Origin of the sequence: Anaerococcus sp. Marseille-P9784, assembly GCF_902500265.1 — a bacterium.
Lineage (GTDB): Bacteria > Bacillota > Clostridia > Tissierellales > Peptoniphilaceae > Anaerococcus.
Window position 1 is genome coordinate 173,015 of record NZ_CABVOZ010000002.1, and the last position, 57,671, is coordinate 230,685.

Genomic DNA, 57,671 nt, shown 5'->3' on the forward strand with positions numbered 1-57,671 from the left:
TGTTTCTTTAAATTCTTTTGTCTTTGTTGGTTTTCTAGTAGGATTTTTATTTCTTCATCTGTTAGTTCTTCTGCATTTTCTATAAGGCTTTCTAAGATTGCTCCTCTTGTTATGAGCTTATGAGTTCTTTCTTTTCTTCTTTTTACTATGTCTTGTTTTAATATCTTCTTTTCTTGATTTTTTAGTTGCCTTAATCTTTCTTATGTATCATCAATTTTGTCTTTTATTTCTTTTGACTCTTGTCTTATTTGTTCTAATTTTTTCATATAAAACTCCTTTCTTGTATTAAAAAAGAGATAACATTTCTGCTATCCCTTTCAAAGTGTCACAATTAAAATTTTAAGTCTTTTGAAATATCTTCTATATTTCTATAATGATTTTCTATTTCTTCTTGCTTCTTTCTTTTTAATTGTTCTTCTCTTCTTCTATATTGTTTTTCTTCTTCATTTGTTTTTTCTACACACAAGATTAAGGTATCTCTATGATATTGTTTTACCTCTTCGATTGTTGTTCCATCTAAAATGATTTTATCAGATTCAACTCTAGCTATTCCAGGTCTATGCATTGATGTAAAACTTGGTGGGTAATTCCAATTTCTTAAAAACAATTCAGACCATGTGCTAGTTGGTTTGCTAGATAATCTAAAATGGATTCTATACAAAGCAGAACCTCTTGTTCCATCATTTTTTGGCAAGGTAACTTCATTTGTTATAATGTCCACTATTTTTATATCCTCTCCCTCAATTGTTATTGGTTCATATTCATCAACATAATATGGTCTTATACCTACTTTAGGTTTCTTTTTAACTTTAAATATTGATGCAATAAGATCCTTATATGAATCTTCATTAAATGGATTACCTCTTAAATCTATTGCAAGTTTTCCATCTAGGTAAGTAGGCAAAGCTGAATTAAAATCTCCTTGTCTAATGACTGGAATAAACTTCCTATCATTGTGATTATTGTAGAGTTCCGCAGATATTATATGACTTTCATAACCTACACCTTTTTCTCTATTATTAGCTTTCCTTTTATACTCTTCAGTGCAAATTATAATTACATAATCACTATCTCTTATCGAGCTTTCCATAAATTTTGGAAGTCTATCCCCTGGACTTACATCATAACTATCTATTATGGCTTCAATACCATCTACTAACAATTTATCTGCTAGAGATTTAACCCAATCAGAGTGTTCTTTGCTTTCCCACGAATATGATATAAATACTTTTGGAATATTGTTTTCTATCATTTAACACCTCATTAAAATAAATCTTCTAGCCTTTTCCAGTTTTCATTATTCATTTCTTTTGTGTAGTTTGTATTGTTAATATAAAGTCTTGTATCTTTATCTCTAACAAACCCCCAATTTATTTTACGCCTATATGCGTAATCCTTAAAAGCATAGAATTTATTTTCGATTTGCTCATCAATATTTTCCAGCTGACCTTTCTTTACCATATCCTTAAGTTTCCTTGAATTAGTTTTTCTTTATTCAGTAATATAATCTGCTAGTTGTTGGCTTTTTTCATCGGCATCTTCTATAATCTTTTTCATGGCTTTTAAAATAGCCTTTGCTGAATACTGAGCCACTTTTATCTCAATATTTATAGCCTTATTATTAACTTCATCATTTACCATAAAGGTGACCTCCTTTCCGGGGAAAATAAAAAAGCGGCCCAGACTTTTACATCTGAACCGTTAAAATTTTAATTCTATAGTTTTTTATTATTTTTAATTTTATTACTGTTGTGACGTACTTTATAAATTATGTTTCGCAAACTATTGTTTGCTTTTTAATGCCTTATTGATGGTTTCTTGAATAAAAGGACTACAGCATTTTCCCAAAGGATTGTTAATTTCGCACTTTCCATTTTTCATTGCCCCTGTAAGTCTAATAATATCTTTAATATTCTTTGCACCATCATCTAAAACAGCGTTTATAATTTGTTGCTCTGTAACTTGGTTGCAATAGCATATATATTTGGGATTTGCATCCTTTTTAAACCATATAGGAACTTTTACATCTTCCTTATAAAAAACTCTTTCATTGTTTAAGTTATAATACACGACATCACAATCTTCATTCATACATAAATAGTAAGTTTCTTCATCTACAACCTTTCCCATAAGGTTTTCTGATACCATATGCTTTACAGTTATATTCTTAACCTTTTCTCCTATTTTGTGACATTTGGGGCAATTCGCTTTTTCTTCCACTGTACCAGTGGTTTTTTGTATTGAACCTCAGCAAGATTGATTTATCTTATTTTCTTGACTCACTTTATTTCCTCCTGTCTAAATAAATATTATTTCTATAGTTAATCAGGATATCTAATACCTCTTTCAATGGATCTACAGGTTGCAGCTCTTTTTTAGTCTTCTTTGTTCATTTTTCTTTCTACCAATAAGTGCCATAATGGATATAAGAAATTACTATATTATTACCCCTTATCCGTTTTATTGTTAAGATATATTATATCATAAATAGGTTTATAAGTCACTTTAGCCTATTTTATACTTGTGCTTTCGTTAGTATTTATTGAGATAGTCCTGGTTTTTTATTTGTCCCACTTGGAACTGCTCCAAATCGCAAGACAAATATTCATTTACTAGTTTTACTTTAAATTCTTTTGTGTATTTTGGCATACAAAAACCCCTCCATCCGTATTCTGGATTTTGGGGTTCAGGTTATTTCATAATTAGCGTATTCTTTAATATAATTTTGATCCTGCTGGAATATTATCATCCAACATTATTAAGTTAAGTTTTTCCTCTCCGTCGTACTCACAAATTGCAGATATAATCATACCTTCTGAGTCGATTCCCATCATCTTACGTGGAGGAAGATTACAAATCGCAAGTAGTGTCTTTCCAATTAAGCTCTCTGCACTGTAATATTCCTTAATACCAGATAAAATAACTCTTTCTTTTTCAGAACCATCATCTAATGTAAATTTCAATAGTTTTTTTGACTTTGGAACTTCTTCGCAATTTTTAACTTTTATAACTCTAAAATCAGATTTTGAGAATGTATCAAAATCAACCATATCTTCAAATAATGGTTCAACTTTGATTTTTGAAAGATCTAGATTTATTGATTTCCCACTTTCTTGATTTGTATTTTCATTAGAATCTTGACCAGAATTTTCAGTTTTTTCTTTGCCAACTGGCTTCATTGTTGGGAAAATCCCCTCTACCTTAGATAATTGTCTAAATCTCTATAAAAGTCTATTTTTTGGTACTTCTACATTTACGACAATTTGCTAACTCTCTATAAGTGCCCATAGATTTCTAGCAAATTGTCGTAAATTTGTCGTAAGCTGTCGTAAATTCTAAAATATAAATTTCATTGCTTTTTCAAATTCCCCCATCTGTTCTATCTTAAAATCTTCTGTTGCATCTACATATATATCCATTGTTGTACTAATATCAGAATGACCTAGAATAGACTGCATTGCTTTTGTATTTATATTTTGTTCATTAAGCCTTGTAGCAAAGGTGTGTCTAAAAATGTGATTGCTTAAATGTGGAACTAATAGAATATCATTAGAGTTCGATTTATTTTATCCATTATACTTAAATTGCAATCTCTAACAATTCTTCTTGAAGCTTTATTAAGTGTTCCATTATTGTGAACCTTTCCGAATCTATTTAAAAATACAAAGTCTTTAAATCCATCGATTGAATCACAACATTCGATTCCAAAAGTCTTTTGTAACTCTCTTTCCATAAGAAAAGCATCTTTTACTTTTTGAACCATAGGAATACTTCGCTTACCTGATGCTGTCTTCGGTGTATTAATAGCATATCTATTGTTTAATCCTTTACCTTTACTATAATATACCAAAGTCCTATTTACATTTATAAGACCATTATCAAAATCTAGATCGTCCCATTGCAATCCTGTAACTTCTCCAACTCTCATACCTGTCCAAAGCATAACAATGAATATTGGATACCATTTTTTATATTCATCACTATTAGATAAATATTCTTCAAATAGCATCTGTTCTTCTATTGTCATGGCTTTTTTCTTCGGAGATTCATTTCGATAAGCTACTTTCAGTTCCTTTAAAGCATTATCAGACGGATTAAACCTTATATATTCGTCATCCACTGCTAATTCTAAAACCTTATGTAAGACAGTATGAACACAATCTATGGTAGAAACCATCAATCCTTGATCTTCCTTTAATCTGTTATAAAAACTTCTAACATCAGATCTTTTAATATCAGATAGTTTAATGCAACCAAAAGTCGGTTCGACAAATTGTTGATACATATAGATGTAATTTTTAAAGGTATTATCTTGTAAACCTCTTTTTACCTTTGTCCATAGCTTAAAAGTATCATTTACAGATAAGCTACTTCCTTCATTGTTGATTCCATCTATAGTATTGCGTAAAATATCTAATTCCTTTTCTCTTAATTCTTTTAGAGTTTTCGCATAGATAGATTTTCTACGACCTATTTTGTCTTGCCACTTAAATTCATAAGTGCCATTTGACCTTTGATATTCACCGTCTTTTAAAACACCCTCTTTACTATCTTTGCATCTTCTTACCATAAAAATTCACCTTTTTTGATAAAAGAACACGCTATAATTATTATGCCACATTATGCGTGCTCTTTATTCAATTTCATCTCTAAATAGAAAATTGTCTATTTAAATACTCTTCCATTAACTTTTTCTTAATAAGACGTTTACTTCCATTAAATAATACAGATTTGCAATCATCTTCATCAGTTAATTGTCTAACTTTATCTTGACCAATATTGAAATATTCAGATGCTTCTTTTAATGTTAGAAATGCTTTTTCACAAATACGAACTCCTTTTATATTTTCATTAATCATAAATCCTCCAAATAGTATTTTAAAAATATTAATTTTAAAGTTTTTTGACATTGACAAGTGCCTTGGATTAGCAACATAGGAATCTCACCTCCGCCTCTATTCCGGATGAGCCGGCTTCAACCTTAGAAGTATCATTATCCTCATTTTCTTCATAGCGGATAGGGTATCCCTCCCTATATTCAAACTCTTACTTATCGCTCCATTTCTTCTTCCCTTTTTTTGCTTAGCAGTACTTATTTTGCCGAATTATTCAGCAGAAAGATCTTGGCGGCTAGGTTATTACGCTCCAAAAATGATTAATGTCTTGTCTTGGTCTATTTAATTGTTATGGTTCAAATATTGTTTTGTTTTAAAAATAGAAAGAGGACAAAACTCCCCTCACTTTATAAAGGAAAATTTGCCCTCTTTGGTAACCAGAAACTATCTTTCTTCTTTAAATTTCTTTAGTTTTTCTAAAATCTTATCTCGCCTTTTTATTAAAGCAGGATGTGATATATTTTGAGTCTTTGCTACTGCACGAAGTGTCTCATCTTTGAAATATAATCTTTCAATGATTTCCCGTTCATCCTTATTTAACTTTGACATAGCATTTCTTAGTGCTTCAATCATCATTTGTGTAGCTACAACTTTTTCTACATCAATATTTTTATCTTCTAAATTATCTTCAAAATTCCCATCATGATTTAGGGACGAAAAAAGAGCAAGTGGTTTTTTTGTCCACCTGCTCTAAATATTTTTCATGTTCTCTTTCTTGCCAGTAGACTTTGTATATCTGCTCGCTTACTTTGATTTTTTGCCCACCGACATAAAGGTAATATTCTTTTTCCATTTATGATTCCTCCATTCTTTTTTTGTCTTTTTTTAGACAAAAAAAGGAGGACTCCTGCACTCGGGCATATTTAGTCCTCGGAAATGAAAGAAACTCATTCTAGTGTTAATAATATTTAATTTTTCATCAGAATTATATTGATGATAACCATAGTAAATTATAGAAAAAGGAATATTTACTTAGATCCATTATTGTTATTTTCATAAGTAAGTCCTTCCTTTTTTTCTGAATTGATAAAGATCTTATTCTCACTAGATAATTTTCACATAGTGATAATAAATCCGAAACTAAGTTTTTATCTTTTAAAGTATAGTATAGCTTAAATAAATTTTTAAATCTGCTAACTTTTGTGCATATTTTTATAAACGATTACTGTTTTGCATCATTTGTAAATGTGATGGGTATAGTTATAAAAATATTTATAATAAAGAAATAAAATATACCGAGCTTTGCAAAAAGTATCAAAAATTATAAACTACGATTTTAATTATTTTTTAGAATAAAGAAATAATTTTCAAAATCGTATTTATAAAAGAATAGAAAAAGAAAAAGTAGAGTTAATAGTATTAACAGGAAAGTCTAAGTATTTATCTTTAAATGAAAAGAGAGACTCGAGTTAACAAGTCTCCCCAAAATTTGACAAAGAGCCTATTTTAATCATTATCTCTTTGCATCAATAATAATTCTACTTTATTTATTTTATTAATAGCAATAATTGAAGATATTGGTCCTAACAAGGTTCCCAAAATTATTACTATTATTAACATTAAAATCATAAGGAATATATTCGGTCTTAAAAAAGGCATATTCAAAAGTGATGAAAATACATTATTGAAAGTTATACTTAAAACAAAGGAAAGCACAGAACCTATGACTGCACCTGTACCATTAATTAGCATAGATTCAATAAGAACTACTTCACTGAGTTTTTTCTTTGTTGCTCCTAATATCCTTATGGTTGCAAATTCTCTTTTCCTTTCCTTAACTGATAAGGTATTTACAAGACTTAAAATAAAGAAGGCTAGTATCCAAATCAAAGCTATCAATATATACACATATACAAGCATGTTTTTTGCTGAATCTGAAACTTGTGTCATTATTTTTCTTGGCAATAAAGGATACACTTTTTCTTTTTTAAATTCTTCTTTAATAAGTTTTTGAATCGTTTTTGGATCTTTGTTTTTTTCAACTTTTACTAAAATAGAAGATATATCATCTTTTTTTGCCACCGGATGATTAATTATCTTTTCATATTCCTTGGCTAATCTATGAGTTTCTTCTATTGTCATAAAAACTGAATTATCAAAACCCATGCCAGTTTTTGCAAGCCTACCTCTTATATCAAATTCTTGATTAAAAAATTTAACCTTATGATTAATATCCCCCACAATGTTAGCACCTACAACAACTTGCCCAGCTTTAATTGGAGTTTTAATCTGTTTTTCAAGCCAAGGTTTAACGCTAAAGTCATCAGAAAAGTCAATTCCTATAACTTGAATGGGAAAAGAACAGCATCCAGCAGAAAGTGTAGATAGATAAACTTGGCCACAAGCTTTTTCTATGCCCGGTATTTTTTTTACTCTACTTAATATGTCCTTGTCAAAAAAAAATGTATTAGGTTCTCCCCTTAATATTGCACCTGTAATTTTGGAATCATAACCTTCTGGAACTACTATAATGTCTGCTCCCATCCTATCTGATAAAGATTTCATGCCATTTTTAAGAGAAAAAATTATAAATGATGACATGAATAAAATAAAAGTTAAAATTCCTACAAGAAAAATCAAGGTAATTGATCTTGTCTTCTTATTTTCTATATTTTTTTTTGCTAAATTAATTGTGTATAAATCTTTCATTATTTTGCACTATCAAGAGCATTATTGCAAGCTTCTATAAATTGCTTGTAGGTTTCTGTTGCCCCCGTAATAACATCCACTCCCTCAGGATTTCCTTTTTCCACTAATCTATCTGGGTATGACTTTGCAAGATTTATAGCTTGTTGGGCTATCTTATATAGTCCTTCATTTTGGCTTTGACCGTAAGATTCATCCTTTTCTTTTCCATCTCCATCAATGTTTTGCATTGTGCAAGATTCAATCTTATTGTCTTTAACACTTATATCCACCTTTACAAGTCCGCCTCTTTCATCTTTGGCAGATTCTCCATGATATGTTCCGTCCTTATAGCTTACACTTGGAGCTTCTTCTTTTTTATCTCCTCCACAAGCAACTAGGACAAGCCCCAAAGAAAAAATTATTAATACATTTAAAATTTTTCTCATATAAACTCCTTAAGTTTATCATCTTTTTTTACAGAATCAATAACTGGTCTTTTTCTTTTCATTTTCTCTTCTTTTGAAATTTTACCATGTTCAAGAGTTATCATTCTTTCAGATTCTTCACCGACTTCAGGGTCGTGAGTTACAACAATAATTGTTGATCCTGCATTATGAAGTTTTTCAAATATGTCAAGAACTATATATTCATTCTTTTCATCCAAATTTCCTGTGGGTTCATCGGCTAAAAGTATTGTAGGATGATTAATAAGAGCTCTAGCAATACACACTCTTTGTTGTTCCCCACCTGATAATTGGTTGGGTAAGTGCTTGGCTCTATCAGCAAGACCTACTGCAGCCAAAGCTTCCATTGCTTCTTGTGCATCTGGCATAGAATGATAATATTGTGACATCATTACATTTTCCAAAGCACTTAAATAATTAACTAAATGAAATTGTTGGAAAATAAGTCCTATCTTATCCCTTCTAATAACTGTTAGTTCCTTAGGTGATTTTTTTGCTATATCTTCACCATCCAAAATAACTTCGCCAAGTGAAGGTTTATCCATGGCACCAATAATATTCATCATTGTTGTTTTACCAGAACCTGATGGACCCATTATAGAAATCCATTCGCCCTTTTCTACAGTTAAATTGATTTTGTCAAGGGCTTTAAGTTCACCATAAATTTTTGAAACGTCTACGAGTTTTAATATATCCATAAAATTCCTTTCTATTCTCCACGAAGCACTAAAGCTGGATCAATATCAACAGTTTTAGATACTGGTATTAAAGATGCAACTATAGTTATTACTATACAGACAATAATTGTAATAGGTACTAAAAGAGGCAAGAAACTTACCTTTCTAGCAAATACCGAAATACTTACTCTATTGGCAAATACATATCCTAATGCAACACCTAAAAGTCCACCAAAAACCCCCAAAAATACTCCTTCACCTAAAAAGTCAACGATTACTGACGAATTTGTTGCGCCCAAAGCTTTCTTAAGACCTATTTCTTTACGCCTTTCAGTTACAACTGCCATCATTGTTGTGGATACACATATCATCATTATGAATAATACTATTATCGTTACAATGAAGACAAGAGCTTGTAATTTATTCAAAACTATATCTTGTGAGGCGGTAACTCTTTTTACCATTTGTGGAGTTAGAGATCCATCCTTTTGTGAAATATTTGATACTATTTTTGAAAGTTCATTTTGTTCAGCTTCTACTGAATATTCTACGACATCAAAATTTTTGTCTTTAACAAGCTGTGAAATATCATCAATACCCATAAAAATAAGTTCTTCTTCTTTACCACCTGTTGTTACAACTCCTGAAACAACAAAATTAGTATCTATAGAACCTTCTCCATTAACTTTGGGAGTATTTATAATAATTTTATCTCCCTCTTTTAATTCCAAAGCCTTTGAAACTTCATTACCTATTAAAACTTCTCTAGGTTTTTCAGGCCATGAACCATCAATAAGCCAGTATGGAGAATTTTCTTTCGCTCCCTTTAAATCTGTACCTGCAAGCATATAAGGTTGTTCATTAATTTTTGCATTTGTATAAATATAGGGTGCCTGACCGACAAGCTTTCCTGATGGAATTAACGATTTAATTTCATCTAACTGTTCATTGGTAATTTTTTTATCAGGGTTAGTGGGAATTACCAACATATTTGCACCATAAGACCTAAACTCCTTACCCATTTGTCTAGGAATATCATAGTAAATAGTAACAAGTCCTGAAATAATTATTGCTCCCATAGCTATAGCAAGTAGTGCTGATAACATTCTTGCACGTCTCCTTGCCAAGGAAGTCATTATCATTTTTAAGTAAAATTTATTTTTACTTTGTTTATCTGCCATGTAGTACCTCCGTTGGATTTAAATTCAAAAGGTATCTTATAGCTGGTATTGAACCCAATATTGTAACAAGAATAATAAGTATTGCTACAATAGGAACTACCATAGCTGTTGGAGCTATTGCTGAACCAAAAACTGTTAGACCAATAATCTGAGTAAGTAGCAGACCAACACCGTAACCTATAACTGTTCCAAATATCGCTGTCAAAATTATTTCCACAAGAATTGTGCAAATTATCCTTCCATTTGACGCCCCTATAGCTTTTTGAAGTCCAATTTCATTAGATCTTTCCATTACAGATGCTGTAATAAGATTAGAAATGCCAAAGCCTGAACCAATCAAAGTTAATACTGTAATTAAAACCATAAGAAGAGTAGTCTTATTTAAAATATCTCCTTCACTTTCTGCAACTTGGCGAATTGGCTTAGCTACAGAATCAGTCATTACTTCTGTTATTTGATAACAAATAGCAGAAACATAAGCTGTACAATACCATACTTCCCATTCCTTAATAGTTAAAGATAGTGGGTTTTTGGCAGCCTTTCTTGCTAAGTCATTGTCTGGTGTAGTAAGAGCTGATACTTCAACTTTATTTACAACTCCAGTAACTCCAGCAAATTCTTGTGCTGTTTTTAAAGTAGAATATATAAATGCATCTTCATCAGAACCTGATGAGAAAATACCCTTAACTTTTAATTTTTTGTCTAAATTATTGCTTTTTAGTTGGATTTCATCACCAACTTTAAATCCATTTCTGTCTGCAAAAATCTTTCCAAGCATAACTGAATCGCTATCATTTTCTGATAACCACTCGCCTTGAACTTCCCACCAGTTTTTAAGTCTAATCATACCAGTATCAACTGATTCTCCAGTAGGCAAATCCATATGATTATTAAACCATGTTCCTACCATCTTAGTATGTTTAGAATCATTATTACAAGAAACCCAAGTGTTAAGATATGGCGTATAGTCTACAATATTGTAAGCCCAAAAAATAGTTTTAATGTTAGGAAGTTCTGATTCCTTTAAATATTTTTGAACCTGCCCCTCTTTTTCTTGCATGCCATACAAATCATCAAGAAGGGAAGCTTCCTTTGGCAATACATTAATATTTGCTCCATAGGTCTTTAATTCTTGATTAACTTTATCTCCAACACCGAGCATGGTATTTAACATTGAAGTGGCAAGAGAAGCTCCAAGGGCAACTGTAAATGCAATAAGAGCCATCTTTCCCTTTTGTCTAAAAAGCGCTCCTTTAACTATTCTCCAAAACATAAGCCCTCCTACTTGAATACATAAGACAATGCGTCAAGATCTTTTGGCGCAATCTTTATCTTTTTATCATGGACAATGTATGGGAAAGGTATCGGGTTACATCCACCCTTAAAGCCTATTGTACCCCTATTCATTACAACGTCGCACAACTTACAAATAACATCATCGCCTCTTTCAAAATATCCAGATGGACCACATATCTCGCAGGCATCAAGTACAACTCCATAGGAACCTTCTGATTTTTTAATGCAGAAAAATCTCAATTCTACACCATCCTTTGCCTTATACAAATATCTGTGCAAATGCATATCCTCTAAGCTACTTAAAGGAATAACAATCATTCCATTTTCAGTTTGATAATCTTCAGGTGGTGAAAGGGCCTGTTCCTTATTAGCATATGCCTTTCCAACAGTTAATGAAAAAGTATTAATAAATAGAACGACAAGGAAAAAAATTGCCCAATGTCTGTTATTCTTCATTCTATACTTTATTTTTCTTAACTGAGCCCTGTTGCTATAATCTTCATTAACTTTAATATTTTGCTTATATAACATTACCGGAATAACCATCATAATTAACATTGTTGCAAATAAAAACATATTTTCGTGATTAGCTATAAATGCAATAACTCTAAAAAAGTTAACATTTCTAGGAATAATCCCTTTAGAATAAAACCTTTGAATTATGATATTAAATTGGCTGATACCCGAGCATATCAAGCTAAAAAAAACTACAATCTTTAAGTTTTTACCTTCAAGTTTAACTGAGGACTTGTATACGGCAAGTCCTGATAAAATCATCATTATTATTCCAAAAACAAATCCTAAAATCCTAAAAAGTACAATTGTTGAAACTGCGCTTTCGCCATAATATACAAATTTGTTTGATTGGTTAAATACATATGGTAAATAATAAAAACAAATTCCTACAAGATAAACAACAACCGATGCTGAAATGAAATTATCATAAATTTTAGCATTTATCTTATCTTCAAATACCATAAAAATTAATATTAAAAATACCGAGATAACTATGGGTACCATAGACAAGAAATTCAATTCTGTCCTATTAATAAAATTAGGTATATTTCTTATAATTATTGAAACAATTGCTGCAATTATCCCTAAAACTAAAGAAATTATAATAACATACTTTTTATATTTACTTTCTTTAGTTGTATAATAGGCAAGCATTAAAGAGATCATTAGAGAAAAGGCTATTCCCGCCTCCATAACTTTAATAAAAATTTTTAAAATAATTTCACCCCCAATAAATGTATATAAGGGGAACATGAATTCCCCTTATAAATATTATAAATTTTTAAAACTTTACCATTGTGGTCCGTTCCATTCGAAGTCAGTCCATTCTGCAACAAGTGGTTCTGTCCAGAATCTACCTGTTACACCAGTTTCTTTATCTACGTGTAGTAAGTAGTCATTACCTGGTGCAGTAACTTCAAATTTTACATCATAAACGCCAACACCTTCGTCAAATTTAACATTTGCACCATAGTGTGGACCATCAGATGCGTTCATTGGCATGAAAGCTACTTCTTGAACATGGTCTGAACCTTTCTTTTGTAAATAAGCTTTTACTTGTAACCATGGAACGAAATCACCAACACCATAACCTAATGTCGCACCTTCTTGTGATGCTGTAATGTCAGCTTCAATATGGCAATCAGCTTCTTCTTTAGGAATTGAGTTTCCTGCCGGTTCCATATCTACTGGTTGGAAATATACACCTGAGATTACTAGAGGTCCTTCAGTATGGTCATCGCCAATTGGGAATTCTTCGAATCCTGCATCTTCTCCTGGAGCTGCAGCTTTTGCATCTTCTGCTTCTTTCTTGTCTTCTTCAGCTTTTGCATCTCCTGCTTCTTCCTTGTTTCCTTCAGCTGGTGTTTTTTCTTCTGTAGAAGTTTTAGCTGTATCATTAGCTTTTGTATCTTCTTTTTTACCACAAGCTGTAAACATTATTACACATACAAGTGTCATAACAACAAGAGATAAATTTTTCTTTTTTAACATAATATCCTCCTATTTTTTTGCTTGGCTGGCTTCAAGCTCAGCTCTAATTTTTTTGTTTCTATTATTTTGATAGATAACAGAAACAATGGTTACTACTAATAGAATAATTTGTGGAATAAGATTTTCATACCTATCGTATATACCTATAACTTCAGCAGACCATCCATTCATCCAAGGAACTATAGTTCTGCCAATTACATCTGCTTCTTGTAATTCTCCTATGCCCTTTCCTAAGAAAGACAAGCAAAGTATAAACATTAGCCAAGAAGTAAATGTAAAGAATGGTTTTAATGGTAGCCTTACAGAAACTTTACCATTGTGGTCCGTTCCATTCGAAGTCAGTCCATTCTGCAACAAGTGGTTCTGTCCAGAATCTACCTGTTACACCAGTTTCTTTATCTACGTGTAGTAAGTAGTCATTACCTGGTGCAGTAACTTCAAATTTTACATCATAAACGCCAACACCTTCGTCAAATTTAACATTTGCACCATAGTGTGGACCATCAGATGCGTTCATTGGCATGAAAGCTACTTCTTGAACATGGTCTGAACCTTTCTTTTGTAAATAAGCTTTTACTTGTAACCATGGAACGAAATCACCAACACCATAACCTAATGTCGCACCTTCTTGTGATGCTGTAATGTCAGCTTCAATATGGCAATCAGCTTCTTCTTTAGGAATTGAGTTTCCTGCCGGTTCCATATCTACTGGTTGGAAATATACACCTGAGATTACTAGAGGTCCTTCAGTATGGTCATCGCCAATTGGGAATTCTTCGAATCCTGCATCTTCTCCTGGAGCTGCAGCTTTTGCATCTTCTGCTTCTTTCTTGTCTTCTTCAGCTTTTGCATCTCCTGCTTCTTCCTTGTTTCCTTCAGCTGGTGTTTTTTCTTCTGTAGAAGTTTTAGCTGTATCATTAGCTTTTGTATCTTCTTTTTTACCACAAGCTGTAAACATTATTACACATACAAGTGTCATAACAACAAGAGATAAATTTTTCTTTTTTAACATAATATCCTCCTATTTTTTTTCTTGGCTGGCTTCAAGCTCAGCTCTAATTTTTTTGTTTCTATTATTTTGATAGATAACAGAAACAATGGTTACTACTAATAGAATAATTTGTGGAATAAGATTTTCATACCTATCGTATATACCTATAGCTTCAGCAGACCATCCATTCATCCAAGGAACTATAGTTCTGCCAATTACATCTGCTTCTTGTAATTCTCCTATGCCCTTTCCTAAGAAAGACAAGCAAAGTATAAACATTAGCCAAGAAGTAAATGTAAAGAATGGTTTTAATGGTAGCCTTACAGAAACTTTAGCAATTAAATAATATACAATTGCAAGTATTATGGCGGCAACTAAAAGTCCAATCCACATTTGCATTGGATTATCAGAAATGCCTGTTCTCATACCTTGGAAAAACAAAATAAGTTCTGCACCCTCTCTTGCTACTGCTAAGAATGAAGTGAAAGCTAAGGCAAAATAATTACCCTTGGAAACAGATTGTTCAACTTTGTTTTTAATGTATCTATTCCAAACTTCAACTTCAGATTTAGAAAGCATCCAATTGGATACATAAAATAGTACGATAACGGCAAGAAACATCGCAATTCCTTCGAATATTTCTTGTCCCATTCCAGACTCAACTTCTCCCACTGTATTGGCGATGATATTAAATACTCCAGCTAGGACTACTGAAAAAACAATGCCTAGCAAGGCTCCAATATATACACCTTTTAAATAAATTCTATTATTAGTCTTTGATAAATATGCAGCAATGGCAGCTACAACTAAAATGGCTTCAAGTCCTTCACGAAGTGTAAGTCCAAGAACCGCAAAAAATGTACCAAATCTTTTTAGCAGCTCTTCCAACAATTGACCTGTTGAAAGGCTGTTTGCATCTTCTTGACTTTGACCACTGGACTTAGAATCTCCAGAGGTTCCATCAAGAGTATGGGCATCTTCATGAAGATAAGTTATAAGTGCATCAATTTCATCTTTAACTTCTTTTGGGTCTGCATCTTCTTTGATAGAATTTTTTGCTCTGTAAAATTGATGTTCAACCATTGAACCCCTTTGGCCTGAAATTGCAGACATAGTTGTTTTTTCAAATCCGATTTTCTCATAGAATTTAAAGTAAGCAACATTAATTGCATCTGTGGCTGCTTTTTTAGCATCCTTATCTCCAGGCTTGTAAACTTCCACGGCCTTTTGTAAATGTTCTGACATAGCATCAGCGACTTCAACCCAGTTACCATACTTTGTATCTGCCGCAAAAGCAGACGTGAAAGTGAGGGTAATCATGATTACTATCATTGCGAAAATGCTAGCCCTTTTCTTTAATAAATTCATCTCTATCCCCCTTTTTTATTAAACTTCCATCTTCCATTTGGCAAAGTGTATTGCCATATTTTAAAATATCAAGCTCATGAGTAACTATAATAAGTGCAGTACCTTTAGAATTTATTTTTTTTAATAAATCCATTATCTCCATAGTAGTGTTTTTATCCAAATCACTTGTAGGCTCATCTAAAATCAAAAGTTCCGGCGAATTAATCATAGATCTGGCTATCAGCACTCTTTTTAGCTCTCCTCCAGATAAATTTTTAGGAAAATCATCTTTCAAATGCAAAATTCCCATCTCATCAAGAAGCATAGCTGCTTTTTCATAAGCAGAGTCATCTCTTTTAAATAGATAATAAGGAAGAGACACATTCTCTAAAACATTTAAATTTGGAAGTGTTCCTAGACTTTGTGGCACAAAACCTATGATTTCATTCCTATATTTGCTAATTTCTCTATCAGAAAAATCACTCATATCTTTGCCCTTAGCAAAAATTTTACCTTCAGTCGGTTTTAATAAACCAGACAAAAGATTTAAAAAAGTTGACTTCCCTGAACCACTTCTGCCAATTATATTGACAAAATCTCCCTCCTTCAAGGTAAAGTTTACATTTTTAACTGCAAAAAGTGTATTAGAACCTCTCTTAAAACTCTTGCTTAAATTTTCAGTTTTAATTATTGATTCCATTATGAATGTCTTTCTTTCATAAAATAATAAATATTAACTAAAACCAATATGCCTGACAACAATGTGCAAAATGGAATGGTTTTTGCTCTGCAAGCCATATCGGCTTTCATACATCCACCAATAAGCACATGAGCGTTTAGTATCTCTAAAATACCAATTGCTATATTTGAAATAGATAATCCTAAAGATATTTTTGAATCTTTAACTACAATAATAATAATTGCTAATACTAAAATGACTGCGCCAATACCTATGGTCATATTTCCCATCCAATGGCATTTCATGAACATCCCATTTTCCATAGGAGGACAAACGGGTGTTATAAATTTTGGTGCAAGCACTAATAAAAAACCTATAATAGCAGAAATATATCCTAAAATCTTCTTTCTACTCATTTTAATCATCCTTTCTACTTATCTTTATTAATAACATTGTAATATAAAAACGTGTTTATTTTTTTTATACTTACCAGTCTTTTTTTCAACAGTTACCCCTGGCCAGTTGCCACATATTGGTTGGAACCAGTGAGGCCGTTAAAAAGTGTTGACTTACCACTATTGGGGTTGCCGGCAAGTGCAATAGTAATAGCCATCTTAGTCCTCCTTCTTTTCTATTTCTTCAATTGCAATTAATTCAGCATCTGCTTTTCTATTGCTAAGTTCATAATGTCTAATATTAATTTGCACAGGGTCGCCAAGTGGCGCCATCTTCCTTATGTAAATTTCTGATTTTTTTGTAATTCCCATGTCCATTATCCTTCTTTTCAAAGGACCAGAACCATTGATTTTTTTAACGATGTAGTATTTTCCTACAACTGCATCTCTTAAAGATTGCAAGTCTTACATCTCCTCTACTAATATTTTTTTCGCTATATCTTTTCCGATTGCAACTCTGGAATCTTTAACATATACAATTAAATTACCGTCGTTCTCATTAACAACTTTTATAACTGCATCTTTGACAAAACCAAGATTCGCCAGGTGGGACTCAGTTACATTACTATCTCTTAAAGACTTAATCCTTAAAATCTTATAATTAACATTTAAGGGTGCCATTACTAAGCTAAGCATCTAACCACCCGTTTCTAGTTTTAATTTTATTAAAATAAATTAATATTTGAATCTGATTATCATTCTCATGATTATTATAACATAGGAAATTTAAAATTTAAAGCAATTTTTCCGTTTTTTTTTTTTTAAGAGCATATTTTTAAGATTGAGAATATTTTTAATTTATCTTTCTTATGTTGCCTTGTATATTATAATTTTCTTTTTTTATTGGCCTATATAATAGAAGAACTTTAATAAAAAAGGCTCGTTTATTTTTTGCCCCCATGTTCCATCTTCATTTATTGGTCTTACTATGGTCATTATATGAGCATGAATGTTTTGATTTCCCTCTCTACTTTCATCATGAATTGCTAGGTCTACTATCATTCCCTCTTTTACAAAGTTGGTTTGTATATATTCTTCTATCATCTTTTTATTTTCTTCTATGCTTAACTCTTTTGGAAAAGATATGATAAAGTTTCTTGCAAGTTGGGCATTAGAATTTTTCTCAAATAGTTCTACCGAGTTCCACAAGGTTTTTCGGTCTTTATATTCTTCTGGTGCGTGATCTGGTAAATATATTTCTTTGCTAATTACTCCTTGCTTTTTGGTGTAGTCATGGGTTACTCCGTCCCATTCATTTTTTATTTTTTCTCCACTTATATATGCTGCACTTGCTACTGCACTTTTGCCTTTTCCTCTTGATATTATGTTTACTGAAAAATGAAAACTGTCTGCCATTTTTATCACTTCCTTTCTTTTTTGTTGTTTTAGGTGGAGGCTTAGAAGATTTTTAATCCACTTTGTGAATGAGCGTTTTGAAATACCCTCGCCTAATTATCTCTACAACTCAAATAAATTTTCGTTGGAGATAATTGGCTGGGGCAGACCCAAAGCGAATGGTTGTTGCTCCCTGCAAGAGTTTGGCTCCGCATGACGCAAGCACCCTTTAGGGTGTATAATTGCTCCCTTAGAAAATCTAAGGGAGATTTGGTTATTTTATTTTTCTAATTTTCTCTTATTACTCTAATGTTTCTTTAAATTCTTTTGTCTTTGTTGCTTCTTCTAGTAGAATTTTTATTTCTTCATCTGTTAGTTCTTCTGCATTTTCTATAAGGCTTTCTATGATTGCTCCTCTTGTTATTAGCCTATGTGTTCTTTCTTTTCTTCTTTTTACTATGTCTTGTTTTAATATCTTTTTTTCTTGATTTTTTAGTTGCCTTAATCTTTCTTCTGTATTGTCTATTTTATCTTTTATTTCTTTTGACTCTTGTCTTATTTGTTCTAATTTTTTCATATAAAACTCCTTTCTTTAAAATAAAAAAGAGATAACATTTTTGCTATCCTTTTCAAAGTTTCATTATTAAAATTTATAAAATACTCTTTTCGATGATATCTAATATTTCCTTTTGTATAGATTCTATCTTTCTATCTATTCCTTTTTGTTGCATGATGTGATTTTGTATCTCTGAAATAATTTTCTTCTGTTCATATTTACGATATTAGGATGAAATAATGAATATTTGCTAGTAAATTTTACACAATATTACAGACTTGACTTGTTTTTTATTATTGTATATAATGATAATGATAATCAAAATTATTTGAAAGTGAGGAATAAAATGACAAAATTAAACACATATCTTGCAAATCTTGCAGTAATAAACATTAAAATCCATAATCTACATTGGAATATCGTAGGATCCCAATTTGTAGCTGTCCATAAGTATCTTGAATCCGAATATGATAAGGCTGGTGAAAGACTTGATGAAGTTGCTGAGCTTATCAGAATGTCTGGAGAATTTCCAGTTGCTAATCTAAAAGAATATTTAGAAATTTCTACAATTCAAGAGATTGAAACTTCTAAAGAAATATCTATTAAAGAAGCATTAGAAATAGTCCTATCTGACATAAAACTTCAAAAAGAACTAGCCCTAGAGATTCGAAAAGAAGCGGATGAGTCTGATAATTTCCCTGTAGCTAATGCTATGGAGGATCATATAGAGGACTATAACAAACAAATTTGGTTTGTTACGTCAAGTCTTAAATAAACAAAAGGATCTGTAAATAATTTTGTGTATCAACCTTTACCCTTTTATCAGGATTAAGGTTGATACATTTTTTATTCTTCAATGTTTGTCTATTCCTATAGGAATGGAGCTTGTCTTATTTTTATACATCTTTAATAAACTGTCAAACTGTCATGAAAATTTACACTTAATTTTATACTAAATTTTGAACTTAGTTAAAACCTCTCTTCATAAAATATCGATTAACTTGTCTTGTTTTTAGATATGCTGACATTCAATAGAGTGAAGTGTCTTTCGATTATATTTCTCTCTAACCTATTTTAATATAACTGTTCTCCCTAATGGAATATGCCATGAAAATATCCTCTTCCATATTTAGGTTTGTCCATCGACTTGAATATTCTAATTAAAGCGTTTATACTACCATCTCCTAAAATTAGGCATAGGAAAAGCACCTACAACTGAAGATGCTAAATAATTATTCCTATGTCTTATTCTTTAATTTTTTCGCTATTTGATTATATTCTGGTAAGCTGTCGCTTTTTAATATTTCTGTATAATCAAATATTTTTACACCCATTGAACCTACTTTGGATAACTTTCTAAAGTCTGTTTCATAAAATTTATCAACAAACATATTTATGGTTATTTTGTTTCAAATCACAACTATAGGCAAAAGCATCTTCCATTGCTTTAATAATGGTATCCTTGCATTTATTTGTTACACAACATAATTAAGTCTCTAACCCAAGCTCTCCACCTTTTTTCGACAATAATTATTACACACCTTGCCCATTAATCTTAATCTCTTTTGTTTGTATAGCCCTATATAAGCACATGAGCTATAACATCTTTCTGCATCTTAGCAATAAATATTGTTTTCTTTATTAAAATCAAAAGCTGTACTTACAAGTTGCATTTTCAAATAATTTTAAGAATTTAATGTACAAGAAAGGTCATCTTTATAACAAATAAATACCAGAGCAAGCTTTAATGCTAACTCTGGTATTAGTTCCAATTTTTAGTGTTCAGATTTATGATTGAAAAATCATTCAATCTTTTTTTATTTATCTACAGATAATATTAATAACATTTTAAATCTTGTAATTGAAGTTACATTATGGATTACATTTGCCGGAAATACTATTTGTTCTCCGGATTCAATCTCCATTTCCTTATCTCCAACAAGAAGCTTTGCCTTGCCCTCAAGTGCTAGGACAAGAGCGTCTCCAGGAGCCTTGTGTGGTTTTAGTCCCTCTCCTGCATCAAAGGCCATCAAAACAAGCCTAAACCCTTCTTTTGATACAAGGTCAATGTTTGTGATTCCTCCATCTACATAATCTAAATAGTCAACTAGTTTAATTTTCTTTCCTTTGTCAATGTTTTTCATTTCTTCCTCCTCTAAGTTAATTGCGATTTCTAAAAATATACTTTTTTCCCTTGCCTCTATGTCAAAAAGTTTATTTTTTTCAAAAAGTATTAGTTCGTTATTTATAAGTCTTTCATTATTAAATTTAAGCTCACCTTTTAAAGCAAAATATATTCTTTCTTCAGCATAAAATTCAGGGGAAATACTGGCGTTTTGATCAAGACTCATAAGTAAGATGTGAAAATCATATAAATCTACAAGTTTCTTGCTTATAGTTTGATTGTCTTTTATAGGTATGACCTCTTCTGGTATCAATATTTTTCCCTTACTGATATTTTTCATTTTAACCACCTACTATGCTAATGGGTATTATAGTATTATATTCTTTCTTATCTTTTTTTATTTTTTCAAGTATGACATCTACGCCAAATGCTTCTCTCATATTTTCTTTACAGATAATATCAGCTGTTTTGCCTATTTTATGTCTAGCATTTTCCATTAACATCAAGCATTTATCCGCTATTTCAAGAGCGTGGGCTGAGTAATGAGTATTTATAATAACACTAATATTGTCTACCTTGGATAGTTTTTTGATTAATGAAATTATTTTAAGTTGATTTTTAAAATCAAGACCACTTTCTGGCTCATCTAATATGATTAAGCTTAGATCTGATATTAAGGTTCTGGCTATTAGACCCATCTGAAGTTCTCCTCCACTCATCACAGAACATGACTTGTCTTTAAGCTTTTCTATAGCTAAGCTTTTCATAATATTATTTGCCTTCTTATATTCTCTTGCACCTGGTTTTGCAAATGGTCCAAGTTTACTAGAAAGTCCTAACACTACCATATCAATTCCAGAATATTCAAAAGAAAATGATCTTTTTTAAGGAAGATATGATATCTTAGACCATAAGTCTCTTCTATTAAAACTTGAAATATCTTTTCCATCAATAAAACTATTTCCTAGTTTCCATTTTTCAAAATCACATATACATCTTATAAGGCTAGTCTTGCCAACTCCATTGGGTCCTAAAATAGATAAAACCTGACCTTGATCCAGACAAAAAGATAAATTCTTAAATAATACATGATTTGTATCATAATAAAATCCTGCATCTTTTATTTCTAATTTAATTGAAACCACCCCCCAGTTTTTCTAATTAAACTTATAAAAATTGGAGCTCCTATTATTGCTGTAAGAACTGATATTGGTAGTTCTATTACAGAAACTGTTCTTGATAAAGCTTCTATTAATACCATAAGACTTGATCCTAAAGATATGCTAAAAGGTAGGGTATGAGTGTTGTTGGCTCCTACCATCATCCTTGCCATGTGAGGAATTATCAAACCAATCCATCCGACTTGACCACACATTGATATAGATGAAGCTGTAATAAGTGTTGATGCAAATATAAAAATAAGTCTGGTTTTTTTGACATTAACCCCGAGACTTTTTGCTTCATCTTCTGATAGGCTCATAATATTTAGCCTAAATATCAAGAGTCTTATTATGATGACTCCCAAAATTATTAGGGATGCTGAAAGCATCAAATTTTTATAAGATGATCTTGCAAAAGAGCCCATAAGCCAATAACTGATGGCTGGCAACTTATCTGTCGGGTCTGCTGGTCCATTTGTACCAACCGTAGCAAATCCTACACAAGGAATCCCTGTCTTTTTAAGAGTTTCATAGTGTTCTTTATTCGAAGCATTGTAAAAAATAACATCTGGTTTAAGCTTCATTATTTCCTCAATATTAATGTCAGATTGAGCTTGAACTGTATTTTGGCTATCTAGAAGCTCTGGGGCAATGTCCTTTAAAACTGTATTTGAAATTACTTGCTTAAGTGATCCAGCATATCCTACGATATACGGAGCCTTTCCATGATGATAGGCCATATATGTAGATAAAATTGGAATCTGATCTATTACTATTCTTTCAATTTTCTCTGGAACTTCTACCTCATTACCTGCATGATCTGTAATTGTCCTAACTTTTTTATTTTCATACTTGGTTTCTTCTGTTTTTTCTTCCTTTTTCTCAGCTTGAGTCACTTCCTTGCTTTCTGATTTTTGTTCAGTTTTTGTATTGCCACAAGCAGTAATACCTGTTAAGGCAAGCACTGTCAGACATAAAATTAATGATATTTTTTAATAGCTTTCATCTAATCCTCCTTTTTACTCGCTAAAACTATATATGAAATGCTTGAATTTTTAGACCTTTCTAGCATTTTCACAAATCTATCCTTATTTTCTTGTGCATAAGCATTTTTATAAAAATTTGCAGCTCCAACTGGTCCCTCATCTTTTATAATTGTGTCCCTGTCTAAGAGAATCATCCTGCCAGTTCTTTGTGAAAAAGGTCTAAAGGAATTATCTATAAACAGTTTGTTCCAATTTTCTACGGTTAGAGGATACACGTCCATGTTTGTAAATCTTGAAAGTTGCCTTCTTATATCTTCACTTTCATTTTCCACTGCCACATCATGAGTTAATAAATAGCCGCCTTTTTTTAAAACCCTGTTATAATTTTTAAGAGCTTTTGCTTTTTCTTCATTTGGAAGCATGGTAAGCATTGCCTCATTAATTATTAAATCAAATGTTTCATCCTCAAAATCTAACTTTAAGGCATCCATATTCATAACTTCAATTTCTTTGTCTAAGCCCAAAAGCTTTATATTCTCTAAGGCTTGGTCTATGACAACTTGGTCATTATCTATGCCTATTATTTTGCATTTATATTTAGTATAAACTCTTATTAGGTTATCTCCTCTATTGCAAGCAACTTCCAAAACTTGCATATCTTTATCAATCTGTACCTGATCAAGTAACCAATCGGTCATAAGACCGCCGCCTGGTCTGAGTCTTGTTCTTCCAAGCATCTTTAAAAAATCATGTCCAAATTTAATTTTGTTTTTTTCCATTTGTTTTCCTCTCCTTGATATTGATAATCATTACATATATAATTATAACATATCTAATTTTTATTGTAGTTGCTAAAGCAACAAGAAAGGATTTTATGGAAAAAATTATTTTGAAAAGTAAATTATTTTATGGTTTAGACGAAAGTACTATAGGCCATATACTTTCTTGTATTGATCATAAAACCTTAATTTTTAATAAAGGCCAATATCTATATGATTTTTCTAAGGGCTTTAAGGCAGGTATAGTTTTGAATGGAAGAATTGATCTATCTACAATAGATGATGATAAGGAAATTATAGATAGGATTTATGAGACTTCAGATTCTTTTTCTTTAAATTTTTCTTCCCTAGCTGATAGATTCATGGTTGCAAAAAAAGATTCTGAAGTTTTAGCACTTGATGTTAGCAAAATCTTTGAAGAAAATAAAAGGTCTTGTTCAAGCAGACCGATTTTTATGGAAAATATTATAAAATTGTATGATGAGCAAATTTCATACTTAACTTACAAATTAGATATATATTCTAAGCCTAAAATTAGGGAGAAAATTATTAAATATATAGATAAATATGGTAAGAACTCCTTATTTTCTAATAAATTATCCAGAGAGGATTTGGCGAAATTTTTAGCTTGTAATAGGCCTGCCCTTTCAAGAGAGTTATCTCTTATGATAAAAGAGGGATTAATATAAAAGCATTAATCTTAGGGCTGGCTAAATATAAACAAAAATTACAAAAAATCAGTCCTAAGAGAATACAGATCTCATTTTAAACTCAAATGATATTTTTAGCTGTATAATAAACAAATTTCCATATTGAATTAGGTTCTTTTTCCTATACTTTTACCCTTGAAAATTTCTATCTTTTGGTATCCTATCTACTTCAAATGATAAACCTGTTTTATATAAATAAACGGGAAGTCCTACTAAGGTTTCAGCTAAAACTCTCACACATGAATAAACTGCTGTCATTTGCATAGCAGTAAATTCGTTTACATTCCTGCCTGCTGTTGTTCTCCCAAATAAAAAAGACGATGAAGATATCCTCTCCCCGTCTTTAGGTTTGTCTCTTGACTTAAATATTAAATTTAAAATGTTTATATTGCCACCCCCCCTAAAATTATATATAAATAACCATTTATTTTTAATTATAGAATATTTAATCTGTTTCTATTAAAATACAGTTTATATATTCTTTATCTTTTGATAGGATCTTTAACTTTGCTCCTTTTTGAATAATAACTTCATAATATATCTCTTCTTCGCTACTAACATTTCCTACGTAAAAAGCACATGTACCTTTTGGTAATAATATTCTTAATTTTGTGTTACAATCAATCTCTTTACCTTTAACTATAGAGGTATTCAAAAATCCTTTTTCATAATAATCTATATTTTTATAATTTTTTGCATTTTCAATCATTAGCTTAATAACATTCTCATGAATTCCTCTGTACACAACAATATCTTTTTTCAATTTATGTTTATTAATATCTTTAAAGATATTAATAATATCATGATCCAAGTGATTATTTCTTAACTTATCATTTATAGTCATTGAAGATGCCGCAAGGATATACTCTGAGCTAAATTCATAGGAGTTTTCATCTTTAAACATTTTTGGTTCTTTATTTATATTTAAATTTGCAAACTCTTTTGCATTTTTTTCTATCGGTGACATTAAATCCCAATTATAGCCGTATATGAATGTAACTTCTTTAATTTTGAATATAAAATCTTTTATCGTCATTCTTTCCTCCATAGTCGAATAACTTTATTATACCTCATTAAAATACAATCAATCCTCTATTATCGTAGACAGATTCACTCGTATCATTCCCACATCTTATTGCCCTATCAAGTGCCATGATTGTAGCAATTACACCATCTATCTTCTCTGTGGATTTCTCCTTATCTGCCTTTATGTTTCCAGCAGTATCAGTTCGTACGAAGATATTATCCATCATCCACCTTAGAACTGGATGACCTCCGTGGGCTATTTTTCTTTCAAGTGTAAGTTTCATTAACTCTTTTGTTGGTGAAGACATATCTTTAAAACCTCGTCCAAAAGGAACAACTGTAAATCCCATTCCTTCATGTGTGTTGGCTGCCTTTTGATGAGTTTCGTAGCAGATTGATTTGATATCTATTCCAGCAGTTGTTATGAGTTTTAGGATCTATTTTATATTTTTCATAGTTCTTGTTGTATTCTTTTTCATGTTTCTTGCAGAATCGTCCATCAACTAATTCAGGACAACCTGGATGTGAACATGGTCTCTTAGGTTTTCTTGGCACTTTATAACTCCATAAAGAAAGCCTCGAAGATTAAATCTCCAAGGCTCGTTTTATTATTCTTTTGCTATTTTAACTATACTACAACTACTTACTCTCATTCTATCAACTTTACTCTCCACTCGACTTTTTTCTTAGAAAAAAATATAATTTAGTTAGAAAGTATGAATTTCTAACTTAGGAGGCTTTGTTATGTTAGTTGAACTAAAAGCTAAATCACAAGTTACTATCCCAAAAGACATAGTAAAATCTATGGAATTAAATCAAGGTGATCAATTTGAAGTCATAGAAGATAATGGAAAAATTGTACTTGTTCCAGTTGCAATCTATCCAGAGCATGTCATAAAAAATTTAAAAGCTGAAGTAAAAGAGATTAAAGAATCTATAAAAAATGGGACTGAACCCGTTTTTGATTCTATCGACTCACTATTCGAAGAGTTAGACAAGTAATGTCCTATAAAATTACTTATTCGAAAGCCTTTAAAAAACATTACGAAAAACTATCTGATACTTAAAAGAAACAGACTAAAAAGAAACTTAAATTTTTTATAGAAAATCCTACTCACCCATCTTTAAGAACCAAGAAGATACAGGGTACAGATGGCATATGAGAATCTTCTGTTAACATGGATATTCGAATTATTTGGTTCTATGAAAATAATGAATTGGTATTTCTTTTAGATATAGGACACCACGATATCTTAGATAAATTTTAAAATTAGTACTATAATAAAAACACGAATTGAAAACGGAAGTTTTGCGGGTGATGCATTTATGCGTCACCCGATTTTTTTATATCTCTATATTTTTTAAAGTCTTACTATTAAGTCTAAAAATATGCTGAATTGAGTAATTCATCTCAACAGCAATCTTTTCCCAAGATTCAAAACAAAGACTTCATTGTTTATCTTTTCTGGCATTTTTAGGTAATCTTCAGCTTTCATAGAAACTGTTATATCTGATATCTTTTCATATATTACAACTTCAGCAAAAGGCAGTGGTTTGTAAGAATAAATGATTGGTCCATTTCTCTTATCTGGTTTGAAGTAGATTTCCCTGTACTGACCAATAAATCTACCAAGTCTTTCTCCCATATCAAGCAGTCTAAACTCAGACCATAAATCCATTAGATCATTTGATGATGGAGTTCCAGGAAGTCCAACTATTCTTTTTACCTTTGGCCTTACTTTCATCAGGGCTTTAAATCTTTTTGACCTATGAGATTTAAAAGATGATAGTTCATCAATTACAATCATATCATAGTTAAAGGGCAGTTCGCTCTTATTTATTAGCCAGTCAACATTTTCCTATTGATCAGATAAATATCTGCCTGCTTATTTAATGCTTTTATTCTTTCTTTTTCATTACCTATGACTACTGAATAATTTAAGAAATCAAGGTGAGACCACTTTTCTATTTCTGCCTTCCATGTATCTCTTGCAACTCTTAGCGGTGCTATGATTAGAACTTTAGATATCTTACAAACTTACTGCCAAAAGTTCTATCTAAAATCCAGCAAAAGCTCCTGATATCAATAGTCCAAATTCCTTGTAGGCCTTGCTCCTAAATATATCATAAACAAGGACTACTACAATAAAATATTAATTCAAAACTATCCATTCAATTCATTTATAACTTTCAGATGCATTCAATTTCATTTTATGTAAAAAACAAGCCCCTAATCTTATTAGTTAAAGTTTACTAAAATTCGGACTTGCCTTTATAATTTTTTATTTTTTTAAAATATTAATATTTTACCTATTTTCGTTTGTATAAATTCTTTTGCCCTTCGGCGACTTTTTAGGATAGGCTAAAAACTTGTTTAGGGCGGCGAACATTTCTTCACTTGTCACATGCTCTAGTAAGTCCGATTGGTCATGGACTATATCACCATTAAGACCTAGGACATCCACTAGGAAACACTCCCATATCCTATGTTTGGATAAAATTGCTTTTGCCTCCTTGTCTCCTAAGTCGGATAAGTATATTTTGTTTTTTTCCTGGATTACCAACCCATCTTCTATTAGTTTTTTGATCATTTCACTAACTGATGGCCTACTTATCGAAAAATAATCTGATATATTTTTATTATTTGTATAACCCTTATCTTTTGAAAGTCTATATATAGCCTGAATGTAATCTTGTCTTATTGAGTTCATCTTATACCTCATAATCCGTAATCTTTTAGCAAACTTATATATAAGATTCTACCCTTTTCAGTTAGTTTATAAATACCCTCATCTATCATTATCTTGTTTTCTGCTATTAGCATCTTGCTATATTTTTCTATATCTTCTTTTTTCCAGGATAGGTGTTTGTATATTGTGCCTATACCCAGTTCTTCTTTTGAATTTTCTCCTTGTTGGTGGTTGCCAACATGCATCAAGAAAGCATCCTTCTTAAATTCAATATGCTTCTTCTTGCGTGTGAGTATTTTTATCAAAAATCCATTTTTGTTAAATAAAAATGTGATGAAAAAAGTTATCCCTGCTATTGTTGCTGACATACCAGACATAGAAAGGTTGTAATACATAGCCAAGACAAAACCCAAAATAGAATTTACTATTGAGTAAAGAACAGAAATGATTATCATCGTTTTCAAATCTTTACTTATTAGATAAGCGCTAGATGCAGGAGCAATCAGGAAGGATATTACCAAAATTGCACCGACTGCCTCAAAGGCAACTACTGTTGTAAAGGATGTTAAGCTCATCAGACCATAAAATAAAAGTACTTCTGAAAAGCCAGCAATTTTTGCAAATTCCGCATCAAATGTTGTAAGTTTTAATTCTTTAAAGAAAATCCATATAAAGGCTAAGTTTATAAGTCCCATTACCGACATCTGTAAGAGCGATTTCGGTATTTCCATACCTAAGAAATTCATAGTATTTAGGGGAGCCATTATCACTTCACCCATCAAAACAACATCCACATCGAGGTGAACATTTCTTGCATATTTAGTAATAAGGATTACTGCCAAGGCAAAAAACATCGGAAAAACAATACCCACTGCATCATCATTTTTTACAAGCTTGGTTTTAGAGAGCGATTCTATAGAAAACACCGTTATTATTCCAAAAATTGCAGCTCCAAATACCAAATAAACTGAAGTAATATCCTTTACTATAAAATATGCAAGCACAATTCCCAAAAGAATTGAGTGGCTAATTGCATCAGCTAGCATTGAAAGTCTTCTTAAAACAAGAAAAACACCTATGATACTACAAGCTATGGCTGTAACCAAGAGAACTAACAAAGTTTGGTAATTGTCTATAAAGCAATATCTAAGAAAGTCCATCATATTTTTTCCTCGCAATCTTTGTCCTCATACCTCTTGGGCCGATCATCATAGAAATTAGTGAAATAAAGCTCATGATAAGTATGATTGTGGATCCTGTACTCATCCCATCGTAAAGTGTGGATATATAGGTGCCAATAAGGGCAGAAACGCCTCCACAAAGTCCTGCTATTATTAACATTTCATGGAATTTATCAGTCCACTGTAGGGCTGTTATTGCAGGCACTATAAGCATTGAAGAAATCAAAATCGCGCCAACCAACTTAAGACCGGTTGTGATTAAAAGCATGGTCGCAAGAAGAATTACTGTATTCATCAAAGCAGGATTAATACCGATTGTTTTTGCATAAATTTCATCAAATACATAAACTTTTATTTCCTTATAGAAAGCTAAAAGAAGTAAAAGTGAAAAAATTGATACAACGAATATTATCTTCACATCATTTTTCATGATGTATGAAGCTTGGCCAAAAATATAATTTTTTAGACCCGATTGAGAAACTCCTGCGTAGGTGGGATTACCTTGGATAAATGATTTTAAAACCATACCAAGACCAAAAAAACTTGACAGCACAATAGCTAAAGTCGCATCAAGGTCTATCTTTGAATTATTTGCGATTATATCTATCAAGAAAAAAGATATAGCCCCAGCGATGGCTGCTCCTAACAAAAGTATAAGAGGAGATTTTTCCATTGATAACATAAAGGCAATGACTATGCCCGGATAGGTAGAGTGGCCTATGGCATCACCAATTAGCGATTTCCCTTTTAAAACACTTATAGACCCGATTATACCAGTTGCCATAGCAAGGATTACTGTGCCTAGAGCAACTATTATAAAAGAATAATTTCTAAAAATTTCCATAAGCTTACCTCACAAAGGCCTTATCTACATTTTCTTTTGTGAAAGCCTCGCTAACGGGTCCTTGGGCTATTACTTTTTTATTCAAAATCACTATATGGTCAAAATATTTCTCTATGGTATTAAGATCATGGTGAACAACTATGGAAGTTTTTCCCTTCATTTGAGAATCTTTCATAAAATCAAAGATTACTTTTTCTGTCACCTTATCAACACCAGCCAAGGGCTCGTCCATAAAATATATGTCAGCGTCTTGAGCTATAGCTCTTGCTATAAAAACTCTTTGTCTTTGACCCCCTGAAAGCTCTGAGATTTGCCTATCTTCAAAATCTTGCATACCAATTTTTTCTAGGGCTTTTCTTGCAAGATCATAATCGGCCTTAGTTGGCCTTTTCAGCCAACCAAGGTGGACATACCTGCCCATTAGGACAACGTCTTGGACTGTTGTTGGAAAATCCCAATTAACAGAGGCTGTTTGAGGAATATAGGCAATTTTTTTCTTAACCTCATCAAAGGACTTTCCCATAATTAATACAGACCCAGACAATTTTTTCTGCAAATTTAGGATTCCCTTAATCAAGGTAGATTTTCCTGCCCCATTAGGACCAATTATAGCCGTTATCGAATTGTTAATTATTTCAATATCATTATCCCAAAGCACAGGCTTATCTGCATATGCAATTGTCATATCCTCAACTTTTATGATTACATCTTTCATAATTTCACCTATTTCAAGTTTTCTACAATCAAATCTACATTGTGCTTATACATATCTATATAGGTATCTCCTACTTGACCTTCTGCTGCTAAAGAATCTGAGAACAATTCCTGACTTTCACCAGAAACAACTTTTACATCAAAGCCTTTTGCCTTTACAGCTTCCTTTAATTTTTCCATCCTCATTGGATCTGTGGTTGATTCTGCAAAAATTGCCTTAACCTTATTTTTAACAATGAAATTAACAGTATCTTCTATATCCTTATTTGCTACTTCACTGTCAGTTGATACGCCTTGAGGAGCCTTAACTGGAATGTTGTAGGCCCTAGAAAAATAATTGAAAGCATCATGTGGAGTAATCAAGTACCTGCTTGCTTCTGGAATTGAACTAATCTTTTCCTTATTTTCCTTATCTAATTCATCTAATTTAGCTAGATAGGCTTCTAGATTTTTTTCAATGTTTTCTTTTTCTTCAGGAAGGAGTTTTTCTAAATCTTCAGCAGCATTTTTTGTTGCTTGCTTATAAAGTTTGATATCAAACCAAAAGTGTGGATCAACGACAACTTTTTCGCCTTCTTCCATCTCTCCTATATCTTCTTTTTTGAAAGTTCTAGAAACTGCAGAACCCTTCTTTTCGAGTACATCAACCATCTTTCCTTCAAAGTGAAGACCATGGTATAAAAGTAAATCAGCCTTCTTAATCTTCTCCAAATCTTGTGGCTTAGCTGTATAAAGATGTGGGTCTTCACCAGCAGGTATTATAAGTTCCCTATCAACCTTATCTCCCACAAGATTATCAACCATATCATACAAAAATGATGTTGTAACAGTTACAATCTTTTTCCCATCACCTTGCTTTTTAGCTTCTGAATCAGTTTTATTTGCATTTTTAGAACAAGAACTAGCAATAATAAGCATTGCTAGAGCCATTAATATTTTTTTAAATTTCATATTTCCTCCGATAAATTTTAAAATCAATTTGTTAGGTATGCCTAACTATTTCTATTGTAGCCTAAATTTTATTTTTGTCAATCAAATTTTGATAATAATTATCATTTGCTATTCAAATAACTTTTATAGAGAAATTTCAGTTAAGATAAAAATTATATAACAAGCTGAAAATATTGATATTAATTAATCTTGGCTCTTAATTTTAACTATAAAAACCTGCTTATAAAAATAGTGCAAGATAGAAATCACTTTCTTTCTTACACTATTTTTAGCTCTAAAAACACCTACAAATGCAGGTGTTAGATTAAATTATAAAATTTTCAATAATTTTCAATCCAAATCACAGCAGAACTTTTCCCATCTAAGATTCCAGCATTAATTCCCTTATCTGTATAAGAAAACATTTTTTCATTTCCCAAAAAACCAATCATAAGTTCTTCTCCAATACTTTAATCGCATCTTTATCGTGGTAGGTAAATTCATATCCATCCCTAAATTTCTTCCAATCAGATGCTGTAAATAAGGTATTTTCATTCAAAATATCATCTAAATCTTCAATTATATATTCTGTTAAATATTCATCATCAGATATAAGATAATTTACAGAATTATCTTTAAAAGATATATTAACCCCGAGATCATAGGCCAATTTCATCAAATCTAGTTTGCTTACTTCTACTTCTATATAGTTTTCTTCCTTTGATATTGAATAAATTAACTCTTCCCACAAATTTGCATATTCACCAAAGATAAAAAAATACTTAAAGCCTTATGTGATTAGTTTATTAACAGTTTTTTCTATCATAAATCTATTATTAATGTTATTTGAGATTATAAAACAGTTTTTTCCTGATATTGGATCGATATCAAAATCACTGCTATCTTTTGCACATAAATTATTATAAAGCCAATCGTTATTATAGTACATATCACACCTAATAATCGTTAAGATATATCTTTATTTTTATCCTCGCCCACTTACCTCGCATTTCTTTTTCCATAAGCTCGTTAAATATTTTGGTTTTATAGCTCTTGCCATATCGCTTTTAACTTCTTTGTTGATTAATTTTTGAATATCTTCTATGTTTAATGTAAAAATGTAATTAGATCATTTATTACTCCTAGTTGTCTTTGTGGTTAAAAACATTGTGCTAGTTTGGATTTCAAATGACCTTTTCTTTTTACAATATTATACAGACTTATCCAATATATTTATTTAAATAAAAAAATTAAATAGAAAGAATTAATTAGTCCAATTTCATTTTACAAATAATATGAGATTTAATTAAAATATAAGAAAAATAATGACAGAAAAAAATATTTTGACAAGGATATTTTATATTATTGAAAATGAAAGTGTTATTAGAAAATTGATAATATAGAATGGATTATAGATCATAAAATTTATATACTTTATTTTTAAGACTCTCACTACCTTGATATAATTTAATATACTAATTTACAAATGACTATTTTATGCTTTTGAACACCCTCTTATTACAGGCATTAAAAGGTATAAAAAATAGACGATATCACAATTGCTAATCGTCTATTACTAGTCTATCTCAGTTCTTTTTCCTCTAGTTCTTTTAGTGTAGTTCCATCTTCCATTTTCCATTCAGTTTTACCATTTCTACTCATCCCAAGTACAAACATAGCTGCATATGATGGACTATTGAATAAATAGTTTTTTGTTAGTTTACCATCTATTATTTCATTATTAGCTTTACATTTATCTCGTAGTTTTTTTATACTATTTGGTAAACTTTTTGAATCAATCATCTCTATCATACTATCTTTTAATACGACAAATCCTTCACTTGTTCTATTGCATTTAGCATTAATAATTTTTCCTGATTTTTTCGTCTTAGTACTTAGATATAATATTTCATCATCATCGATTTTATTTTCTATTTTTAATTCTTTCTTAACTATAGGAACAAATATTTTATAGCCTAAGACACCAAGAACCATTTTAGAATATTCTACAAAATCTTCCAATTCTGATTCTTTTTCTTCTGTTACATGTCCAGGGTTTGGATCATTTCCATTTCTTACTTTGTACCTATCTACATCTATAGCCATGTTGGTGAATTTATTTTCTAGATATGAGATTTCTGTAGGTCCAAATGAGTTATTTTGTGTAGTTAACATGACTGCATCTGAAAAATAAATTTCATCTTTTAAGTGTTATGCTACCCTAAATAGAACTCCCTCACCATTTTTTCTTATTCCAGCTTGGCCTATATATACTTCGTCATCTCCATCATCATTTTTACCAAATAAAAAATAAACACCACTTTGTTTTAAATCTTGTCTGTCCTTACATTTTTCAAGATATGGTCTTGGGACCTGATAGGCTAAGCCTGTCCAATTTGATAACGTACACTTTATTCTACCAGTAACTTCTCCATCCATTAAAAAAAGATTAAAGTTCTTACTATTTTTCATATTACTATTTATCATCCTTTGTCATAAATACTACACTCTCCACATGCATTATCTTTTGCTTGGGAACATAATTTTTTATCCTCGTCATTCTTGTAGGAACACAATTTATTAATGTCATTGTCTTTGGCATTCTTTCTTTTATCTTTAAAGTTATTAGAATCTTGACTATCTTTAACTCCTGTTTTGAAATAGAATGTTAAGTCATAAGGATGAACTTTTCCGTCTTTGTCAATTCTACCCACCACGACTTTATCAACTATGCTTTCAAATACTGTTCTGTTAAATTCCTCTATAATTTCTCTATTCTCTAACACCTTTTTAAATTGCTTTAATCTTTCTTTAATAGAGTTTTCATCTTTTATCGTTAGTTCCAGTGTTTTCTTTTCATCGAGTAATTCTTCTTTTTGTTTTGTAAGTTTTTTATACTTTTTAGCATAAACTTCTTCGTCTATACTATCTTCCAAATGAAGATCAACTAACTTTCTTTCTTGACTAATGATTCTATTAAGCTGGTTTCCTATCTTTTTCAGATCTTTAAATAAAGTGTTATCATTAATTTCTTCTTCAACAATTTTAAAAAGTCATCTATTATTGTTGAATCTGCATTACATAATTGCCTATAGATTTCAACAAAAACTTTTTCTATTACCACTTCTTTTATTCCTTTCTTTCAAATTTTATTTTATAATCCAAGTAGAAGCACTATCCACGCTTCTACTATGGATGCGATTGGAATTAGTAATAATGGCATCAAGATAAAATGTTCTTTAATAGCCAAATGCTTCATCCAATTTCCAAATTCGTAGTCCTCATGTCCTTCTGTACCTGGTATTACTATCTTATCCTTGTACTTTCCTTGGAACAAAAGTACATCCAATAGAAGGAAATCTCCCAAGTTTAATATTATCCACTGAATATAGCTCATCCAGAAAAGATCTCTAAGTCCTCTTATTCCCGTATGTAATAGAGAGGTCACTCCATATATAAATACGATTCCTAAAATTATAAATGTAAGTATTAAATTTATTCTTTTCTCTTCTTTTGTCATCTTTTCTGGAGCCGAATTTTGTATTTTCTTTGGATAGGAATCAAAGAAAAATCTCGGGTTAATCAGTACAAAAGCTGCCACTGAACCGTTAAAGATAGCAGCCATTGCAATTCCATCTAATATTGCTCGTGTTATATCCATAATATTCTCCTTATTTGTTTTCCAAAAAGGCTTTTAGCTTCTCAGCGTATTCTTTGGGATGATCGTGGAGAAATTGTCCATGACCCATTCCTTCAAATATTTCTGTTTCCATTTGTGGAAGATACTCTCTTAATATCTTTTCACTTTTTGCAGGGATTGGCTCTTCGCTTCCCCTCCAAAACATTATCGGACTTGAAAACTTAATTAAACTCCTTGGAGGCTTGTAATGATAGATAAAGTTACAGGCGTTTTTAATCGTATTTTTTGAAATTTGCGGATACATCATTTCTATTATGCTTAGATTATCCTTGCCCATAATTTTATCTAATAAAAATTTAGGTATTGGCTTTTTATTTTTGATTCTACTTGTCCCAATGATAAAAGCATAGGTAAAAGGCGTTGCCATTAAGCCTAATTCAGCAGTAATCGCCGCATCTAGTAGGACTTTTGAAACAGAAATATTTCCTCTTCCAATTAGTTCAACTGCGATGGTTGCTCCCATAGAAAATCCGCATATTCCACAGACGCTCCCACCCATTTCATTTAATATGTAATTTTCTATTGAATCTATGGTTTCTTTCAAGGAAGTCAAGTCTTTGGGGTTTGTACCATAATGACCGTCCAATTCGCAAAAAATCACATAGTAGTCTTGTAAATAAGGAAGCAGCGGTTTGAAACATAGGTCCGCAGTAGAGGCAAGTCCGTGAATAAATAACATTGACTTCTTATTTCTATTTCCATAGCTAATAAAGTTCATTTAATTCCTCATTATATAAAAATTTTTCTATATCGCCATAATTTGATTCCTTTATCAAATCATGTATTGCAAAAACGCTGCCTTTTTTAAGTACAAGAAAAGTTTCCAATAGAAGTTTCTGTTTATTATCACATTATATTGTGATAAACGTAGTTGCTTGTTACCTCATCGAATCTTTCATCTTTAAATGGAAGTTTCACAGCATTTCCAACTTCAAATCTCGCATGGCAAACACCTTCAGCCTTTGCATTGTCTTGGCGGATTTTTTTAGAAAACTCACCTTTGTATGAACCGCTCCAAGTATCACAGCCAGCATGGTTGCTTTTGAATTTCTTTTTGCACAAGCAATTGTAAGTGCACCGCTGCCACATCCTAGATCAAGTCCAACTCTACCGTCTGGTATCTCAACATATTGAGTGCTCCTTCTATAATAGTTTTGGCGTGTTTCCTCTTGCCCCTATAGTCAAAGGTTCGATACATAAGGGAGAGCATAATTGAAAAGAATAGAAGTATAAAGACTACAGTTCCTAAAATAATTCCACAGATAATCCTAGAGCTTCCACTGAGAAAAAAATTTGTCTCTGCAAAAATCATAAATAAAATAAAAGTGATTATAGTCCCTCCTATTACATTCTTAAGTAAACTTATAGGAACCCAATTTCTATAATCAGGTTTTGTTTTTTTATCAAAAAGATTGTACTCTCCATCCTTGTGTAATGAATTTTTCTTACCAAAGCTTGCACTCTTATCAATATGTTCAAAAATCTTTTTCAGAATAAGGATGCATTCCGCTATGTCCTGTACAAACATATTTTAAATCATAATCTTTTAATCTATCTTTTAGTTTAGCTGAAGATTCTTTATTCTTCTTTGGGGTCTTGAGTGAAAAAATCAAAATTCATTCTTGCCTCCTTTATTTGAAGTAAAAAAAGGCGACAGAATTATTATTTTTCATTGTCTAAATTCTTAGATTAGTAGTTTGTTTCCCGTAAGCATATCTGTTTAACATCTTTCCAGTAAAACATTCCTTGCCTTGTCTTCTGTATCGTCTTTTTCATCATAGCCATCATAGGGTGCCTTGAGGTCATGGACTTTGGGTTTCCTTTTTAACCCATTGCAGATCTCATCTGTATGAGAAAAAGCAAAATCTATATCATCAGTCCAGCCCGTATGTCCTGTTATAATTTTTAACTTTAAATTTCTCTTTTTAAGTGTTTCCTCTAACTTTTTAAGAGATTTAATTTGTAATTTTTTATCTTCTGCAAGAATGTTCAAAAATGCGTAGCCACCATCTGCTCCAAACCAAATCGTGTCACCTGTAAATAAATATGCATCATCAATCAAATATACAAGATGTCCCCAAGTATGCCCTGGTACAAGAAATGCTTCTATCTTAATATTCCCTATATAGAAAACCTGCCCATCATCAACTAATATTTTTTTATTTTCCATGTGAACTTGTGGCAGTTTAACTAATCCGCCAAATACTTTACGCTTTTTACGACCTTCTAAATATTCATTTTCGATTTTCCCAATATATATAGTGGATTCGCTAAACAATCCATCACTGCCTTTTTCAATAGCTCCCACATGGTCTGTGTCTTGGTGGGTAATTAAAATTTCCTGAATATCTTTCGGATCGATATCAAGCCACTTCATTTTTTCTACTAACCTATCATAATTATAACCTGCGTCTATCATAATCGTGTAATCGTCTTTTTTATAAAAATAAATATTGGCAACATATTCTCTAAGGCAACTTACTCTCTCATCAATATGCCCTGTATTTAATGGCTTAAATATTTCTTTCCCACGAAACAGTAAAGACATGACTTTTTCTTGCATTTTAGATTCTATTTTTGACATAAATCCTTGCCCCATGCTTCTTTCCTAAAATTGCATTTTTATTGATACTCATCCTTGTATTCTTCTTTTTCTTATCTCTTTTTATTTCACGTTCACATTATTAAATTAGATACTCTAAGCAGCACATCAAATATTTGTTTTTTGAGTTTTAAACTTTAGTAAAAGTCTTGAACTCCTTATATTTACATAACTATTTGCCTCTATCACTATTGTGACACGAAATCCATAAGTTGGCACCTATTTTTAAAATAGGTGAATTAATGTTTTTAGAATTTATGGTAAAAACAAGCGGAATCTTCCAAATCCCAAGCACCTTCTTTTACATAAAAATTATAGGCTCGCGAATTTTTTAAAGTAGTAAAAAATGCACCACTTATATCTCTTTGCTTCAATTGTTTTATACTCGTTTGGTAAAGTTCTTTTGCTAAACCAGTCCCTCTATATTTTTCAGAAACAAAAAACTCATCAATGTAAAATGTTGATTCAGTAGAATATCTTCTTATGTGACCAATTATTGCACCAATTATTTTATTTCTATCAACAATCACATTGCCAAAAAATTTAGGGAAACCTAAAATATCGCTTAAGGATTCCAAGGCTGTTTCTTCTGTCCACTTATTATTCCAAGGTGGAGCATTATAGACAGCTACCATTAACTTTGCTAATTCTTCTAAATCTGATCTTAAAATTTTTCGAATTTCTATATTAATCACTTCCATATCAATCACTTCCTTATTTTTTTCTGGGCCATGGTATTACTCTGTTTACTTCTTTTAAATATTCTTCATATTCTTTGCCAAATTCATTTTTTAACCATTTTTCTTCTGTGTTTTTCATTAATATTGTTAAGAAAGCCCAAAAAACTAATGGCAGTATTAACAAAATACAGTTTGATGTAAATAAAAGTATAGCTGTAAATATAAATAAAAATGCTGAATAGACGGGATTTCTTACAATGCTGTATACTCCAGTCGTAATCAATTTATTCTCTTTAACTTTTTTATTTATTTTCTGAAATATAACCGCTTATATCCATAAATATAGTCCGAGCATTATAAAGAGAATTCCTTATATAATAAATATAATTTTCCCTTTACTTAGTTCACCTTGATATAGGTATCCCTTAATATGAAGGCATATTCCTAATATTGTAAGAATTAAACAAGTAATTACATATATAGGTCCAACTCCAAATGAAGGCATTTTAAATTCTTCCGATTTCATTTTCTTCTCTAATATTGTTTTAACAATTCAATAATTTCATCTTGTGCATTTCTTCCTTCTCTAAAAAATCTTAAAAGTGGATAACAGTGGCACATTCCTTCACCCACAATGATTTTATATGGAGCCTTGTATTTTTCCATTGCCTTTTTAAAGTATTCTGCAAAAGCATAAAGGCATTCATTTTCGCCGTAATAAAAGTAAGTTTTTGGAAAATCTGAAAAATCTCCCTTTGTTCCGTCTAACATATATTCAGGTAAGTCTTCATCTCCCTTTACGATTTCCCTTGCAGTTTTAAAATAGCTAGGTTCAATCATTATGTCTTTATGGTTAAGGGCATTTAATTTTTCCCATATTTCTTTATTTTCCTCAAGACTTACATCTGGAAGTCCACCAGGAGATATTGAAATTATTTTCCCAGCCATTGGTAAAGGTCTGCCTAATGCATTATTATGTAAAAAAATTCCAAGGGCTAAACCAGCACCTGATGAAAATCCGAGGACACTTATGTTCTCCGCCTTATAAGTTTGGGTCATCAACCTATAGGCTTCAAAACATACTTCATAGGTTTTATCCACCTTTACATCTTCAGAGCAAAGGGGATAAAATAAAAACCAAACATCTTTGCCGGTTTTTTCCATTATTCTTTCTGCCAAAGCAAAATCCAATTTGTCCGGTGGTGTAATCATTCCTCCGCCGAAGAAATGTAGGACTGCTTCCTCTGCATGACTCTTATTTTTTTGATATGAAAGGAGCCTGTAACCCATTACGTCTCTTACAATGAGATAGTATTTTTTTCTCTCGGCTCTCTTCCTTGCCTTATCTAAATCAAATACCGCCTTTGCGTTTTCTTTCTTTGCGTACTCTAGCATCTCTTCCTTGTTCTTTAAAAACATTTTTTTGACACCGGCAAGTCTTACTATTGCCGATGCAATTTTATATGTAACGCTCATTTCACACCTCCGACTGATACTCAAATAATCACAATTTTATAAGTTTTTACCAATACTTATACTTGTAACTTCTTCATTCTTTATCGCCTGTAATAAAATAATCACAATAATCTGCTCCATTTGCTATGGTCCCTTTTCTGTGAAGTACTCCATGTTGAAGGCTTATCATAAGCTCATCAAGTTCACAGAATAGCGGCATTAATTCATCTACCCCAAGCTTTTTAGTGTATGTACAAATAGGACAACGAGTAATTCTGTAATAACAAGCGCCCTCATATGGTTCACCCACAAAATCAACTTTAAATGACGTAGGATATAGCTTTTCTTTTTCCTCTGTATACCATTTATAATACTTAACTATATTTTTCTTATTAGCCTCTTTTCCTCTCCTAGTATTTAGATTAGTTAATGAAAAAAACCATTTGACATAATACAGAGAGCGACGCATCATTTCCTGGATGGTCTCTGGTGCAATTTCTTTTTCGCTTGCTAAATATGGCGCAACAAATACAAGAGCGAACATCTCATTGTATGCCATTGGATTGTCATTGCCGATATCATCCATATTCTCAACCAAATCTCTATAGACACCTTTGCTCTTTCTAATAATATCCGAAGCATATACTTTGCCATACTTTTCTATAAGAACTTTTTTCATCGGCCTTTTAAATAGCCAAAAATAAAAACCATTGTATTTCATCTTGCATACCTCATCAATTTTCTAAAATTTTTATACTAATTTATATACAATTTTATTTTCTCCCAATAAGAAGAGCTGAGCCAGAAAGTCCAAGGAATAAAGATTCTTTGTGACTCATAAAAAGACCCTTTGTTGTATCAATTAATTGCACATCTTCGAAGCCATCTTTTTTCAGCTCTTCCATAAATTTATTCATATCTCCATATCTTGATCTACTCATCAAATCATGAATAACAAAAACTCCACCCTTTTTAAGTACACGTAATGTTTCCAGTAAAAGTTTTTGTTTATTTTCCCCCGTTATATTGTGATAAACGTAGTTGCTTGTCACTGCATCAAAACTCTCATCCCTAAAGGGAAGTTTTACAGCATTGCCCTCTTCAAATCTCACATTTTCTATTCCCTCTAATTTTGCATTATTTTCACAGAGTCTTTTAGAAAATTCACTTTTATATGAACCGCTCCATATGTCGCAGCCCACCATAGTCGCCTTTGGATTTTTCTTTGCACAAGCTATGGTAAGTGCACCGCTACCACATCCTACATCTAATCCCAGACCATCATCTGGAATTTTTACATAATCGGCAGTCCTTTCTATAATTATTTTGGCAAGCTTTCTTTTTCCATTGTAATCAAAAGCCCTATATAAAAATCTCATCCAGCTTGCAAAGAAAATAAGTATCAACGTTACAAGCCCAAGAATAAGGGCACATATTAGACGAGTTCTTCCACTAAATACAAAATCACTGACACCAAAGGCTATAAATAGGATAAAAGCTACAAGGCTTGCAAATATTAAATTCTTTAACAAGCTTTGGGGAACCCAATTTTTGTAGTCAACCTTTGTTTTATCGTCATCCATAAAATTTACTTGTTTCATAAAATTTTCTCCTTTAAATAATAAATTATATAAAATTTCCCTTGTCTACTAAAATAATAATTTTGTCTTTGACTATATAACTTATAAATTCATATTAGTACAGTGTATCAATAAGGTTAGGTAGTAAATAAAATATATTATGTTAAACCAACCTCCGCGGATAATCATGTGCAGTCCCTTTGGTAATCTTCCAGTAAGAGGAGTAAAAAGCAAAAGAAATATAGGTGTAAATAAGACTTGCCATCTTGGAAATACTGTGTATCCAAATAAAATTACCAAAGTTAATCCTATGTTTGCTAAAGCCATAATAGAAAAAACTATTTTTGCTTGGAGTTTTAAAAATTTTAAAAATTCATCAAAAGCTCCTTTGTTTTCGTGCCTTGATAAAAGACCTAAGTAGGCACATTGAATGTGATAAGTGCCCCCTAATATCATGCCAAAAATATTTATTAAAAATACAAACCTAGCAAGATTTAAATACTCTTCTTGTATGCTCAAAACAATATGGAAAAATCCAATACAATATATAAAGGCACATATTGGACCTAAAAGACCACCAATATATAATCTTTTTATGCTGACACTTTTCATTATGCCAATAATACTATTTATAGTATCCTTGCCATCGTAATCCTTTGAATCATAATATAGAGTCATGTCTCCCAAAAACATTAGAAATGAACCCAAAAGACCAATTAATATACTCTTGTATAAATTCATAATTAAACGCCTCCTTACACTCGGATGATATTGATTATCAATTTAATTATAGCATATAACGCTGATTTCTTTCAATTATATGATTTGCTGCGTTAAACTAAGCAAAAAGTTAAAGGCAGTCCGAAGACTGCCGATATTTTTATCATATTGGAATAATCCATAACACTTTTGGGTTCTTCGAAATAGACAAACGGAGAATCCTTCCACATAACAGATGCTATTGCAAGTCTTTGCTTCTGTCCTCCTAATAAATAAATTCTTCTGCCATTTTTGTTTTTTCTATTAAATTCTTGTAAACTTTTGATTTTTGTAAAAGCTCTTCATGCTTACCTTCACTTTCTACTTTTCCGTTTTCAAGAACTACTATCTTGTCAGCATTTTCTATGGATTTCATTCTGTGTGAAATGATTACAACTGTTTTATCTTTAATCAAATTATTTAAAGACTCTTGAATCTTTTTCTCGTTGTCAACATCAAGGCTTGCTGCTATCTCATCTAAGATCAATATCGGTGCATCTTTTAAGAAGGCTCTGGCTATTGATAACCTTTGTCTTTCTCCACCTGATAGTTCAGCACCGTTCTCACCAATAACTGTATCGAAACCCTTATCCATTTTTTCTATAAAATCTGTGCAGTTTGCAAGTTTCGCTGCTCTTTTAACCTCTTCGTCACTTGCATCTTGCTTACCAAGTCTAATGTTTTCCATAACGCTTTGATTAAAGAGAACCACATCTTGGAAAACTATTGAGACCTTATCAAAAAGAGATTCTGTTGATATTTCTTTTATATCTTTGCCGTCGATTAGGATTTCTCCATTGTCATAATCATAAAGTCTTGATATAAGTTTCAAAATAGTTGTTTTGCCGCATCCGCTTGCACCTACCAAAGCAGTGACCTCTCCCTGCTTAGCTTTAAAGCTTACACCATTTAAAACTTTTGCGTCTTTATTGTAGGCAAATTCAACGTCTTTTAGATCAATATCAAATTTTTTCAAATTATAGTCTTCGCCTTCTTGTAAATCTTGATTTTGGATTTCTTTTAGTCTTTCAATCTTTGGCGTTAAATAAAATATTTCCATCAAGCCCTCTTTAGATGCATCGAGAGAGTCTTTTATCTTCATAGCAGCTAATAAATATCCTACAAGGTATAGAGAACTTATCTCTTTATTAATAATTAGATTTACGCCAACAAATATTACTACAGCAAGAGATATAAAGCTAAAAATTGATGAAAGTGACATAGTTAAAATATTTACTATCTCTGTCTTTAAGTGCACTTTTTCACTTTTATCCATTTTTTCATAGAGCTTTTCTTTCATTTCCTCTGATAAGCCATAGGCTTTAATCTCCATTTGCATCTCGATATTTTCTTGAAAGCTTTCAGAGTTTTCTCTTAAGACCCTATAATATTCTTTCTCTCCCTTAACTGAATGTTTTTTAGATAGTGGTATAAATATAAAGCTTAAAAGAGATGGAATAATTACAGCTAAGCCCATCTTGACATTGCTCACTAGCATCATAATGGATATTAGTGGGAAGAAGAGTGCCATACCGCCCACTTTTGGTATTGAATGGCTCATTGCATGCTCTATACCTTCAATATCAGACATGATTGTCTGCGCTAGGTCTGAAATATCATGCTTAGAAAAGTATGATAGAGGTAATTTTGATAAATTTTCTGCTGTCCTTATTCTTAAATCTGCACTTTCTTGATATGTTGTGCTGTATAATTTATCGTATTCGATAGAAAGCAAAATATACATTGCTATTAAGGTCAAGGCTGAGAATGCTATATAAAATCCCTTGCTTCTACCAATATTTTCCAAAACTTCCTGAGCAAAAATCATTAGTAATATCGCTGGAAGCATGTTTATACAATAAACGAAAAATGAAGCCAGTGTTGCTTTACTTAAATTTCTCGCTCCTTTATCTGTAAGAGCAAATCTTTTTTTATAAAACTCCTTCATTTGAAACCCTCCATTCATTCGCACTGTTAAAGAGCTCTTGCAATCTCTTATACCTTGTATCTCTTGACATTAATTCTTTGTCAGAGCCTCTTTCTATAATTTTTCCACTATCCATCACAATAATTTCATCAAGGTCTTTAATTGTTGATAGCCTGTGAGCAATCATGATAACTGTTTTATCTTTCATAAGATTTTTGAAAGCTTTTTGTAGTTCAAACTCGTTATCTGGGTCAATTGATGCTGATGCTTCATCCATAATAATAATTTTGGAATCCTTTAAAATTGCCCTGGCAATTGCAATTCTTTGTTTTTCTCCACCAGATAAATAAACTCCCTTTGAGCCTATGATTGTATTTTCTCTTTCTGGGAATTTGTCTAATATCAAATCGCATCCTGCTAATTTTAAGGCTCTCATAACGTCATCTTTCGTCGCTTCTTTATTAGCTAAGGCTACATTTTCATAAATGCTTTTCTTGAATAATTTTGAATCTTGAAAAACAAAGGAAATAGCTTTAATTAAGGCTTCGTCAGAATATTCACTTATTGGAATCCCACCTATCTTTATGTTTCCTTCATTAACATTGTAAAAACCTGATATAAGTTTTGCTACAGTTGATTTGCCTGATCCAGATGAACCGACTAGTGCATAGGACTTTCCTTCTTCTAATTTAAAGGATAAATTTTCAATGACAGCTTTATCGTTATAAGCAAAGCTAACATTCTCAAAGTCTATATTATAGTTTTTAAAATTATTGACATTACCATGCACTAATTTGTCTTTTTGCATATCTTCATAAAGTGCCTCTAAAGTATCTACTGCATAATTGCCTTGAGAAATGTACATAGAGTACCACATCATTCTCATAAATGAAACAAAGAGAACTCCCGATAAAAATAAAATCATGATAAGCTCAAGTAAAATTACTTTGGCGCTAGCTAAGCTAGCAATAAAATAAACTATTGGAATGATTAAAATTGCAATCAGTCCAAAAAATAGCCATTGATACAAAACATAAGGTTTTTTACAAGATAATGAATAATCATAAGCATACTTTGAGTAATCTTTTATCGCCTTATAAAAGCTTTTAAATGATTCGACATTTGCTCTAAATATTTTTACAACCTGCATTCCTCTAACGTATTCAACAGTCTCTGCACTTAATTTAGATAGCGCTTCTTGGTATATCTTCATAAATTTTTGCTCGCCCATCATTGCCCCTATAATTAAGCCACCAATTATTGTAAGAGCAAGCAAAGTGATACCAACTCTTATGCTTACTATAAAGCCTAGCACAAGGACAAGTATAGGTGTAACTATTGCCTGAGAACTATCGGGTATCATGTGCGCTACCACCTGATGAGTCTGTGCTGCATTGTCATCTATAATCTTTCTTATTTGACCAGATGGATTTAGGTCGAAGAACCTAAAACTAGCTTTTTCCAGACCATCGATTCCCCTTTTCCTCAAATTTGTTTCAAGCCTAAATCCCAAGATGTGTGAAAACATTCCTGAAACAAAATAAAATATCGCTCCACTTGTTAGTGTTATAACAGATTTTAATGCTAAGCTCTCTGCACCGGATAAATTTGAATTAATTATTAACTTATCTAGAAATTTGTAGATTAAATAATATCCATATACCGTAAGTAGAGCAGATATAGCAGAAAAAACTATAGCTAAAACCCCAAGATATTTTTTATCCTGTACATAAGCAAATAGTTTTTTGTAAATCTTCATAATCATATCTCCTTTCCTTGATATCCCTTTTAGATATAAATTTACTTAGTTGATAATAATTATCATTGCTTTTCTATTATACATTGGTTATAATTACTAATACAATAGTTTTGAATTAATAAGTCTAATTGGAATATTGTCTAAAAGGGATAGGTGTATTATGGCATATTACGATTTTGTAAAAGAATATATGAAAGTAGATGAATGTAAAAATAATAAGAAGTATTCAAGTGCAGGCCACACTTTTTGTTGGAAAAAAGAGGATTCAACCTATGCAGAAGGCCTATATTGGTTTTATGAAGGAGATGGATTTATTATCGATATACATGATTTTTATATCAAAGAGGAAGTAGTTCAAAATAGCACTTATAGTATGTCAGACTATGTTTCAATTTATTCTAGTTACATTGTCAGCGCAAATGGAGAAAAGTTTAATCCGTATCAAACTATTACCGCAAACTCTTTATGTACTTTTGATTTTGATAATATAAGAGACGATTTTGTTTTTTTATTACACGAGAATTGTTGTTATCTTGCTGTTTCCATTGGTTTTAAAAAAGAGCTAATAGAAAAACATTTAGCATCTATTAACATTAATCCAGAATCATTTTATTCAGCTTTACTTCAACCGAATCAAATAATTCTTACAAAATCCTTAGAAAAAGTGGCAATGGAAATATTAAATTGTAAGATGGACGCTCCTGCCGCTGATTTTTTCTTTAAAGCCAAGGCAAATGAGTGGATAAGCATAGTAATAGATACCTACTTAAATAGAAAAAAATATAAAATTGAATCTGATGATAATAAAGCACTTGAAGATGTAGCCAGATTTTTAGATGATCATTTCGCCATGAATGTAAATCAGGAAACTCTTGAAAAAATATCTAAAATGAGCGGAACAAAATTAAAAAATTTGTTCAAAGAAAAATATGGACAAAGCATTACAGAATACACCCAAAGAAAAAGAATGAATGTAGCTGAGACTCTTCTCTTAAATACCGAACTACCTATAAATAAAATTGCTGAATCTGTAGGATACTCATCCCATAGCAAATTCTCCATTTATTACAAAAGATACAAGGGAAAACTTCCTAGTGAGGTTCGTCATTTAGCTTGCGACCATTACAATTTAAATTGTGATTGTTGTGATTAAACTAATTTTTTTATACGCCTTTATCTTATATGAATTTGCATGTATAGATATTTGTATAGGAATGGTTCTTGTCTTGTTTTTAAGATATGCTCACATTCATTAGATTGAAGTTTCTTTCGTTTATATTTCACTCTAACCCATCTTCATATAACTGTTCATGGCTTATATCTATTTCTGATAATTGGTTTTTTTAAGCTACAGCCCCTTAAAACAAATAGCCAAGAAGTCGAATTGAACATTATAAGTTATGAATTTCTAGTTAAACCAAAACGGTCAGTAAATATGCCAAAATTAGGCTCACGAAAAAGAAGATTATAATTTTTGCAATCTGACTTTTCCCATTAAAACCAAAATTATCATAACCCTTAGCACCAACCGTCTCTGGGTAAACTTTAGTCGGCAATTTTAACTTGGTAAGCATGAGATAATCAAAAAAGATAATATCAAAAAGCTTATATCCTTCAAATAGTATTAAAAATCTAACAAAGGCTTGCTGAAAAGTTAAACTAAATTTTACTGTATCAACAATTGCCCAGCCTAGAACGGCTGCAATGGCTAGCAATCCAAGTATCATGATAAGTCCGCCGATTATATTGACCCAAATCGGTTTATCTGGCAACTTACTCATCATAACTTTGATATCATCAGGTGCGCCGAAATGCTTCGAGCCAAATTTCGGTATAATAAGTATAAAATTCATCATCATAATTGATGCTGTTAAGCAGATGATTGTTAACATACCAAGTGTTTTCATCAATTTAGTTTACCTCCTCTCTTGAAGTATAAACCATTTCGTAAATGGGAGCAATTTTTCTTAGTTGTGTCAACTAAATTCGTATAAATTTTCTTGCTAGTATTAGTGCTATACTTTTTTACAATTTATATAGTTGTTTAAAATCTATAATCACAGATGTCTTCTTGTCAATGTAATTATACACATACAGGCCATGTATTAAGAAGTTTTGTAAATTCTCAAATAAATTACTCACAAAACTTTGGATTCCAATCTAAAAGATATTTACAAAATCATTGACAAGATATAAAAACACCCTATATAAAGATTACAATTCTAAAATTGTAAGTAAGCTATCACAAATTATACATTATTTCAATAAAATTTTAGAAACCTTTATTAAGATTTTCTTTGATCCCTTGTAAATCAAGTGTAAAGAACTATAAGAATTTAAATCTCTTGTTCAAATTCATCTTCAAAACTAATAATATCATTAGGAGTGCAAGATAGAGCCTTACATATTCTTTCTAAATTCTTAAATGTAATTGGTTTATCCTTGCCCATTTGTGCCATAACATTTGTTGTAAGCCCTGCCATAGCTATTACATCAGTTTTCTTTAAACCTTTTTTTGCTAACTGTATCCATAATGGTTTATAGTTAAGTGCCATAATATCCCTCTTTTTATGTTCATTAGATTTATTTAATTATAGCATAAATATTGATTTCATTCAATCTTACATTGATTTAGTGATTTATTTTAGAGAATTTGTTGTGTTATTCCGTCCTTATTTTGCCATAAATTGCTTAATACCTTGAGATTTAGCACCAGATAGTGATAGGTAATCCTTTGATGTTATCTCCGGATTTTCCCCCACTTCACACCGTGCATGCGACTTTCACCGCACACGGCGTTCCATCACAAGAAAGATTTTCACGTTTTAACTAAGACTTACACACTTCGTAACAAATTATTTTTTTCTAAATTAGTGGCAATCCTGCCATTTTTCTAAGCTTATTACATTTCTCGATCTGCTTGACCGTTAAGCCAAGCTCTTTTATATATTTTTGGATTGTATCTTCTTTTGTTGCATGGATAAGTATATGAACTGCTTCTGTAACAAGAATTAAGTTGCTATAACTGTCTGTACCGCCTTGTTCAAGCGGTATCTTGTGATGGCAATGTATATCATTTGGTGTAAGTTTTACACCTGTTACCCCACATCTGCCATATTGAGCTGCAAAGAGCGAGATTCTGTTGTCTGCAAACTCTATACTCTTATCAAGTACAGGATGTCTCATCAACCAAACAAGTGTATCTACATCAATTTGCAGATTTTTATGAATAAAAGCTCTGCCCTTTACAGTGTATTTATTTACAACCTTTTTCTTGTGTTTTGCGTCCTTTGTCCTAATATATCCAACTGGAATTAGCGGATGTCCATTAAGGAAGCGAAGCTGTTTACTTTTTCCATATTTTTCTTTGATAAATCCTTTGTTTAGCGTTCCACTGGTTTTAATATCAAGTCTGTTGTTCATCTGCTTTTTAATGTGAAAGGCTATTTTAGCAAAGTCCAAACTTACATTTGTTGCTATTTGGTAGTAATTATGCAAGCCTGAAACAGTGGCATTATACTTGGCTATTGCTTTGTACTGTTCCTTTTCGTTTGCAGGTCTTTTTATATCCGCCACACATTTAGAAATATTTTCTTTTGCATTTTTCAGTGCCTTATCACTTATATGCGACTGTACAACAAACTTTTTGCCTTTTGGTTTAACCTTCAGCTTGAAACCTAAGAACTCCGAATACCTTTGTTTTAGATTTGTTATTTTAGATTTTTCTTCACTTACATTTAGTTTTAATCTGTCTTGCAACCATTTTGTAACTGCCTGATAGGTTCTTTTTGCATCGTAGTAATTACGGCAAAATATCTTAAAATCATCAGCATACCTTACAATATATATTTCTTTTAGGTTGCTTGTTCTTAAAGCTCTGTAAGTATGGCTTTTTATCTCTGTTCCTTGACTGTTCGTTCTCTGTTTATATGGATAATGCGTGGGCATTGTCAGCCATTGAGATGAAACCCACCAATCTAATTCGTTCAAGACTACATTAGATAGTAGCGGTGATAATATTCCGCCTTGTGGTGTTCCCTTTGTTGGTGTAATTACCTTTTTATCGGGCATAACTATGTCTGCTTTAAGCATTTCCTTAATGATACAAAGTAACTTTTTGTCATGGATTCCTAAATTCCAAAGCTGCCTTATGAGCTTTGCATGATATACGTTATCAAAAAATCCTTGTATATCAATATCGACTACATAGTGTAAGTGCTGTATCTGCATTAGTCTTGCACATTCTGCAATAGCGTGTTCCGTACTCCTGTTAGGTCGAAACCCATAGGAGCTGTCATGAAACTTGGCTTCACATATCGGCTCTAATATTTGCAAGATACATTGTTGTACAATTCTGTCTACAATAGTCGGTATTCCTAAAGGTCTTATTTTCCCATTAGGCTTTAGTATCTCCACTCTCTTTACAGGGCGTGGCTTATACCAATGAAACTGTTTTTGTATGAGAGAAATGTATTCTTCTTCATTTAGCCTTGATAGATGTTTTATTGTTCTGCCATCTACTCCGGCTGTATGACTGCCTTTGTTCCCTTTGATACTGCGATAGGCAAGTTTTATATTTTCTCTTGAAGTTATCAACTCCATTAAATTTGAAAATACTTTATTCTTACTGCTATCTTCATATAAATCATCAAGGACTTTTTGCAAGTCATAGTATTCCGTATAACGGATTTTGCTTTGTTTCAGTGTTTGTTTCGAAGTGGACACAGTCACCATCTCCTTTCGGATTTGATTTTCTTTGTCATACTCGAAGCTGTGTTTGTCTTAATTTCAGTTCTTGTACTTTCCTGTGACTGGTGGCTATCCCTCCACGAACTTATTATTTTCGCTTCATAGGTACTGTGCCACCGCTTTCACCAAGATAAAGAACGGTTATATGCTGTTTTTACAGTCATTTTCCCATTCAACACTTCTTTAGCATTAGACTGCTTCCGTGTTCTTGGCTTACCACGTTCCGACAATCTTATCATTGAATACGTTTAGGTTCTTCCTCTAAGCCTGTGTTTAGTTTTCACCATATCGCCTGTAACGATATATGGATTTTCATAACAACCATTCTTACTCATCCACAAACACCCCATCTTTGATGGGAATTGCCGTTAGGCAAATTCAAACGTTTAGACCCTTACATTCGGAAGTACGTCAGTGCTTTGGTATACACATTCTCACCATGCGTATTCGACACCCGACATATAGGTAGCACCGTCCACCTCTGGACAGCTTTCGTATCTGATGTTAATATCAGTCTTACGGCTACTCTCTGCCGACTTCACCGAGCTTTTGACAATGAAATAGTCTAATATTCATTGCCAATCGGAGTATCAGTGTAGGCATTTCAGGGCGTTACCCCGTCATTCTACCTATCAGATTGCCAGTTCTCCTAAGTTTTGAACTTTCAGTCCTTCGACTTAGTGCATAAGCTTTTCACTTATGAACGTGTCGCACGGTTATCATTACCATAACCTTCCATTAAGTTAATAACTCCCCATGCTCCTAAACCTGCACCAATTGCAGTTACAAGTGTCTTTAAAACTCCAACTCCAGCTGTAAAAAATTCCATATTATTCCTCCTCGTTTTCTTTCTTATTTTCTATTTTATTTAATGATTTAACTATAAAATTCTTGTAGACCTTATCTCCTTTTTTGTTTTCTTTGAAATATCCAAAGACATGGATTAGATCTCCTTTTTCAAATTCTTTTGCAATTTCTACCTTTTCTCCATATACTGAGCAATTTGTATATTCTTTGCCTTTTCCATATTTTTTTACAAGAGCAAAATTTGCTACTTGAACACTTTCTCCATCTTTTTCAAATTCTGAAAATTCAGCTTCCTTAACTAAATTTGCATTAATATTTATCATTTCTCTATCCATTAATTTCTTCTCCTTAATCTATAAATTTCAATTAAAAAAGCGACTGAAATTATATTTCAATCGCTAAATGCTTTATATATTAAATTGTTTAAGTGGGACTTCTTATCCTTACCATTTTTACCTCCTAATTTTGAGTATAAAAAAAGACGATAGAGTTTTTAATTTCTATCGCTCATTAATACCTTATTTCTAGTCTTCTAAAATTGATACTTCAAGGTCTATCGCTTTAAATGTAACAGTTATTCCTACTTGGTCCTTTACTGTTTTTTCAAATAGCTCAGCTACATCATATGGGGACATATCATATATATCTTCATACCATTCATTACTTTCATCGTACATTGTCTCACATATTGCTTCAATATAATTTTTCTTATCCCTTGTGAGTTCTGTATCACTTTCCAGAATAAACTGCTCCCCATTTATATTTAATATAATTAAAGATGATTTTCTATTTTCACACATTTTACTTTCTCCATAAAATCAAATGTTTAACCTATTTATCTTATAACTTGATTTTAACCTTACCTTATCTCTATTTGTTAAATACTCTTCTACATCAAACAAGTTTTTCTTATCATAATCTTCCAATAACTTATAATTCTTATGCTTTGTAATATCAAATTTATCAGACAAGAAAGGTCTTACTCCTCTTAGCTGATATATACACTTACCACCATCCATTACAGTTATTTCATCTTGGCTCATAAGTTCCTTCCCAGTCTTTTGGTAATTTAAGCCAAAAGATTTTTGGTTGGATCTTGTTTCTGATGTGTTATATAGGTCTATGGTTTCTTTTCCTAAGGTTTCTGATAACTCTTTTACTGTTGTTTTTTCTTTTCCTCCTAAGAAAAGTGTTGAGTCGCAGTTACCAACTATTGTATCTGCATGGTCTTTGTAAATTGCTTTTAATTGAGATTGCGCTTGCAGTATTATACTTGCTGATATTTCTCTTGAACGAATTGTTGCAATCAATTTTTCAAATTTAGGAATCAAACCGATATTTGCAAACTCATCAAGTAGACACCTAACATGAACAGGAAGTCTTCCACCATACACATCATCTGCCTTATCACATAGTAGATTAAATAATTGAGAATACATTATTGAAACTACAAAGTTAAAGGTATCATCTGTATCTGATATTATTACGAATAAAGCAGTTTTTCTATCTCCAATTTTATCGAGCTCTAATTCATCTTCGCTCATTAGTTCTCTAAGTTCTCTTATATCAAAAGGTGCAAGTCTTGCTCCACATGATATTAAAATTGACTTTGCAGTTTTTCCTGTAACAACTTGTCAAGGACTTTCTAATCATTTTTATCGTCTTTTTGATGTTTTTCCCTCTCCATTTCTCTAAGCATTATCCTTTTCAATTTATCTTGCATGGTTTCAGTCGCATTTTCATTAAAATGGACAACAACCTCATAAGTTGCCTTTCCAATCTTCTTTATGGTCTTTGTTCCTGTATTATGTTCATTTTTATTTTCGTGCATATTAGTTTCCCTCCTGTTAGTTGCAATCAAAAAAAGACGATAGAGTTTTATTTCTACCGCCTTTCACAAGTCTTGTAGCTATTCATTTAATAACGCTTTGCCATTTACATATTAAATTTTCAAATCCTTATTGTTCAGCATTCCGCCAAACATCGTATGATACATATCCTTGGAAGATTCCTCTATCTTTGTAATACTTGATATTTTATTTCCTGCATCTTTTGATGATGCTCCGCAAAGATAAAAGGCTTCATTTTCTGTTCCATAGTCAATAGCAATATACCTATCGTGATATTTTTTACCTGCAATTTTCATCTTCAGTCTGATATTAGGGTAATCTTTTCTAAAATCGTTTAGGATATTTTTTGTCAGCATATCCTTGTTTTTTACATTGTCGCTAAAGACTATAATTTCAACATTGTCTTTTGCAGCCCTAAGAAGTTCTAATGTTTTTAGCCCTATATAGTTATCTATCACATAAATACTTTTCTTTGCAGACTTATATATTTTTGTATAGGCAACATCTGCTTCAATCTTATCTCCGTTCATTAAAAGGAAATGCTTGTATGTGTCCGGATCTATAAAATTATCCATAACCTTTTTCAAATCTTCTTTTGTAGCTAAAGTACTAATTTTATTGTTTATTGTTGCTATATCCTTTGTATTTTGGTTTGTCTGTACTGCTATTTGTAATAATTCTTTCGAGGTGATAAAGTCTTGGTTTTCAACTATAAAATCTTTCATCTGCTTAAACATTCGTATTAAAGCCTTGCTTTGCTTGACAGCAAGTTCTCCTCTTAATACAGTCATCAGCATATAAATACCTTGTTCTGTAAAGGCATAAGGCATATATCTTCTACCGCCTGAACCTTCATCTGATTTTGAGGTCAAAAATTTTGACCTCAAAAATTCCCATTCATTTTTGGTAAGTTGAAATCTAAAATCTTCATCAAATTTTTCTATGTTATTCTTAACTTGCTGATTAAATGTTTTTGTTTCATACCCATATATTTCAGCAAGTTCAAAGTCAAGCATAACCTTTTGACCTCGTATATAGTAAATCTTGCTTTTCATTGTAGTTTCATCTATCACTACAATTTCTCTGTTTTCATCTGCCATGAAATGCCCCTCCAACATTATCTAAATTCTTTTATATTTTTCTACTCCGCCTTCAGCTTTTCCAATGTGTTCCACATTTTTTACAAGTCTCTTATTGACATTTTCATAAAACCATCTGCCAATCAATGCCGGCGGTGTTGCGATTAACTCTCTTAAAACAAATTCTTTGCCTTTCGGTAAAGAGCTAATTTTGTTTAATAAGGTAGTATATAGGTCAGCATAGCTTGTATTTTCTTGTAAACTGCTACACTTACAATATTCAGTAACGCTTGGAAAACCTCCCTCTATTGCTTTTTTAGTTAAAATTTCAAGTTCTTCATCGGTTACAGTAAATTGAATTCGCATTTATATATCCTCTCCTTATAACTGAGTTTATTACCATATCATTATCATCTTATCATAAATACGATATTTTTTCCATACTGCAATTTTAAGCCCTATTTTACACTTTGCTATAGTCTGATACCTATTTTATTATTAACACTCTTAAAAAGCCTTTCCTCCGTCTTATACGAGGTCTACAGGTGTTCCCCCTTGTCATAATCTTCAAGGGTATATATTTTTGATTTATGGCTTTCTTTTAATTTCCCTTTGTCTTGTTCGTACCAATGAACTAAGGTCGCATAATGATCTTTATAGTTTCTTCCCGTGCTTTGCATATAGGTTGACAGCTTCTCTATCATTTTATCCCTATGACCTTGCATTTTATCCTTTAATTTTCCATATTCTTCATCAGTTAAAGAAACATTTTTATATTCTCCATAAAGGGAGGGGGATATTTTTTCTTTCTCCCCCTCTTTTTCTAATTCTATATCTATCTCTTTATCTATCTCTATATCTACGTTGCAGTTTTGTTGCAAAAGGTTGCAAGGTGTTGCATCAGTGTTGCATTGCAACACTTTTTGTCCTCTTGATTTCCTCGAACGCCTTGTAGACGCTGTTTCTGAACCTATAAGACTTGGGATTTCTGTTAAAAAATACTCGTCATTTTCTGTGATTATCTCCATCAATCCTTGTGATACAAGATAATTTACTGTAACCATTACATCATCTTCCGTTTCATCAATCGTTAATGCAAGCTCCTTGATAAAGTCTGTTTCTACTCCGTCATAATACAGCTTCCCACTATCTTTTAAGCTAAGTAAAAGCAATTTGAGGTAAATGATTGTATATGTATCTCCTCCTGATATTTTTCTTAGCCTTTTGATTCTCTTATCTGTAAAAAAATCTTCTTTCAATTTTAACCAATAGTATCTTCTGTTGTCTGCCATTTTTATCTTTCCTCCCCTTTATTTTTATAATTTTCTTTAGCCTTTTCCTTGGCTTTTTGTTTGTACTGCCCCTTTATTTCCTCTTGCTCTTGGAATTTTTTCAGTTGTGCAATTACACTTGGTTTATCTCCTCTCTTAATTGCCTTGTCTATCTCTATGGATAAATCTATTCCATACTCATCATTGACAATCTTTACTGCATATTTGATATGGTCTATCTGCTTAAATTCATCTTGTACTTTAGCTTTATTTTTGGTTAAGTCTTGTATCTGACTTTCAAGGCTTGATATTCCTTTCTGCCAATCACTCGACTTTATAGCTGATGTTCCAGTAAATTTTTCTATAGTCTTTCTTGCTTTTTTGTAATTTTCAATTTCATCTTTATGTGAATTGTAAAATTTATCTTTAAGAAAAGTTTTATCTTTATATTCCTGATATACCGCCTTATTTTCTTTGATGATGTCTGCACAAATAAAGCAACGATTTAAGTCTTTTATTCTTTGTGTTTTTTCTTGAATATCACCACTTATCTTTTTACTTTGTTTTGCAAGTTCAAAGACTTTTCCTTGTAAGTCTGCTATTGTTTGAAGATGATTATCTTTCAAATAGTAGATTGCTTTTACAAATCTCTTTAGGTCTACATTTCCCTTTTTTATCTGTCCATAGTAGGATAGATTTTTTATTTTTTCTCCCTGTATTTCGTTGTAGATAGAAATATATTCATAAAGGTTAAAGAGTTCTGCTTTGTTCTCCAGTTCATCTTTCTTGGTCTGTTTATACTCATCGTATTTTGCTTGCAGATTTCCAAGTAACCCATCTATCCATGAAGTGATCTCTTTTATCTTGTTCTTGATGGCTTTTACTAAGGAATTATGCTTTTTGATTTCTCTGTTGATGTTTCCTTTGTCGGTTTCTATTCCTTTTTTCTCTAAGGCACTTGCACTTGCTCCCATGTGAATGGTTGGGATTTCTTCTATCCCTTGTCTTTTGTAGGAGCGATGATCCACTCTCTTTTCCTGATGATTTTTTTCTAAATACTGATTACAAAGGCTTGCAAAATTCTTTCTCCATTTCTCTGCGTTGCCTTTATTGTTCCAGTCTGTCAGTTCTATTTTTCTTGTTTTATAGTTTCCGCTTTTTAGTTTTATCTTTTCTCCCTTTTCATCAAGTACATATTCTTTTTTGCTTTTTGCCTGCCACTCTCCTTTTTCATTGATTGGTCTGAGGGTAGTCATAATATGTGCATGGATATTGTTATTTTCTTCATCATTTCCATCATGAATAGCAAGGTCTGCTATCATTCCTTTTGATACAAAATTTTCCTGTATAAAGTCGGTAATGAGTTTCTTGTTTTCTTCAAAGGATAATTCTTTCGGTAAGGCGATAATGAAGTTTCTTGCAAGCTGTGCATTGCTTGCTTTTTCATTTAACTCTACTGAGTTCCATAAATAACTTCTGTCTTTAAATTCTTTTGGCACATGCTCCGGCAAGAAAATTTCTGAATGTAAAAGTCCCTTTTTATTATGGTAATCGTGAACTTCTCCGTCCCATTCATTTTTGATTTTCTCACAAGAGATATATGCTGCACTTACAACTGCCGATTTACTTTTTCCTCTGCTTATCATGGAAATATTAAAGTGAAATGTTTCTGCCATCTTCATAAGCTCCTTTCGTTTATTGTTTGTTTTCAGGTAAAGAAAAAAGCAGACAGGTTATTTTTTGTATCTTTTCCTATCTGCTTTATCCGTATATTTTTATTAAGTTTTGGATTTTCAA

General features: G+C 31.6%; 59 protein-coding genes and 15 pseudogenes (1 of these 74 cut by a window edge). 4 read left to right on the forward strand and 70 right to left on the reverse strand.

Translation table 11 applies throughout. The features are described 5' to 3' along the window. The 26 genes and pseudogenes from GAN53_RS04610 to GAN53_RS04735 all read right to left on the reverse strand — a co-directional run. A pseudogene (locus GAN53_RS04610) lies at positions 1–266 on the reverse strand (DUF3847 domain-containing protein); it reaches 24 nt to the left of the window's first position. Positions 267–331: 65 nt separating this feature from the next. After that, complete coding sequence (locus GAN53_RS04615) at positions 332–1,252, reverse strand: toll/interleukin-1 receptor domain-containing protein (protein WP_151409794.1); 921 nt, start codon at positions 1,250–1,252, stop codon at positions 332–334. Between the two features lie 11 nt (positions 1,253–1,263). Beyond that, complete coding sequence (locus GAN53_RS04620; protein ID WP_225791819.1) at positions 1,264–1,461, reverse strand: hypothetical protein; 198 nt, start codon at positions 1,459–1,461, stop codon at positions 1,264–1,266. A gap of 30 nt (positions 1,462–1,491) precedes the next feature. Next, positions 1,492–1,641, reverse strand: coding sequence for a hypothetical protein (locus GAN53_RS09735; protein ID WP_192574090.1), 150 nt, complete (start codon positions 1,639–1,641; stop codon positions 1,492–1,494). Between the two features lie 141 nt (positions 1,642–1,782). Beyond that, positions 1,783–2,265, reverse strand: coding sequence for a Csac_0668 family 2Fe-2S cluster-binding (seleno)protein (locus GAN53_RS04625; RefSeq protein ID WP_157884933.1), 483 nt, complete (start codon positions 2,263–2,265; stop codon positions 1,783–1,785). Between the two features lie 449 nt (positions 2,266–2,714). Next, positions 2,715–3,191: pseudogene (metG, locus tag GAN53_RS04635) on the reverse strand (methionine--tRNA ligase subunit beta); the annotation flags it as partial. Between the two features lie 144 nt (positions 3,192–3,335). Beyond that, positions 3,336–4,570 (reverse strand): annotated as a pseudogene (locus tag GAN53_RS04640) (tyrosine-type recombinase/integrase). Positions 4,571–4,649: 79 nt separating this feature from the next. Next, on the reverse strand, positions 4,650–4,859 hold the full coding sequence (locus GAN53_RS04645; RefSeq protein ID WP_151409795.1) for an excisionase: 210 nt from the start codon (positions 4,857–4,859) through the stop codon (positions 4,650–4,652). 420 nt (positions 4,860–5,279) lie between these two features. Then, positions 5,280–5,688, reverse strand: a pseudogene (locus GAN53_RS04650) (sigma-70 family RNA polymerase sigma factor). 653 nt (positions 5,689–6,341) lie between these two features. Continuing rightward, on the reverse strand, positions 6,342–7,544 hold the full coding sequence (locus tag GAN53_RS04655; protein ID WP_151409796.1) for an ABC transporter permease: 1,203 nt from the start codon (positions 7,542–7,544) through the stop codon (positions 6,342–6,344). After that, positions 7,544–7,969, reverse strand: coding sequence for an FMN-binding protein (locus GAN53_RS04660; protein ID WP_151409797.1), 426 nt, complete (start codon positions 7,967–7,969; stop codon positions 7,544–7,546). The genes GAN53_RS04655 and GAN53_RS04660 overlap by 1 nt, the downstream gene beginning before the upstream one ends. Beyond that, on the reverse strand, positions 7,966–8,685 hold the full coding sequence (locus tag GAN53_RS04665; RefSeq protein ID WP_151409798.1) for an ABC transporter ATP-binding protein: 720 nt from the start codon (positions 8,683–8,685) through the stop codon (positions 7,966–7,968). The genes GAN53_RS04660 and GAN53_RS04665 overlap by 4 nt, the downstream gene beginning before the upstream one ends. Positions 8,686–8,696: 11 nt before the next feature. After that, complete coding sequence (locus GAN53_RS04670; protein WP_151409799.1) at positions 8,697–9,845, reverse strand: ABC transporter permease; 1,149 nt, start codon at positions 9,843–9,845, stop codon at positions 8,697–8,699. Further along, positions 9,835–11,118 (reverse strand): ABC transporter permease, encoded by a 1,284-nt coding sequence (locus tag GAN53_RS04675; protein ID WP_151409800.1) that lies wholly within the window; start codon positions 11,116–11,118, stop codon positions 9,835–9,837. The genes GAN53_RS04670 and GAN53_RS04675 overlap by 11 nt, the downstream gene beginning before the upstream one ends. 8 nt (positions 11,119–11,126) lie before the next feature. Beyond that, positions 11,127–12,410 (reverse strand): DUF2318 domain-containing protein, encoded by a 1,284-nt coding sequence (locus tag GAN53_RS04680; protein WP_151409801.1) that lies wholly within the window; start codon positions 12,408–12,410, stop codon positions 11,127–11,129. Positions 12,411–12,446: 36 nt separating this feature from the next. Next, complete coding sequence (locus tag GAN53_RS04685; protein WP_151409802.1) at positions 12,447–13,148, reverse strand: iron transporter; 702 nt, start codon at positions 13,146–13,148, stop codon at positions 12,447–12,449. 9 nt (positions 13,149–13,157) lie between these two features. Further along, a pseudogene (locus tag GAN53_RS04690) lies at positions 13,158–13,460 on the reverse strand (iron transporter); the annotation flags it as partial. Then, positions 13,459–14,160, reverse strand: a complete 702-nt coding sequence (locus tag GAN53_RS04695; protein WP_151409802.1) for an iron transporter — start codon at positions 14,158–14,160, stop codon at positions 13,459–13,461. The pseudogene GAN53_RS04690 and the gene GAN53_RS04695, both read right to left, overlap by 2 nt. 9 nt (positions 14,161–14,169) lie before the next feature. Next, on the reverse strand, positions 14,170–15,507 hold the full coding sequence (locus tag GAN53_RS04700) for an FTR1 family iron permease (RefSeq protein WP_151409803.1): 1,338 nt from the start codon (positions 15,505–15,507) through the stop codon (positions 14,170–14,172). Next, on the reverse strand, positions 15,482–16,186 hold the full coding sequence (locus GAN53_RS04705; protein WP_151409804.1) for an ABC transporter ATP-binding protein: 705 nt from the start codon (positions 16,184–16,186) through the stop codon (positions 15,482–15,484). The genes GAN53_RS04700 and GAN53_RS04705 overlap by 26 nt, the downstream gene beginning before the upstream one ends. After that, entirely contained in the window at positions 16,186–16,581 is a 396-nt protein-coding gene (locus tag GAN53_RS04710) for a DUF4418 family protein (RefSeq protein ID WP_151409805.1), read from the reverse strand. The genes GAN53_RS04705 and GAN53_RS04710 overlap by 1 nt, the downstream gene beginning before the upstream one ends. 42 nt (positions 16,582–16,623) lie before the next feature. Then, positions 16,624–16,778: pseudogene (locus GAN53_RS04715) on the reverse strand (FeoB small GTPase domain-containing protein); the annotation flags it as partial. A gap of 1 nt (position 16,779) precedes the next feature. Next, positions 16,780–17,022, reverse strand: a complete 243-nt coding sequence (locus GAN53_RS04720; RefSeq protein WP_151409806.1) for a FeoA family protein — start codon at positions 17,020–17,022, stop codon at positions 16,780–16,782. A 3-nt stretch (positions 17,023–17,025) separates the two neighbouring features. Then, a complete protein-coding gene (locus GAN53_RS04725) occupies positions 17,026–17,256 on the reverse strand; it encodes a FeoA family protein (RefSeq protein ID WP_151409807.1) in 231 nt (76 codons plus the stop codon). Positions 17,257–17,487: 231 nt separating this feature from the next. Then, positions 17,488–17,976: pseudogene (mobQ, locus tag GAN53_RS04730) on the reverse strand (MobQ family relaxase); the annotation flags it as partial. A 280-nt stretch (positions 17,977–18,256) separates the two neighbouring features. Then, on the reverse strand, positions 18,257–18,532 hold the full coding sequence (locus GAN53_RS04735; protein ID WP_151409809.1) for a DUF3847 domain-containing protein: 276 nt from the start codon (positions 18,530–18,532) through the stop codon (positions 18,257–18,259). A gap of 325 nt (positions 18,533–18,857) precedes the next feature. On the opposite strand from GAN53_RS04735, the gene GAN53_RS04740 reads away from it, so the two are divergent. Further along, positions 18,858–19,286, forward strand: a complete 429-nt coding sequence (locus GAN53_RS04740; protein ID WP_151409810.1) for a Dps family protein — start codon at positions 18,858–18,860, stop codon at positions 19,284–19,286. Positions 19,287–20,328: 1,042 nt separating this feature from the next. On the opposite strand, the gene GAN53_RS04745 is transcribed toward GAN53_RS04740, so the two are convergent. The 4 genes and pseudogenes from GAN53_RS04745 to GAN53_RS04760 all read right to left on the reverse strand — a co-directional run bounded on the left by GAN53_RS04745 (position 20,329) and on the right by GAN53_RS04760 (position 23,561). Continuing rightward, positions 20,329–20,976, reverse strand: a complete 648-nt coding sequence (locus GAN53_RS04745; protein WP_151409811.1) for a cupin domain-containing protein — start codon at positions 20,974–20,976, stop codon at positions 20,329–20,331. 1 nt (position 20,977) lies between these two features. Next, positions 20,978–21,781, reverse strand: a pseudogene (locus GAN53_RS04750) (ABC transporter ATP-binding protein). Beyond that, positions 21,763–22,761, reverse strand: a complete 999-nt coding sequence (locus tag GAN53_RS09820; protein ID WP_225791822.1) for an iron chelate uptake ABC transporter family permease subunit — start codon at positions 22,759–22,761, stop codon at positions 21,763–21,765. The pseudogene GAN53_RS04750 and the gene GAN53_RS09820 overlap by 19 nt, the downstream one beginning before the upstream one ends. Before the next feature lie 41 nt (positions 22,762–22,802). Next, a complete protein-coding gene (locus GAN53_RS04760; RefSeq protein ID WP_099320164.1) occupies positions 22,803–23,561 on the reverse strand; it encodes a class I SAM-dependent methyltransferase in 759 nt (252 codons plus the stop codon). A gap of 95 nt (positions 23,562–23,656) precedes the next feature. Here GAN53_RS04760 and GAN53_RS04765 point away from each other — a divergent pair, with 95 nt between their 5' ends. Then, the gene (locus GAN53_RS04765; RefSeq protein ID WP_151409813.1) at positions 23,657–24,250 is read left to right on the forward strand and encodes a Crp/Fnr family transcriptional regulator; all 594 of its coding nucleotides are present in this window, start codon (positions 23,657–23,659) and stop codon (positions 24,248–24,250) included. A 466-nt stretch (positions 24,251–24,716) separates the two neighbouring features. Here the strand turns inward: GAN53_RS04765 and GAN53_RS04770 are convergent, their stop codons facing one another. From GAN53_RS04770 to GAN53_RS04780, 3 genes and pseudogenes are all read right to left on the reverse strand, one after another. After that, positions 24,717–25,307: an ADP-ribosyltransferase gene (locus tag GAN53_RS04770; RefSeq protein ID WP_192574092.1), complete on the reverse strand. Its 591-nt coding sequence runs from the start codon at positions 25,305–25,307 to the stop codon at positions 24,717–24,719. Positions 25,308–25,344: 37 nt separating this feature from the next. Beyond that, positions 25,345–25,704, reverse strand: a pseudogene (locus GAN53_RS04775) (terminase TerL endonuclease subunit); the annotation flags it as partial. Between the two features lie 16 nt (positions 25,705–25,720). Continuing rightward, positions 25,721–25,852 (reverse strand): annotated as a pseudogene (locus GAN53_RS04780) (HNH endonuclease); the annotation flags it as partial. Between the two features lie 189 nt (positions 25,853–26,041). On the opposite strand from GAN53_RS04780, the gene GAN53_RS04785 reads away from it, so the two are divergent. Further along, on the forward strand, positions 26,042–26,299 hold the full coding sequence (locus GAN53_RS04785) for an AbrB/MazE/SpoVT family DNA-binding domain-containing protein (RefSeq protein ID WP_151409815.1): 258 nt from the start codon (positions 26,042–26,044) through the stop codon (positions 26,297–26,299). Between the two features lie 404 nt (positions 26,300–26,703). On the opposite strand, the gene GAN53_RS09825 is transcribed toward GAN53_RS04785, so the two are convergent. The 25 genes and pseudogenes from GAN53_RS09825 to GAN53_RS04905 form a co-directional block, all read right to left on the reverse strand. Beyond that, entirely contained in the window at positions 26,704–27,042 is a 339-nt protein-coding gene (locus GAN53_RS09825) for a hypothetical protein (protein ID WP_225791823.1), read from the reverse strand. Between the two features lie 561 nt (positions 27,043–27,603). Further along, positions 27,604–28,008, reverse strand: a complete 405-nt coding sequence (locus GAN53_RS04800; RefSeq protein WP_151409816.1) for a metal-dependent transcriptional regulator — start codon at positions 28,006–28,008, stop codon at positions 27,604–27,606. A gap of 8 nt (positions 28,009–28,016) precedes the next feature. Beyond that, entirely contained in the window at positions 28,017–29,150 is a 1,134-nt protein-coding gene (locus GAN53_RS04805) for a metal ABC transporter permease (RefSeq protein WP_151409817.1), read from the reverse strand. Beyond that, complete coding sequence (locus GAN53_RS04810) at positions 29,134–30,012, reverse strand: metal ABC transporter permease (RefSeq protein ID WP_151409818.1); 879 nt, start codon at positions 30,010–30,012, stop codon at positions 29,134–29,136. Before GAN53_RS04810 ends, GAN53_RS04805 begins: the two co-directional genes overlap by 17 nt. 4 nt (positions 30,013–30,016) lie before the next feature. After that, positions 30,017–30,727 (reverse strand): metal ABC transporter ATP-binding protein, encoded by a 711-nt coding sequence (locus tag GAN53_RS04815; protein WP_151409819.1) that lies wholly within the window; start codon positions 30,725–30,727, stop codon positions 30,017–30,019. An 8-nt stretch (positions 30,728–30,735) separates the two neighbouring features. Further along, the gene (locus GAN53_RS04820; RefSeq protein WP_151409820.1) at positions 30,736–31,677 is read right to left on the reverse strand and encodes a metal ABC transporter solute-binding protein, Zn/Mn family; all 942 of its coding nucleotides are present in this window, start codon (positions 31,675–31,677) and stop codon (positions 30,736–30,738) included. A 427-nt stretch (positions 31,678–32,104) separates the two neighbouring features. Further along, positions 32,105–32,407, reverse strand: a complete 303-nt coding sequence (locus tag GAN53_RS04825) for a hypothetical protein (RefSeq protein WP_151409821.1) — start codon at positions 32,405–32,407, stop codon at positions 32,105–32,107. Between the two features lie 39 nt (positions 32,408–32,446). Further along, complete coding sequence (locus GAN53_RS09750) at positions 32,447–32,605, reverse strand: hypothetical protein (RefSeq protein WP_192574093.1); 159 nt, start codon at positions 32,603–32,605, stop codon at positions 32,447–32,449. A gap of 632 nt (positions 32,606–33,237) precedes the next feature. Further along, entirely contained in the window at positions 33,238–33,831 is a 594-nt protein-coding gene (locus tag GAN53_RS04830; RefSeq protein WP_225791824.1) for a DUF4357 domain-containing protein, read from the reverse strand. 36 nt (positions 33,832–33,867) lie between these two features. After that, the gene (locus GAN53_RS09835; RefSeq protein ID WP_225791825.1) at positions 33,868–34,128 is read right to left on the reverse strand and encodes a hypothetical protein; all 261 of its coding nucleotides are present in this window, start codon (positions 34,126–34,128) and stop codon (positions 33,868–33,870) included. 11 nt (positions 34,129–34,139) lie between these two features. After that, a pseudogene (locus tag GAN53_RS04835) lies at positions 34,140–34,795 on the reverse strand (recombinase family protein); the annotation flags it as partial. Between the two features lie 15 nt (positions 34,796–34,810). Continuing rightward, entirely contained in the window at positions 34,811–35,317 is a 507-nt protein-coding gene (locus tag GAN53_RS04840; protein WP_151409822.1) for a hypothetical protein, read from the reverse strand. Between the two features lie 10 nt (positions 35,318–35,327). Then, complete coding sequence (locus GAN53_RS04845) at positions 35,328–36,074, reverse strand: alpha/beta fold hydrolase (RefSeq protein ID WP_151409823.1); 747 nt, start codon at positions 36,072–36,074, stop codon at positions 35,328–35,330. A gap of 128 nt (positions 36,075–36,202) precedes the next feature. Next, the gene (locus GAN53_RS09840) at positions 36,203–36,445 is read right to left on the reverse strand and encodes a class I SAM-dependent methyltransferase (protein WP_318655659.1); all 243 of its coding nucleotides are present in this window, start codon (positions 36,443–36,445) and stop codon (positions 36,203–36,205) included. 386 nt (positions 36,446–36,831) lie between these two features. Further along, positions 36,832–36,969 (reverse strand): hypothetical protein, encoded by a 138-nt coding sequence (locus GAN53_RS09755; RefSeq protein WP_192574100.1) that lies wholly within the window; start codon positions 36,967–36,969, stop codon positions 36,832–36,834. A 107-nt stretch (positions 36,970–37,076) separates the two neighbouring features. Next, entirely contained in the window at positions 37,077–37,940 is an 864-nt protein-coding gene (locus GAN53_RS04855; RefSeq protein WP_151409824.1) for an MBL fold metallo-hydrolase, read from the reverse strand. Positions 37,941–38,206: 266 nt separating this feature from the next. Further along, positions 38,207–38,659 carry a GNAT family N-acetyltransferase gene (locus GAN53_RS04865; RefSeq protein ID WP_225791827.1) on the reverse strand — a complete coding sequence of 151 codons (453 nt, stop codon included), beginning with the start codon at positions 38,657–38,659 and terminating at the stop codon, positions 38,207–38,209. Positions 38,660–38,672: 13 nt separating this feature from the next. Beyond that, a pseudogene (locus GAN53_RS04870) lies at positions 38,673–39,164 on the reverse strand (methyltransferase family protein). An 8-nt stretch (positions 39,165–39,172) separates the two neighbouring features. Further along, positions 39,173–40,114 carry an alpha/beta hydrolase gene (locus tag GAN53_RS04875; RefSeq protein ID WP_151409825.1) on the reverse strand — a complete coding sequence of 314 codons (942 nt, stop codon included), beginning with the start codon at positions 40,112–40,114 and terminating at the stop codon, positions 39,173–39,175. 73 nt (positions 40,115–40,187) lie between these two features. Further along, positions 40,188–40,814: an L-2-amino-thiazoline-4-carboxylic acid hydrolase gene (locus GAN53_RS04880; protein WP_151409826.1), complete on the reverse strand. Its 627-nt coding sequence runs from the start codon at positions 40,812–40,814 to the stop codon at positions 40,188–40,190. A 52-nt stretch (positions 40,815–40,866) separates the two neighbouring features. Continuing rightward, positions 40,867–41,694, reverse strand: coding sequence for a class I SAM-dependent methyltransferase (locus tag GAN53_RS04885; protein ID WP_099320451.1), 828 nt, complete (start codon positions 41,692–41,694; stop codon positions 40,867–40,869). A gap of 81 nt (positions 41,695–41,775) precedes the next feature. After that, positions 41,776–42,414, reverse strand: coding sequence for a DUF6796 family protein (locus tag GAN53_RS04890; protein ID WP_151409827.1), 639 nt, complete (start codon positions 42,412–42,414; stop codon positions 41,776–41,778). Positions 42,415–42,545: 131 nt separating this feature from the next. Then, positions 42,546–42,665: pseudogene (locus tag GAN53_RS09965) on the reverse strand (ABC transporter ATP-binding protein); the annotation flags it as partial. Beyond that, on the reverse strand, positions 42,659–44,380 hold the full coding sequence (locus GAN53_RS04900) for an ABC transporter ATP-binding protein (RefSeq protein ID WP_151409828.1): 1,722 nt from the start codon (positions 44,378–44,380) through the stop codon (positions 42,659–42,661). The gene GAN53_RS04900 and the pseudogene GAN53_RS09965, both read right to left, overlap by 7 nt. After that, positions 44,364–46,118 carry an ABC transporter ATP-binding protein gene (locus tag GAN53_RS04905; protein ID WP_192574094.1) on the reverse strand — a complete coding sequence of 585 codons (1,755 nt, stop codon included), beginning with the start codon at positions 46,116–46,118 and terminating at the stop codon, positions 44,364–44,366. Before GAN53_RS04905 ends, GAN53_RS04900 begins: the two co-directional genes overlap by 17 nt. Positions 46,119–46,278: 160 nt before the next feature. Between GAN53_RS04905 and GAN53_RS04910 the strand changes: the two genes are divergently transcribed. Continuing rightward, on the forward strand, positions 46,279–47,271 hold the full coding sequence (locus tag GAN53_RS04910; protein WP_151409830.1) for a helix-turn-helix domain-containing protein: 993 nt from the start codon (positions 46,279–46,281) through the stop codon (positions 47,269–47,271). 259 nt (positions 47,272–47,530) lie between these two features. On the opposite strand, the gene GAN53_RS04915 is transcribed toward GAN53_RS04910, so the two are convergent. The 12 genes and pseudogenes from GAN53_RS04915 to mobQ (GAN53_RS04970) all read right to left on the reverse strand — a co-directional run bounded on the left by GAN53_RS04915 (position 47,531) and on the right by mobQ (GAN53_RS04970) (position 57,550). After that, entirely contained in the window at positions 47,531–48,025 is a 495-nt protein-coding gene (locus GAN53_RS04915; protein ID WP_019132833.1) for a hypothetical protein, read from the reverse strand. A 429-nt stretch (positions 48,026–48,454) separates the two neighbouring features. Further along, a complete protein-coding gene (locus GAN53_RS04920) occupies positions 48,455–48,673 on the reverse strand; it encodes a helix-turn-helix domain-containing protein (RefSeq protein WP_004830100.1) in 219 nt (72 codons plus the stop codon). Between the two features lie 310 nt (positions 48,674–48,983). Beyond that, on the reverse strand, positions 48,984–50,843 hold the full coding sequence (gene ltrA / locus GAN53_RS04925; RefSeq protein WP_151409831.1) for a group II intron reverse transcriptase/maturase: 1,860 nt from the start codon (positions 50,841–50,843) through the stop codon (positions 48,984–48,986). Positions 50,844–51,567: 724 nt separating this feature from the next. Further along, positions 51,568–51,696, reverse strand: a pseudogene (locus GAN53_RS04930) (Maff2 family mobile element protein); the annotation flags it as partial. Between the two features lies 1 nt (position 51,697). Further along, on the reverse strand, positions 51,698–52,009 hold the full coding sequence (locus GAN53_RS04935; protein ID WP_000373440.1) for a single-stranded DNA-binding protein: 312 nt from the start codon (positions 52,007–52,009) through the stop codon (positions 51,698–51,700). A gap of 189 nt (positions 52,010–52,198) precedes the next feature. Beyond that, positions 52,199–52,474 (reverse strand): hypothetical protein, encoded by a 276-nt coding sequence (locus GAN53_RS04940; RefSeq protein WP_151409832.1) that lies wholly within the window; start codon positions 52,472–52,474, stop codon positions 52,199–52,201. 18 nt (positions 52,475–52,492) lie between these two features. Then, a pseudogene (locus GAN53_RS04945) lies at positions 52,493–53,308 on the reverse strand (VirD4-like conjugal transfer protein, CD1115 family); the annotation flags it as partial. An 11-nt stretch (positions 53,309–53,319) separates the two neighbouring features. Beyond that, on the reverse strand, positions 53,320–53,505 hold the full coding sequence (locus GAN53_RS04950) for a transposon-encoded TnpW family protein (RefSeq protein WP_008902105.1): 186 nt from the start codon (positions 53,503–53,505) through the stop codon (positions 53,320–53,322). A 111-nt stretch (positions 53,506–53,616) separates the two neighbouring features. Further along, complete coding sequence (locus GAN53_RS04955) at positions 53,617–54,624, reverse strand: ORF6N domain-containing protein (RefSeq protein ID WP_019192819.1); 1,008 nt, start codon at positions 54,622–54,624, stop codon at positions 53,617–53,619. Between the two features lie 21 nt (positions 54,625–54,645). Further along, complete coding sequence (locus GAN53_RS04960; protein WP_001222545.1) at positions 54,646–54,969, reverse strand: hypothetical protein; 324 nt, start codon at positions 54,967–54,969, stop codon at positions 54,646–54,648. Between the two features lie 173 nt (positions 54,970–55,142). Next, positions 55,143–55,895: a phage replisome organizer N-terminal domain-containing protein gene (locus GAN53_RS04965; protein WP_151409834.1), complete on the reverse strand. Its 753-nt coding sequence runs from the start codon at positions 55,893–55,895 to the stop codon at positions 55,143–55,145. A gap of 2 nt (positions 55,896–55,897) precedes the next feature. Next, positions 55,898–57,550 (reverse strand): MobQ family relaxase, encoded by a 1,653-nt coding sequence (gene mobQ / locus GAN53_RS04970; protein WP_151409835.1) that lies wholly within the window; start codon positions 57,548–57,550, stop codon positions 55,898–55,900. Positions 57,551–57,671: the final 121 nt, after the last annotated feature.

What these genes read in the sequence shown, in the direction of transcription:
- GAN53_RS04615 (WP_151409794.1), bottom strand. Translation starts at nt 1,252, where the DNA reads ATGATAGAAAACAATATTCCAAAAGTATTTATATCATATTCGTGGGAA.
- GAN53_RS04620 (WP_225791819.1), bottom strand. Translation starts at nt 1,461, where the DNA reads ATGGTAAAGAAAGGTCAGCTGGAAAATATTGATGAGCAAATCGAAAAT.
- GAN53_RS09735 (WP_192574090.1), bottom strand. Translation starts at nt 1,641, where the DNA reads ATGGTAAATGATGAAGTTAATAATAAGGCTATAAATATTGAGATAAAA.
- GAN53_RS04645 (WP_151409795.1), bottom strand. Translation starts at nt 4,859, where the DNA reads ATGATTAATGAAAATATAAAAGGAGTTCGTATTTGTGAAAAAGCATTT.
- GAN53_RS04655 (WP_151409796.1), bottom strand. Translation starts at nt 7,544, where the DNA reads ATGAAAGATTTATACACAATTAATTTAGCAAAAAAAAATATAGAAAAT.
- GAN53_RS04660 (WP_151409797.1), bottom strand. Translation starts at nt 7,969, where the DNA reads ATGAGAAAAATTTTAAATGTATTAATAATTTTTTCTTTGGGGCTTGTC.
- GAN53_RS04665 (WP_151409798.1), bottom strand. Translation starts at nt 8,685, where the DNA reads ATGGATATATTAAAACTCGTAGACGTTTCAAAAATTTATGGTGAACTT.
- GAN53_RS04670 (WP_151409799.1), bottom strand. Translation starts at nt 9,845, where the DNA reads ATGGCAGATAAACAAAGTAAAAATAAATTTTACTTAAAAATGATAATG.
- GAN53_RS04675 (WP_151409800.1), bottom strand. Translation starts at nt 11,118, where the DNA reads ATGTTTTGGAGAATAGTTAAAGGAGCGCTTTTTAGACAAAAGGGAAAG.
- GAN53_RS04680 (WP_151409801.1), bottom strand. Translation starts at nt 12,410, where the DNA reads ATGTTCCCCTTATATACATTTATTGGGGGTGAAATTATTTTAAAAATT.
- GAN53_RS04685 (WP_151409802.1), bottom strand. Translation starts at nt 13,148, where the DNA reads ATGTTAAAAAAGAAAAATTTATCTCTTGTTGTTATGACACTTGTATGT.
- GAN53_RS04695 (WP_151409802.1), bottom strand. Translation starts at nt 14,160, where the DNA reads ATGTTAAAAAAGAAAAATTTATCTCTTGTTGTTATGACACTTGTATGT.
- GAN53_RS04700 (WP_151409803.1), bottom strand. Translation starts at nt 15,507, where the DNA reads ATGAATTTATTAAAGAAAAGGGCTAGCATTTTCGCAATGATAGTAATC.
- GAN53_RS04705 (WP_151409804.1), bottom strand. Translation starts at nt 16,186, where the DNA reads ATGGAATCAATAATTAAAACTGAAAATTTAAGCAAGAGTTTTAAGAGA.
- GAN53_RS04710 (WP_151409805.1), bottom strand. Translation starts at nt 16,581, where the DNA reads ATGAGTAGAAAGAAGATTTTAGGATATATTTCTGCTATTATAGGTTTT.
- GAN53_RS04725 (WP_151409807.1), bottom strand. Translation starts at nt 17,256, where the DNA reads ATGCTTAGCTTAGTAATGGCACCCTTAAATGTTAATTATAAGATTTTA.
- GAN53_RS04735 (WP_151409809.1), bottom strand. Translation starts at nt 18,532, where the DNA reads ATGAAAAAATTAGAACAAATAAGACAAGAGTCAAAAGAAATAAAAGAT.
- GAN53_RS04740 (WP_151409810.1), top strand. Translation starts at nt 18,858, where the DNA reads ATGACAAAATTAAACACATATCTTGCAAATCTTGCAGTAATAAACATT.
- GAN53_RS04745 (WP_151409811.1), bottom strand. Translation starts at nt 20,976, where the DNA reads ATGAAAAATATCAGTAAGGGAAAAATATTGATACCAGAAGAGGTCATA.
- GAN53_RS04760 (WP_099320164.1), bottom strand. Translation starts at nt 23,561, where the DNA reads ATGGAAAAAAACAAAATTAAATTTGGACATGATTTTTTAAAGATGCTT.
- GAN53_RS04765 (WP_151409813.1), top strand. Translation starts at nt 23,657, where the DNA reads ATGGAAAAAATTATTTTGAAAAGTAAATTATTTTATGGTTTAGACGAA.
- GAN53_RS04770 (WP_192574092.1), bottom strand. Translation starts at nt 25,307, where the DNA reads ATGACGATAAAAGATTTTATATTCAAAATTAAAGAAGTTACATTCATA.
- GAN53_RS04785 (WP_151409815.1), top strand. Translation starts at nt 26,042, where the DNA reads ATGTTAGTTGAACTAAAAGCTAAATCACAAGTTACTATCCCAAAAGAC.
- GAN53_RS09825 (WP_225791823.1), bottom strand. Translation starts at nt 27,042, where the DNA reads ATGAAAGTAAGGCCAAAGGTAAAAAGAATAGTTGGACTTCCTGGAACT.
- GAN53_RS04800 (WP_151409816.1), bottom strand. Translation starts at nt 28,008, where the DNA reads ATGAACTCAATAAGACAAGATTACATTCAGGCTATATATAGACTTTCA.
- GAN53_RS04805 (WP_151409817.1), bottom strand. Translation starts at nt 29,150, where the DNA reads ATGATGGACTTTCTTAGATATTGCTTTATAGACAATTACCAAACTTTG.
- GAN53_RS04810 (WP_151409818.1), bottom strand. Translation starts at nt 30,012, where the DNA reads ATGGAAATTTTTAGAAATTATTCTTTTATAATAGTTGCTCTAGGCACA.
- GAN53_RS04815 (WP_151409819.1), bottom strand. Translation starts at nt 30,727, where the DNA reads ATGAAAGATGTAATCATAAAAGTTGAGGATATGACAATTGCATATGCA.
- GAN53_RS04820 (WP_151409820.1), bottom strand. Translation starts at nt 31,677, where the DNA reads ATGAAATTTAAAAAAATATTAATGGCTCTAGCAATGCTTATTATTGCT.
- GAN53_RS09750 (WP_192574093.1), bottom strand. Translation starts at nt 32,605, where the DNA reads ATGTACTATAATAACGATTGGCTTTATAATAATTTATGTGCAAAAGAT.
- GAN53_RS04830 (WP_225791824.1), bottom strand. Translation starts at nt 33,831, where the DNA reads ATGTTAACTACACAAAATAACTCATTTGGACCTACAGAAATCTCATAT.
- GAN53_RS09835 (WP_225791825.1), bottom strand. Translation starts at nt 34,128, where the DNA reads ATGAAAAATAGTAAGAACTTTAATCTTTTTTTAATGGATGGAGAAGTT.
- GAN53_RS04840 (WP_151409822.1), bottom strand. Translation starts at nt 35,317, where the DNA reads ATGGATATAACACGAGCAATATTAGATGGAATTGCAATGGCTGCTATC.
- GAN53_RS04845 (WP_151409823.1), bottom strand. Translation starts at nt 36,074, where the DNA reads ATGAACTTTATTAGCTATGGAAATAGAAATAAGAAGTCAATGTTATTT.
- GAN53_RS09840 (WP_318655659.1), bottom strand. Translation starts at nt 36,445, where the DNA reads ATGTGGCAGCGGTGCACTTACAATTGCTTGTGCAAAAAGAAATTCAAA.
- GAN53_RS04855 (WP_151409824.1), bottom strand. Translation starts at nt 37,940, where the DNA reads ATGTCAAAAATAGAATCTAAAATGCAAGAAAAAGTCATGTCTTTACTG.
- GAN53_RS04865 (WP_225791827.1), bottom strand. Translation starts at nt 38,659, where the DNA reads ATGGAAGTGATTAATATAGAAATTCGAAAAATTTTAAGATCAGATTTA.
- GAN53_RS04875 (WP_151409825.1), bottom strand. Translation starts at nt 40,114, where the DNA reads ATGAGCGTTACATATAAAATTGCATCGGCAATAGTAAGACTTGCCGGT.
- GAN53_RS04880 (WP_151409826.1), bottom strand. Translation starts at nt 40,814, where the DNA reads ATGAAATACAATGGTTTTTATTTTTGGCTATTTAAAAGGCCGATGAAA.
- GAN53_RS04885 (WP_099320451.1), bottom strand. Translation starts at nt 41,694, where the DNA reads ATGAAACAAGTAAATTTTATGGATGACGATAAAACAAAGGTTGACTAC.
- GAN53_RS04890 (WP_151409827.1), bottom strand. Translation starts at nt 42,414, where the DNA reads ATGAATTTATACAAGAGTATATTAATTGGTCTTTTGGGTTCATTTCTA.
- GAN53_RS04900 (WP_151409828.1), bottom strand. Translation starts at nt 44,380, where the DNA reads ATGAAGGAGTTTTATAAAAAAAGATTTGCTCTTACAGATAAAGGAGCG.
- GAN53_RS04905 (WP_192574094.1), bottom strand. Translation starts at nt 46,118, where the DNA reads ATGAAGATTTACAAAAAACTATTTGCTTATGTACAGGATAAAAAATAT.
- GAN53_RS04910 (WP_151409830.1), top strand. Translation starts at nt 46,279, where the DNA reads ATGGCATATTACGATTTTGTAAAAGAATATATGAAAGTAGATGAATGT.
- GAN53_RS04915 (WP_019132833.1), bottom strand. Translation starts at nt 48,025, where the DNA reads ATGAAAACACTTGGTATGTTAACAATCATCTGCTTAACAGCATCAATT.
- GAN53_RS04920 (WP_004830100.1), bottom strand. Translation starts at nt 48,673, where the DNA reads ATGGCACTTAACTATAAACCATTATGGATACAGTTAGCAAAAAAAGGT.
- GAN53_RS04935 (WP_000373440.1), bottom strand. Translation starts at nt 52,009, where the DNA reads ATGGATAGAGAAATGATAAATATTAATGCAAATTTAGTTAAGGAAGCT.
- GAN53_RS04940 (WP_151409832.1), bottom strand. Translation starts at nt 52,474, where the DNA reads ATGTGTGAAAATAGAAAATCATCTTTAATTATATTAAATATAAATGGG.
- GAN53_RS04950 (WP_008902105.1), bottom strand. Translation starts at nt 53,505, where the DNA reads ATGCACGAAAATAAAAATGAACATAATACAGGAACAAAGACCATAAAG.
- GAN53_RS04955 (WP_019192819.1), bottom strand. Translation starts at nt 54,624, where the DNA reads ATGGCAGATGAAAACAGAGAAATTGTAGTGATAGATGAAACTACAATG.
- GAN53_RS04960 (WP_001222545.1), bottom strand. Translation starts at nt 54,969, where the DNA reads ATGCGAATTCAATTTACTGTAACCGATGAAGAACTTGAAATTTTAACT.
- GAN53_RS04965 (WP_151409834.1), bottom strand. Translation starts at nt 55,895, where the DNA reads ATGGCAGACAACAGAAGATACTATTGGTTAAAATTGAAAGAAGATTTT.
- mobQ (WP_151409835.1), bottom strand. Translation starts at nt 57,550, where the DNA reads ATGGCAGAAACATTTCACTTTAATATTTCCATGATAAGCAGAGGAAAA.